At 72.7% G+C, this 57671-nt stretch carries 48 protein-coding genes (2 of these 48 cut by a window edge); 14 read left to right on the top strand and 34 right to left on the bottom strand.

The annotated features are described in order from the left end of the window. The 10 genes from ACGFYP_RS07220 to ACGFYP_RS07175 all read right to left on the bottom strand — a co-directional run. Positions 1-489, bottom strand: partial view of a hypothetical protein gene (locus tag ACGFYP_RS07220; RefSeq protein ID WP_393487413.1) — the 5' end (the start) only. 2370 nt of this gene lie to the left of the window's left edge; 489 of the gene's 2859 nt are visible here — the first part of the coding sequence; its start codon is at positions 487-489; its stop codon lies off the left edge, out of view. Between the two features lie 412 nt (positions 490-901). Then, complete coding sequence (locus ACGFYP_RS07215; RefSeq protein ID WP_393487411.1) at positions 902-1762, bottom strand: amidohydrolase family protein; 861 nt, start codon at positions 1760-1762, stop codon at positions 902-904. Beyond that, complete coding sequence (locus ACGFYP_RS07210; protein ID WP_393487409.1) at positions 1759-2070, bottom strand: L-rhamnose mutarotase; 312 nt, start codon at positions 2068-2070, stop codon at positions 1759-1761. Before ACGFYP_RS07210 ends, ACGFYP_RS07215 begins: the two co-directional genes overlap by 4 nt. Continuing rightward, positions 2067-2720, bottom strand: a complete 654-nt coding sequence (locus ACGFYP_RS07205; protein WP_393487405.1) for a lactate utilization protein C — start codon at positions 2718-2720, stop codon at positions 2067-2069. The genes ACGFYP_RS07210 and ACGFYP_RS07205 overlap by 4 nt, the downstream gene beginning before the upstream one ends. Then, positions 2717-4201, bottom strand: a complete 1485-nt coding sequence (locus ACGFYP_RS07200) for a lactate utilization protein B (RefSeq protein ID WP_393487401.1) — start codon at positions 4199-4201, stop codon at positions 2717-2719. Before ACGFYP_RS07200 ends, ACGFYP_RS07205 begins: the two co-directional genes overlap by 4 nt. Next, the gene (locus ACGFYP_RS07195; protein ID WP_393487397.1) at positions 4198-4938 is read right to left on the bottom strand and encodes a (Fe-S)-binding protein; all 741 of its coding nucleotides are present in this window, start codon (positions 4936-4938) and stop codon (positions 4198-4200) included. The genes ACGFYP_RS07200 and ACGFYP_RS07195 overlap by 4 nt, the downstream gene beginning before the upstream one ends. Position 4939: 1 nt before the next feature. Next, entirely contained in the window at positions 4940-5926 is a 987-nt protein-coding gene (locus tag ACGFYP_RS07190) for an aldo/keto reductase (protein WP_393487394.1), read from the bottom strand. A 6-nt stretch (positions 5927-5932) separates the two neighbouring features. Further along, on the bottom strand, positions 5933-6697 hold the full coding sequence (locus ACGFYP_RS07185) for an SDR family NAD(P)-dependent oxidoreductase (protein ID WP_393487390.1): 765 nt from the start codon (positions 6695-6697) through the stop codon (positions 5933-5935). Then, entirely contained in the window at positions 6694-8049 is a 1356-nt protein-coding gene (locus ACGFYP_RS07180; protein ID WP_393487387.1) for an L-fuconate dehydratase, read from the bottom strand. Before ACGFYP_RS07180 ends, ACGFYP_RS07185 begins: the two co-directional genes overlap by 4 nt. 11 nt (positions 8050-8060) lie before the next feature. After that, positions 8061-8912: a fumarylacetoacetate hydrolase family protein gene (locus ACGFYP_RS07175; RefSeq protein ID WP_393487385.1), complete on the bottom strand. Its 852-nt coding sequence runs from the start codon at positions 8910-8912 to the stop codon at positions 8061-8063. 157 nt (positions 8913-9069) lie between these two features. Between ACGFYP_RS07175 and ACGFYP_RS07170 the strand changes: the two genes are divergently transcribed. Together ACGFYP_RS07170 and ACGFYP_RS07165 are read left to right on the top strand one after the other, a co-directional pair. Continuing rightward, positions 9070-9789: a FadR/GntR family transcriptional regulator gene (locus ACGFYP_RS07170; RefSeq protein WP_393487383.1), complete on the top strand. Its 720-nt coding sequence runs from the start codon at positions 9070-9072 to the stop codon at positions 9787-9789. Positions 9790-9934: 145 nt separating this feature from the next. Then, a complete protein-coding gene (locus tag ACGFYP_RS07165; RefSeq protein ID WP_393487380.1) occupies positions 9935-11206 on the top strand; it encodes an alpha-L-fucosidase in 1272 nt (423 codons plus the stop codon). Between the two features lie 15 nt (positions 11207-11221). Here ACGFYP_RS07165 and ACGFYP_RS07160 read toward each other — a convergent pair whose 3' ends face one another. The 8 genes from ACGFYP_RS07160 to ACGFYP_RS07125 all read right to left on the bottom strand — a co-directional run bounded on the left by ACGFYP_RS07160 (position 11222) and on the right by ACGFYP_RS07125 (position 19353). Beyond that, positions 11222-12019 (bottom strand): helix-turn-helix domain-containing protein, encoded by a 798-nt coding sequence (locus ACGFYP_RS07160; RefSeq protein WP_393487377.1) that lies wholly within the window; start codon positions 12017-12019, stop codon positions 11222-11224. A gap of 79 nt (positions 12020-12098) precedes the next feature. Next, positions 12099-12662 (bottom strand): ATP/GTP-binding protein, encoded by a 564-nt coding sequence (locus tag ACGFYP_RS07155; RefSeq protein ID WP_393487373.1) that lies wholly within the window; start codon positions 12660-12662, stop codon positions 12099-12101. Further along, positions 12643-13020, bottom strand: coding sequence for a DUF742 domain-containing protein (locus ACGFYP_RS07150; protein WP_393487370.1), 378 nt, complete (start codon positions 13018-13020; stop codon positions 12643-12645). The genes ACGFYP_RS07155 and ACGFYP_RS07150 overlap by 20 nt, the downstream gene beginning before the upstream one ends. Then, positions 13013-13441 carry a roadblock/LC7 domain-containing protein gene (locus ACGFYP_RS07145; RefSeq protein ID WP_393487367.1) on the bottom strand — a complete coding sequence of 143 codons (429 nt, stop codon included), beginning with the start codon at positions 13439-13441 and terminating at the stop codon, positions 13013-13015. The genes ACGFYP_RS07150 and ACGFYP_RS07145 overlap by 8 nt, the downstream gene beginning before the upstream one ends. Then, entirely contained in the window at positions 13438-15846 is a 2409-nt protein-coding gene (locus ACGFYP_RS07140; RefSeq protein ID WP_393487363.1) for a nitrate- and nitrite sensing domain-containing protein, read from the bottom strand. The genes ACGFYP_RS07145 and ACGFYP_RS07140 overlap by 4 nt, the downstream gene beginning before the upstream one ends. A gap of 82 nt (positions 15847-15928) precedes the next feature. Continuing rightward, positions 15929-16765 (bottom strand): MHYT domain-containing protein, encoded by an 837-nt coding sequence (locus tag ACGFYP_RS07135; protein WP_393487531.1) that lies wholly within the window; start codon positions 16763-16765, stop codon positions 15929-15931. A 472-nt stretch (positions 16766-17237) separates the two neighbouring features. Then, positions 17238-18455, bottom strand: a complete 1218-nt coding sequence (locus tag ACGFYP_RS07130; protein ID WP_393487361.1) for an amino acid decarboxylase — start codon at positions 18453-18455, stop codon at positions 17238-17240. A 238-nt stretch (positions 18456-18693) separates the two neighbouring features. Beyond that, positions 18694-19353: a response regulator gene (locus ACGFYP_RS07125; RefSeq protein ID WP_393487358.1), complete on the bottom strand. Its 660-nt coding sequence runs from the start codon at positions 19351-19353 to the stop codon at positions 18694-18696. A 143-nt stretch (positions 19354-19496) separates the two neighbouring features. Here ACGFYP_RS07125 and ACGFYP_RS07120 point away from each other — a divergent pair, with 143 nt between their 5' ends. Beyond that, complete coding sequence (locus ACGFYP_RS07120; protein ID WP_393487355.1) at positions 19497-20654, top strand: sensor histidine kinase; 1158 nt, start codon at positions 19497-19499, stop codon at positions 20652-20654. Beyond that, on the top strand, positions 20651-21307 hold the full coding sequence (locus ACGFYP_RS07115; protein ID WP_393487353.1) for a response regulator: 657 nt from the start codon (positions 20651-20653) through the stop codon (positions 21305-21307). Before ACGFYP_RS07120 ends, ACGFYP_RS07115 begins: the two co-directional genes overlap by 4 nt. Here ACGFYP_RS07115 and ACGFYP_RS07110 read toward each other — a convergent pair. Next, positions 21280-22581 carry a substrate-binding domain-containing protein gene (locus ACGFYP_RS07110; RefSeq protein ID WP_393487350.1) on the bottom strand — a complete coding sequence of 434 codons (1302 nt, stop codon included), beginning with the start codon at positions 22579-22581 and terminating at the stop codon, positions 21280-21282. The genes ACGFYP_RS07115 and ACGFYP_RS07110 overlap by 28 nt on opposite strands. A 140-nt stretch (positions 22582-22721) precedes the next feature. On the opposite strand from ACGFYP_RS07110, the gene ACGFYP_RS07105 reads away from it, so the two are divergent. The 4 genes from ACGFYP_RS07105 (at position 22722) to ACGFYP_RS07090 (ending at position 27586) form a co-directional block, all read left to right on the top strand. Then, a complete protein-coding gene (locus ACGFYP_RS07105; RefSeq protein WP_393487348.1) occupies positions 22722-23993 on the top strand; it encodes an alpha-L-fucosidase in 1272 nt (423 codons plus the stop codon). A gap of 23 nt (positions 23994-24016) precedes the next feature. Continuing rightward, positions 24017-24790 (top strand): GntR family transcriptional regulator, encoded by a 774-nt coding sequence (locus tag ACGFYP_RS07100; RefSeq protein ID WP_393487345.1) that lies wholly within the window; start codon positions 24017-24019, stop codon positions 24788-24790. Positions 24791-24885: 95 nt separating this feature from the next. Next, a complete protein-coding gene (locus ACGFYP_RS07095; RefSeq protein ID WP_393487343.1) occupies positions 24886-25299 on the top strand; it encodes an ATP-binding protein in 414 nt (137 codons plus the stop codon). 82 nt (positions 25300-25381) lie between these two features. Continuing rightward, the gene (locus ACGFYP_RS07090) at positions 25382-27586 is read left to right on the top strand and encodes an FUSC family protein (protein ID WP_393487340.1); all 2205 of its coding nucleotides are present in this window, start codon (positions 25382-25384) and stop codon (positions 27584-27586) included. Here the strand turns inward: ACGFYP_RS07090 and ACGFYP_RS07085 are convergent. Both ACGFYP_RS07085 and ACGFYP_RS07080 read right to left on the bottom strand, forming a co-directional pair. Beyond that, a complete protein-coding gene (locus tag ACGFYP_RS07085; RefSeq protein WP_393487337.1) occupies positions 27573-29150 on the bottom strand; it encodes a DUF4139 domain-containing protein in 1578 nt (525 codons plus the stop codon). The genes ACGFYP_RS07090 and ACGFYP_RS07085 overlap by 14 nt on opposite strands. 7 nt (positions 29151-29157) lie before the next feature. Then, positions 29158-31251, bottom strand: a complete 2094-nt coding sequence (locus ACGFYP_RS07080) for a DUF4139 domain-containing protein (protein ID WP_393487334.1) — start codon at positions 31249-31251, stop codon at positions 29158-29160. A 113-nt stretch (positions 31252-31364) separates the two neighbouring features. Between ACGFYP_RS07080 and ACGFYP_RS07075 the strand changes: the two genes are divergently transcribed. Then, positions 31365-31919 (top strand): FABP family protein, encoded by a 555-nt coding sequence (locus tag ACGFYP_RS07075; protein ID WP_393487332.1) that lies wholly within the window; start codon positions 31365-31367, stop codon positions 31917-31919. A gap of 34 nt (positions 31920-31953) precedes the next feature. Here ACGFYP_RS07075 and ACGFYP_RS07070 read toward each other — a convergent pair whose 3' ends face one another. From ACGFYP_RS07070 to ACGFYP_RS07060, 3 genes are all read right to left on the bottom strand, one after another. After that, positions 31954-33153: a cysteine desulfurase-like protein gene (locus tag ACGFYP_RS07070; RefSeq protein WP_393487329.1), complete on the bottom strand. Its 1200-nt coding sequence runs from the start codon at positions 33151-33153 to the stop codon at positions 31954-31956. A 176-nt stretch (positions 33154-33329) separates the two neighbouring features. Further along, positions 33330-34898 carry a M28 family peptidase gene (locus ACGFYP_RS07065; RefSeq protein ID WP_393487325.1) on the bottom strand — a complete coding sequence of 523 codons (1569 nt, stop codon included), beginning with the start codon at positions 34896-34898 and terminating at the stop codon, positions 33330-33332. Between the two features lie 206 nt (positions 34899-35104). Beyond that, positions 35105-35737, bottom strand: coding sequence for a MerR family transcriptional regulator (locus ACGFYP_RS07060; RefSeq protein WP_393487321.1), 633 nt, complete (start codon positions 35735-35737; stop codon positions 35105-35107). A gap of 852 nt (positions 35738-36589) precedes the next feature. Between ACGFYP_RS07060 and ACGFYP_RS07055 the strand changes: the two genes are divergently transcribed. From ACGFYP_RS07055 to ACGFYP_RS07045, 3 genes are all read left to right on the top strand, one after another. After that, the gene (locus ACGFYP_RS07055) at positions 36590-37489 is read left to right on the top strand and encodes a sensor histidine kinase (RefSeq protein WP_393487318.1); all 900 of its coding nucleotides are present in this window, start codon (positions 36590-36592) and stop codon (positions 37487-37489) included. After that, positions 37473-38243, top strand: a complete 771-nt coding sequence (locus ACGFYP_RS07050; protein WP_393487315.1) for a response regulator — start codon at positions 37473-37475, stop codon at positions 38241-38243. The genes ACGFYP_RS07055 and ACGFYP_RS07050 overlap by 17 nt, the downstream gene beginning before the upstream one ends. Before the next feature lie 465 nt (positions 38244-38708). Further along, positions 38709-40811: a BTAD domain-containing putative transcriptional regulator gene (locus tag ACGFYP_RS07045; protein WP_393487313.1), complete on the top strand. Its 2103-nt coding sequence runs from the start codon at positions 38709-38711 to the stop codon at positions 40809-40811. Here ACGFYP_RS07045 and ACGFYP_RS07040 read toward each other — a convergent pair. The 9 genes from ACGFYP_RS07040 to ACGFYP_RS07000 form a co-directional block, all read right to left on the bottom strand. After that, complete coding sequence (locus ACGFYP_RS07040; protein ID WP_393487310.1) at positions 40798-42117, bottom strand: MFS transporter; 1320 nt, start codon at positions 42115-42117, stop codon at positions 40798-40800. The two genes, ACGFYP_RS07045 and ACGFYP_RS07040, sit on opposite strands and share 14 nt — an antisense overlap. Then, complete coding sequence (locus tag ACGFYP_RS07035) at positions 42114-42929, bottom strand: alpha/beta fold hydrolase (protein WP_393487309.1); 816 nt, start codon at positions 42927-42929, stop codon at positions 42114-42116. The genes ACGFYP_RS07040 and ACGFYP_RS07035 overlap by 4 nt, the downstream gene beginning before the upstream one ends. Continuing rightward, a complete protein-coding gene (locus tag ACGFYP_RS07030) occupies positions 42926-45373 on the bottom strand; it encodes an amino acid adenylation domain-containing protein (protein WP_393487307.1) in 2448 nt (815 codons plus the stop codon). The genes ACGFYP_RS07035 and ACGFYP_RS07030 overlap by 4 nt, the downstream gene beginning before the upstream one ends. After that, positions 45370-46830: a serine hydroxymethyltransferase gene (gene glyA / locus ACGFYP_RS07025; protein WP_393487305.1), complete on the bottom strand. Its 1461-nt coding sequence runs from the start codon at positions 46828-46830 to the stop codon at positions 45370-45372. Before glyA ends, ACGFYP_RS07030 begins: the two co-directional genes overlap by 4 nt. Further along, on the bottom strand, positions 46823-49996 hold the full coding sequence (locus tag ACGFYP_RS07020) for an amino acid adenylation domain-containing protein (RefSeq protein ID WP_393487303.1): 3174 nt from the start codon (positions 49994-49996) through the stop codon (positions 46823-46825). The genes glyA and ACGFYP_RS07020 overlap by 8 nt, the downstream gene beginning before the upstream one ends. Positions 49997-50208: 212 nt before the next feature. Beyond that, on the bottom strand, positions 50209-51315 hold the full coding sequence (locus tag ACGFYP_RS07015) for a pyridoxal phosphate-dependent aminotransferase (protein WP_393487300.1): 1107 nt from the start codon (positions 51313-51315) through the stop codon (positions 50209-50211). Beyond that, positions 51312-52232 (bottom strand): diaminopimelate epimerase, encoded by a 921-nt coding sequence (gene dapF, locus ACGFYP_RS07010; RefSeq protein WP_393487298.1) that lies wholly within the window; start codon positions 52230-52232, stop codon positions 51312-51314. Before dapF ends, ACGFYP_RS07015 begins: the two co-directional genes overlap by 4 nt. A 75-nt stretch (positions 52233-52307) precedes the next feature. After that, positions 52308-52994: a 2OG-Fe dioxygenase family protein gene (locus ACGFYP_RS07005; protein ID WP_361961394.1), complete on the bottom strand. Its 687-nt coding sequence runs from the start codon at positions 52992-52994 to the stop codon at positions 52308-52310. A 42-nt stretch (positions 52995-53036) separates the two neighbouring features. Further along, entirely contained in the window at positions 53037-54080 is a 1044-nt protein-coding gene (locus tag ACGFYP_RS07000) for an iron-containing redox enzyme family protein (RefSeq protein ID WP_393487295.1), read from the bottom strand. Between the two features lie 223 nt (positions 54081-54303). Here ACGFYP_RS07000 and ACGFYP_RS06995 point away from each other — a divergent pair, with 223 nt between their 5' ends. Together ACGFYP_RS06995 and ACGFYP_RS06990 are read left to right on the top strand one after the other, a co-directional pair. Continuing rightward, positions 54304-55020 (top strand): hypothetical protein, encoded by a 717-nt coding sequence (locus ACGFYP_RS06995; protein ID WP_393487293.1) that lies wholly within the window; start codon positions 54304-54306, stop codon positions 55018-55020. Positions 55021-55143: 123 nt separating this feature from the next. Beyond that, positions 55144-55893, top strand: coding sequence for a class E sortase (locus ACGFYP_RS06990; RefSeq protein WP_393487290.1), 750 nt, complete (start codon positions 55144-55146; stop codon positions 55891-55893). A gap of 34 nt (positions 55894-55927) precedes the next feature. On the opposite strand, the gene ACGFYP_RS06985 is transcribed toward ACGFYP_RS06990, so the two are convergent. Continuing rightward, positions 55928-57671 carry the 3' portion of a fumarate reductase/succinate dehydrogenase flavoprotein subunit gene (locus tag ACGFYP_RS06985; RefSeq protein ID WP_393487288.1) on the bottom strand. Its footprint extends 1019 nt past the window's final position, so 1744 of the gene's 2763 nt are visible here — the last part of the coding sequence; its start codon lies off the right edge, out of view — the gene reads right to left on this strand; it ends in the stop codon at positions 55928-55930.

Raw genomic sequence — 57671 nt, 5'->3', positions numbered from 1 at the left:
CGTGGGAGCGCCCGGGCGGGCGAGGACGACCGCGCCGGCCCTGCGCCAGCCGGTGTCACCGGTGACGCGCCCGACGATCGCGTCATGGCCGAAGTTACGTGCCCACAGGTCGCCTCCGTAGCCGGAGAGGCCGACGGCGCGCTCGTCGAAGGTGATGCGGTACGCGCGGAAGGCGCCGGTGTCGGGGATCGGCACGTCCTGGCCGATCGCGGCCTTGTCACCCGGATCACCGAGGTCGAGGGCGAGAGCGCGGCCGCCGTCGGGTCCCGCGCCGTCGACGACGGTGGCGCGGCCGCTGGCCCGGGTCTCGCTCTGTGGCCAGCCGGGGATCGAGCCGTCGGCGCCGACCTGCTCGAAGTCACCGTTGACGACCAGGTTTCCGGCGGCCTCGGCATGGGCGGGCGCGGGAAGGGACACCGCGAGCGCCCCGGCGGCGACTACGCCGGCGACGGCGGCCCTGCTCAGGCGAGGAGGTATGGCTCTGGACATGGTCTCTCCGTCGGTCAGGGAGGGGAGGGCGCTGGCCACGACGCGTCCTGCAATCGTTTGCCCGGCGGTGAGGCTAGGTGCGGATCTCGGGCGTGGTCAAGGTGTCGTGCACTCAGTCATCAGCTCACATGGGGAAGTTGTGTGATCGGGCGCGGCGTTTCATCCCTATTTCAGGCAAAAGGCCGTCGCATGGCGGCGCTTCTCCGAAAGATTGATCCGACAACTCTGTTGACCTGGCCGTGCAATCGACCTACGTTCCTAGCCCATTCGCACGAGGACGGCACGGTGGAGTGGCGCGCGCAGATGCCGCCCAACCACGACCTGTTCGGCGCCCTGTGGCTGATGCCGCCCGGCGGCGTCAACGGGGTGGACGGGACGGCCCGCGTAGCCCGGTCGGCCTGGGCCCGCGCCCCTACGCCGTCGCCAGACCGTACACACGCGTCGCCGTTCCGGCGAAGATCGACGACTGCTCGGCGGCGCTCAGCCCTGCGGTCAATTCCCGTACCGAATCGACCACTTGACCGTACGAGGCGGCCAGTCGGCAGACGGGCCAGTCCGAGCCGAACATGAGCCGGTCCGGGCCGAGGGCCTCCAACGCGGTGTCGGTGTACGGGCGGAGGTCGTCCACGGTCCAGGAGTCCCAACGCGCCTCGGTGGCCAGGCCGGAGAGCTTGGCCACCGTGTGGGGAAGCTCGGCCAGGAGGCGTAGACCCCGCGCCCACGTCTCCCGTTCCTGGGTGGCGATGGGCGGCTTGCCCAGGTGGTCCAGGACGAAGGTGAGCTGCGGCAGCAGGAACGCCGCCGATGCGGCGGCGGGCAACTGGTGCGGAAGCACCACCAGGTCGTAGGCGAGTCCGGCCTCGGCCACGGCCCCCAGCCCGCGCAGCACGTCGGGCCGCAGCAGCCACAGCGGGTCGGGCTCGCTCTGGACCTGGTGCCGGATCCCCACGAGCCGGTCGCCGCCGGGCAGTTCACGGAGCCGGGCGAGTTCGTCGGCCACATCGGGCGCGGTGAGGTCCGTCCATCCGACGACCCCGGCGACGAGCGGGCCTGCCGAGGCGAGGGCGAGGAGTTCGGGTGTCTCCTCGGCCACCGTGACCGTCTGCACCAGGACGGTCGCCGTCACACCGGCCGCACGGGCCTCGGGTTCGAGGTCGGCGAGGGTGAAGCCACGCCGCAGGGAGGCCAGTTCGTCGCCGACGATCCAGTCCTGGTCCCGTACGGAGAGGTCCCAGACATGGTGGTGGGCGTCCACGATGCGCACGGCGGTCACAGCTCCCAGACGACGGGCAGCCCGGCGTCCGAGCCCTCGGTCGAGTAGTCGTGGACCACGTCGAGCAGCTCCGCCATCCGCGCCTGCCAGGCGACGTTGACCGGCAGCTTCTCCAGTTCGGCGAGCAGCCGGCCGTAGTCGGCGCACTCCAGGACGTGGAAGAGGTCGGTGTCGCTGCGCCAGATCGTCCAGGAGTCGGCACCGGCGGCCCGGATCGCGTCGGTCAGCTCCTCGGGTACTGCGCGGTGCGCGGTCTCGTACTCCTCGACGCGGTCCGCGCGGACGCGGGTGTGCAGGGCGATTCTCATGAGGGCTCCTCGGTGGGGTGCGCGGCGACGACGATCACGTCGAGGGTGCGGGGGCCGTGCACGCCCTCGACCCGGTCGAGTTCGATGTCGCTGGTGGCGGACGGTCCGGAGACGAAGGTGAGCGGGGCGGTCGGGTCGAGACGGGAGAGGGCTTCCGGGACGTCGCCGACGATCCGGTCCTCGTACAGGACACAGAGGTGGTGGTCGGGCAGCAGGGTCAGTGCCCGCCGGCCCTGGCCCGGTCCTGCGTCGAGGACGATCGTGCCGGTGACGGCGATCCCCACGGCGGCGGTGGTGAGCACCGCGTCGGCGCTCTCCAGGCTCTCGACCGAGAGCCGGGGGATGTCGCCCAGCCGCGTCCAGTCGCCCTCGGGCAGCAGCTCGGGAGGAAATCCGTCGGGGACGACGAGACCCTGGGTGCCCCGCTCGGTGAGGGCCGCGGCGAGGGTGCGGGCCACGTGCTCCTCGGTCGTACGGATCACGGTGGCCCGGTAATCGGCGACGCGCTCCATGAAAAGACCGACCGGGTCGGCGCCCGCGTGGCTCGCCCGGTAGCCGCGGGGGACGGGGAGGCTGTCGGGCGTCTCGGCGGCGGGCACGTCCGTCAGGGCCGCCGCGACACGGGCGAGTACGGTCTTCCGGGTACTCATCGGGAGGCTCCTTCGCGGGTACGGAGGGTACGCAGCCACCAGTCGCGGAACGACTCGCGGGGCGGCACGGGGGTGTCACGGGTGTCGGACCAGGGGCGCAGCGGGCCGGGAAGGCGCCGGATCACGCCCCGCCGGGAGAGCACACGGGCCACGGACGCCCCCGCCCGCCGGACGAGGGAGAGCCGGCCCGGTGAGCGCAGGACGGCCGCGGCGGCGCCCATGACCAGGGCTTCCGCCGTCGGGACGACGCGTCTGTCGCCCTCGGCCTCGACGGCCTTCGCACGCAGATGGACCAGGACCTCGGGGATGTCGATCCGCACCGGGCAGGCGTCGTAGCAGGCGCCGCAGAGCGTGGACGCGAACGGCAGCGTATCCGCGTGCTCCACGCCGACGAGCTGCGGTGTGAGGACGGCGCCGATGGGACCGGGGTAGACCGAGCCGTACGCGTGGCCTCCGGTCCTCTCGTACACCGGGCAGACGTTGAGGCAGGCCGAGCAGCGGATGCAGGCCAAGGCCTGCCGGCCGACGGTGTCCTCGAGGGTGTCCGTGCGGCCGTTGTCGAGCAGGACGAGATGGAACGCCTGCGGACCGTCGCCCTCGGTCGTGCCGGTCCACATGCTGGTGTACGGGTTCATCCGCTCGCCCGTGGAGGACCGCGGCAGCAGCTGCAGGAAGATCTCCAGGTCGGTGAAGGCGGGCAGGACCTTCTCGATGCCCATGACGGTGATGAGCGTGTCGGGGAGGGTCAGACACATCCGGCCGTTCCCCTCGGACTCCACCACCACGACCGTTCCGGTGTCGGCGGCCGCGAAGTTGGCGCCGGAGACGGCGACCTTGGTCCGCAGGAACTTCTCACGGAGGTGCAGGCGGGCGGCCTCGGCGAGGTCGCGGGGGTCGTCGGTAAGGCCCGGCGGGGCCGGGCGGCCCCACTTCCCCATCTCGCGGCGGAAGATGTCACGGATCTCGGCTCGGCCGCGGTGGATGGCGGGCACCAGGATGTGCGAGGGCCTGTCCTCGCCGAGCTGCACGATCAACTCGGCGAGGTCCGTCTCGTAGGCGCTGATCCCGGCCTCGGCGAGCGCCTCATTGAGACCGATCTCCTGCGTGGCCATGGACTTGACCTTGACGACCTCTCTCTCGCCGGTCGCCCGCACCAGGTCCGTGACGATGCGGTTCGCCTCGGCGGCGTCGGCGGCCCAGTGCACCGTGCCGCCGGCCTTGGTGACCGACTCCTCCAGGCGTACCAGATGGTGGTCGAGGTGCCGCAGCGTTCGCCGTTTGACGGCCTCGCCCGCCTCGCGCAGCTGCTCCCAGTCGTCGAGTTCGGAGGTGACGGCGAGTCGCTTGTCGCGGATGGTGCTGGTGGCACGGCGCAGGTTCGTGCGCAGACGGGTGTCGGCGAGCGCGGTGCGCGCGGCGTGAGGGAAGGGGGGCGAGCCGAGCCAGACCACGTTGGTGCCTGGGCCGTCGGGGCCGCTCATCGTCGGTCTCCTTCCGTCGAGGCGAGGATCTCGGCGAGATGGCGGGTGCCGACCCCGGTGCGCAGCCGGGAGAGTCCGCCGCCGATGTGCAGCAGACAGGAGTTGTCCCCCGCGGTGAGGATCTCGGCGCCCGTCCCCTGCACATGGCGCATCTTGTCGGCGAGCATGGCGTTCGAGGTGTCGGCGTTCTTCAGGGCGAAGGTGCCGCCGAAGCCGCAGCACGACGTGGCGTCGGGGAGCTCGACGAGGTCGATGCCCTTGACCGCGCGCAGCAGGCGCAGCGGCCGGTCGCCGACGCGCAGCATCCGCAGCGAGTGGCAGGTGGGGTGGTACGTGACGCGGTGCGGGAAGTACGCGCCGACGTCGGTGACGCCGAGCACGTCCACGAGCAGCTCGGACAGCTCGTACACCGTGGGCGCGACACGCTCCACCGCGGCGACGAGCTCCGCGTCACCGTACTGCCGCGCGACCGTCCCGTGGTGGCCGCGGATCATCCCGGCGCAGGACCCGGAGGGGGTGACGACGGCGTCGTATCCGGCGAAGGCCTCGGTGAAGCGGCGCACCATCGGCAGGGTCGCGGGCCGGTAGCCGGTGTTGAAGTGCATCTGCCCGCAACACGCCTGCGCCTGCGGGAAGTCGACGGTGTGGCCGAGCCGCTCCAGGAGCGCGACGACCGCCTGGCCGGTCCGCGGGAGCATTGTGTCGTTGAAGCACGTGATGAACAGGGCGATGCGCACGCTAGGTCCCCTCCGGCACCGGTACGTCGTCCGGCAGCAGACCCTCGGCACGCAGCTCCGCCCACAGGTCCGCCGGGATTGGGCGGGCGAGCAGCTCGGCCGCGTCGCGGACCTCGTTGCCGGAGCGGGCGCCGACGAGGACGCTCGCGACGGCCGGGTGGCCGTACGGGAAGTGCAGCGCGAGCGCGCGCAGCGGGACCTGGTGGCGCCCGGCGACGGCCTGGAGGCGCAGGGCGCGATCCAGGACCTCCTGGGGAGCGGTGGCGTAGTCGTACGTCGCTCCTGGCCTGGGGTCGGCGAGCAGCCCGGAGTTGAACACACCGCCGATCACGACGCTCTTGCCGCGTGCCGCGGCCTCGGGCAGCAGCTCGGTGAGCGCGCTCTGGTCGAGCAGGGTGTAGCGACCGGCGCACAGCACCACATCGACATCGGTGTCCCGGACGAAGCGGGTCAGCATCTCCGTCTGGTTCATTCCCGCGCCGATCGCCCCGATCACGCCTTCGGCGCGCAGCCGTTCCAGCTCGGGGTAGGCCGTACGGAAGGCCGCTTCGGCGTGGTCGTCGGGGTCGTGCAGGTAGACGATGTCGATGCGGTCGTGGCCGAGCCGGCGCAGGCTCTCCAGGAGGCTGACGCGGACGCCGTCGGCGCTGAAGTCCCAGACCCGGCGATGGGTCGCCGGTACGGCGAAGCCGTTCGCGAGGTCGCTCCCGCCTCCGGTGGTGGGGCGCAGCAGCCGGCCCACCTTGGTGGAGATGACGTACTCGTGGCGCGGGCGGGTGCGCAGGGCGGCGCCCAGACGTTCCTCGGAGAGGCCGAGGCCGTAGTGCGGGGCGGTGTCGAAGGCGCGGATGCCCGCGTCCCAGGCGGCGTCGACGGCGCGCCCGGCCTGGGCCACGTCGACGGGGGTGAAGAGGTTGCCGATGCCGGCCGCGCCGAAGGACAGTTCGGTGACGGAGACGGCGCTGGTGCCGAGAGCGAGGCGTCGCATGGGGTGTCAGACCTCTCGCTTCTCGGCGGGGCGCAGGCGGAGCCCCTGCATGCCGCCGTCGACGGCGAGGGCCGTCCCGGTGACGGAAGCGGCGGCGGGGCCCGCCAGATACACGATGGCGGCGGCGACCTCGCCGGCGGAGACCAGGCGCCCGGTGGGCTGGCGTGCGCCGAGCGCCGCCCGCTCGGCCGCCGGGTCGTCGGCGGCGTCGAGGAGCCTGCCGACCCAAGGGGTGTCGACGGTCCCCGGGTTCACACAGTTGACGCGGATTCCTTCGCGGACGTGGTCGGCGGCCATGGCAAGGGTGAGGGAGAGCACCGCGCCCTTGCTCGCGCTGTACAGGGCGCGTCGGGGCAGTCCCGCGGTGGCGGCGATCGAGCAGGTGTTGACCACGGCGGCCGCTTCGGAGGCGCGCAGATGTGGCAGGGCCGCACGGGTCGTACGGACGATGCCGAGGACGTTGACGTCGAGGACGCGGTGCCAGTGTGTGTCGTCGTTGTCCTCGACGGTTCCGACGGCGCCGATGCCTGCGTTGTTCACCAGGATGTCGATGCCGCCCAGTTCGGCGGCGGCCGCCGCCACCGCCGTACGGACGGAGGTGTCGTCCGCGACGTCGGCCCGGTGGCCGCGCAGCGGAGCGGGCAGGCCGTCCGGTGCGAGGTCGAGCACGGCGACGGCTGCGCCGCGCGCGGCGAGCAGTTCGGCGGTGGCCAGGCCGATCCCGGAGGCGCCTCCGGTGACGACAGCCCGGAGTCCGGTGAGGTCGCTCATGCCGGGGTCCCTTCCTGTGCGGCGCGGTCGGCGGCCCAGAAGGCGCCGTCGGGATGGCGGAACTCGTCGATGGACGCGGGGTGCATCTCGGCCGAGAACCCGGGGGCGAGCGGGGCCCGGTAGTGGCCGTCGCGGATCTCCACCGGGTCGAGGAAGTGTTCGTGGAGGTGGTCGACGAACTCGATGACCCGGTTCTCGGTGGTGCCGGACAGGGCGACGTAGTCGAACATCGACAGATGCTGGACCAGTTCGCACAGACCGACGCCGCCCGCGTGCGGGCAGACCGGCACGCCGAACTTGGCGGCGAGCAGCAGGATCGCCAGATTCTCGTTGACGCCCGCGACCCGTGCCGCGTCGAGCTGCAGGACGTCGACGGCACCGGCCTGCAGCAGCTGCTTGAAGACGATCCGGTTCTGGACGTGTTCGCCGGTGGCGACCTTGACCGGCGCGACGGCCTCCCGTACGGCGGCATGGCCGAGGATGTCGTCGGGGCTGGTCGGCTCCTCGATCCAGTACGGGTCGAACTCGGCGAGCGCCTTGGTCCATTCGATCGCCTCGGCGACGTTCCAGCGCTGGTTGGCGTCGATGGCGATACGGATGTCCGGGCCGACCGCGGTGCGCGCGGCGCGCATCCGGCGGATGTCGTCCGCCAGGTCGGCGCCGACCTTCAGCTTGATCTGGGTGAACCCTTCGGCGACGGCCTCCCGGGCGAGCCGGGTGAGCTTCTCGTCCGAGTAGCCCAGCCAGCCGGGCGACGTGGTGTAGCCCGGGTAGCCGCGCTCGCGCAGGACCTTCACCCGGTCGTCGGCGCCTGTCCTGCCGCGGTGCAGGAGGGCGAGCGCCTCCGCCGGGGTGAGCGCGTCCGTGAGGTACCGGAAGTCGATCTGCGAGACGAGCCACGCGGGCTCGGCGTCCGCGAGGAGCTGCCACAGGGGCACCTCGGCCCGCTTGGCGGCGAGGTCCCAGACGGCGTTGACCACGGCACCGATCGCCATGTGCATCACGCCCTTCTCCGGTCCGAGCCAGCGCAGTTGGCTGTCCCCGATCAGGTCACGGCTCAGCGCACCGGGGTCGGCGCAGAGCGCGGCGACCGGTCGTCCGATGAGATGGTCGCGCAGGGCGTCGATGGCGGCGACCTGGACCTCGTTCCCACGGCCGATGGTGAAGGTGAAGCCGTGTCCCTCCAGGCCGTCACCCGCGTCGGTGCGCAGCACCACATAGGCGGCGGAGTAGTCGGGATCGGGGTTCATGGCGTCCGAGCCGTCGAGTTCGCGGGAGGTGGGGAAACGGATGTCATGGGTGTCGACCGCGGTGATCCGTGCGGCGGTGGGGGCGTCGGCCTGTGTCGTCACGTCCGGGCCTCTCAGGCTTGGGCGAAGGTCTGACGCTGCTCGCCGAGACCGTCGACGGAGAGTTCGACGGTGTCGCCGGGGCGCAGGTAGGGGGTGCCGGGCAGGCCGAGTGCGACGCCGGCCGGGGTGCCGGTGTTGATGACGTCGCCCGGCTCCAGAACCATGTAGTTGCTCAGGTACGCCACGAGTTGGCCGACCTCGAAGATCATGTCGCGGGTGGTGCCGTGCTGGCGGCGGACCCCGTTGACGGCAAGGCTCAGGCCGAGGCTCTGCGGGTCGTCGATCTCGTCCCGGGTCACGAGCCACGGGCCGAGGGGGTTGAACGTCTCGCAGGACTTGCCGAGGTCCCACTGGGACGAGTGGTCGAGCTGGAACTCCCGCTCGGAGACGTCGTTGCTGATGGCGTATCCGGCGATGTGCCGCAGGCCGTCCTCGGGACTCTCCAGATAGCGGGCGCGGCCGCCGATGACGACCGCGAGTTCCACCTCCCAGTCCGTCCTGACCGATCCGCGGGGGATGAGCACCTGGTCGTACGGACCGACGACCGTGCCGGGGTCCTTCATGAAGACGACCGGGCGCGTGGGGACGGGCGCCCCGGTCTCCTCGGCGTGGTCGCGGTAGTTGAGGCCGATGCAGACGACCTTCCCGGGCCTTGCCACGGGTGCGCCGACGCGCAGCCCGGCCGTGTCCCACTCGGCCAGCGCGCCCCCTTCGACGGCCGCTCGGGCGCGGTCGAGGCCACCCGAGGACAGAAAGGCTCCGTCGATGTCGGCGGTGACCGGGGAGAGGTCCAGGACGCGACCGTCGTCGGTCCGTACGGCAGGCCGCTCCTTGCCGGGGGCGCCGAGGCGCATCAGTTTCACGAGAGGTCTCCTTGCGTGATCGCTGCAGGGCGGCCCATATTTATCAGACCAATCAAGCCGATCGACACCCTGCGGAACAACAATCTGGCGCGAAATCCGGAAGTGGTCGGATCACTTTGCTGGCTAGACTGCCCGCACCTGACCAATGGAGGAAACGGTGGAGGAGCGCACCCCGCCCAAGGGGACCGTGACGCAGCGCGCGATCGAGGAGATCAAGGCGATGATCGCGGAGGGCCGGCTGCACCCCGGGGAGCGGTTGCCCACCGAGCGGGACCTGGCCGCACAGCTGGGCCTCTCCCGCAGCTCGATGCGGGAGGCGGTACGCGCCCTCACCGCCATGGGGGTGCTGGAGGCCCGGCACGGCTCCGGCATCTACGTGACCCGACTGGAGGCCGGCGACCTCCTGGAGACCTTCGGGGTGGTCGCCGACCTCTCGCGCGGCGAGCGGCTCGTGGAGCTGTTGGAGGTCCGCCGCGTCCTGGAGTCCACCGCCACCGCGCTCGCCGCCGCCCGGATCGACACCGACGGGCTGGCGGAGGTGGCGAAGCACCTGGAGGCGATGAACGGGACCGACGACCCGGAGCAGATCCTCGCCCACGACCTGGAGTTCCACCGGGTGGTCAACGCGGCCTCGGGCAACGAGACCATGGCGGCGATCCTGGAGGGGCTCTCCTCCCGCACCTTCCGGGCCCGTGTGTGGCGCGGCCATGTCGAGGAGGGCGCCCTCGACCGCACCCGCCGCGAGCACGCCCGGATCCATCGCGCCCTGCTCGCCCGCGACCCTGAGGCGGCGCGGGCAGCCGCCGCCGCGCATGTCGGTGAGGTCGAGGAGTGGCTGAGGACCCAGCTCGACACCGGGGGCGACGCGGCGGGGTGACACGGAGCGCGGCGGGCCCTGCGACTCCTCGCTGGTGAAAACGGACCAGTGATGGTGAGTCTGGCCCACGCGCCCCACCCACGGCCCGGCATAGCGTGGCGGCGCGGCGGACCCCCCGCCCGCTCTGCACCGAGGAACTGATCCCATGCCGATGCAACCCTGGTTCTCCGATGCCAAGTTCGGCATCTTCCTCCACTACGGCATCTACGCCGTCGACGGCGTCCCCGAGTCCTGGTCCTTCTACAGCCGGCAGGTGTCGCGCGAGCAGTACATGCGCCAACTGGACCGCTTCACGGCATCGGCGTACGACCCCCGCGCCTGGGCCGAGCTGTTCGCGCGAGTGGGTGCCCGGTACGCCGTGCTCACCGCGCGCCACCACGACGGCGTGGCGCTGTGGGACACCCAGCAGGGCGACCTGAACGTCGTGAAGCACAGCCCGGCCGGCCGCGACCTCGTGGCCGGCTACGCCGACGCGCTGCGCGAGCACGGGCTCAAGGTCGGCCTGTACTACTCGCACTCGGACTGGAGCCACCCCGACTACGCGAGCGTCGTCCACCCCCAACCGCCCAACGAGGACGTGGCCACCCATCCCCTCGTCACCCCCGAGGACGGGGCGGAGGACCCGGCGGCCTGGGCCCGGTTCGTCGCCTACCGCGACGCCCAGGTCGGCGAGCTCGTCGCGCGGTTCCGTCCCGACCTCCTGTGGTTCGACGGCGAGTGGGAGCGCAGCGAGGAGCAGTGGGGGATGCGGGAGCTCTCCGAGCAGATCCTCGCCGGCAACCCCGACACCGTCCTCAACGCGCGGATGCTGACCTACGGCGACTACGCCACCCCCGAGCAGGGCGTGCCGCTGCTGCCGCCGGACGGCCCCTGGGAACTCTGCCTGACCGTCAACGACTCCTGGGGCTTCCAGCACCGGGACCACAACCAGAAGTCCGTGCGCCAACTGGTGCGCTACTTCGCCGAGACGATCGGCATGGGCGGCAATCTGCTGCTGGCCGTCGGCCCCCGCGAGGACGGCACGATCCCGGCCGAGCAGGTCGAGCGTCTCGAAGGGCTCGGCGACTGGATCGGCAAGCACTCCGAGGCCGTGTTCGGTACGGTCGCCGGGCTCCCCGCCGGGCACCACTACGGCCCCAGCACGCTCTCCGCCGACCGCCGCACCCTCTACCTCGTGTGCTTCGACGCCCCGCGCGAGTCCGTCTCGCTCCGGGGGCTGCGGACACCGGTCAAGCGCGTGAGCGTTCTCGGCACCGGCACCGAACTCGGGCACCGGACCGTCGGCGGCCTGGGTGAGGTGCCCGGCGTGCTGTGGATCGACGCGCCGGACGGTGCGGACATCGACGAGCAGGCGACCGTCCTCGCCGTCGAACTCGACGGCGAGCTCGACCTCTACCGGGGCACCGGCCGGAACTGACCCCGCGGCGGGGACTCAGCCGCCGGCGCGAACCGCTCGCGGAGACGCGCCCAGTTCGCGCCGGCACGCCTTGTTGAAGGCCTGCAGGTCCTCGACGCCGACGGCCGCCGCGACAGCGGGGATCGACAGCGTCGACTCACGCAGCAGATGGCGGGCCCGCTCCATCCTCCGGCGCCGGATGTACGCCACCACGGTGACCCCGGTCTCCGCGCGGAAGAGCCGCAGGAGATGGTTGTGCGACACTCCCGCCGCCCGCGCCACATCGGGCACCGCCAACTGCCCGGCGAGATGCGACTCGATGTACGCGACGGCGGCGGCGAACGAGGCGTGCGGCCGGCTCTCGCGCCCGGCCGGCTCCGCGAGTTCGGCAAGGCGCCACAGCGCCGACCACACCTCTGCCTCCGCCTGACGGGGACTGCGCGGGGCGGCCGCGATCGCCCTCAGGAGCAGCTCCGACACGGCTGGCGTCAGCGCCCCGACGTCCTGCACCACGGGGAGCGTGACCGACGGGCCCGTACCGGGCAGCCGCAGATGGACGTAGAGATGCTCGGACCGTCCGCGGTAGCGATACCGCACCTCCGCGCCGGGCGGTACGAGACTCACGCGGCCGGGCCGGATCACATGGACCGCGCCGTCGACGAGGAGTTCCGCCGTGTACCGGTAGAGGTGCAGCTGCCACAGGTCGGGGAGCCGGAACACATCGACAGGGCCCGTCGTCCCGTGCACCCCGACGCCGAGGCTCAGCACCCGGGGCGGCTCGTCGAGCGGCACCGTGACGGAGCGCCCCGGATCGATCCAGTAACTGTCAGTCACGTAAAAAATCTACCAGTGGAGTTGAGTGCGGGACGACCGGCGCCGACTCCGGTCGTCCCGCACGTTCGAGGGGGACGGGTCAGATCAGGTTGCCGGCGTGTTCGACCAGAGTGATCAGGACCTCCTTGCCCGACGCGCGCGAGCGCGCGTCGCACAGCACCACCGGCGTCCCCGCGTCGAGATCGAGCGCGGTCGCCACATCCTGGGCGCTGTAGTCACGCGAGCCGTCGAAGCAGTTGACGGCCACGACGAACGGCAGGCGCCGACGCTCGAAGTAGTCGATCGCGGGGAAGGAGTCCACGAGGCGACGGGTGTCCGCGAGCACCACCGCGCCGAGTGCCCCCTGGGAGAGTTCGTCCCACAGGAACCAGAAGCGGTTCTGGCCGGGGGTGCCGAAGAGGTAGAGCGCCAGATCGTCACCGACCGTGATGCGGCCGAAGTCCAGGGCGACCGTGGTCGTGCGCTTCTCGGCGACGCCTTCGAGGCTGTCGGTCGGGCGGCCCGCCTCGGTCAGGATCTCCTCGGTGTTCAGCGGCCGGATCTCGCTGACCGCCCCGATCAGGGTGGTCTTGCCGACGCCGAAGCCACCGGCCACGAGGATCTTCAGAGCGAGGAAGGGGGCGTCAGAGGGCTCGGAGTCCATCGATCACTCTCTTGAGGATGCGCGGGTCGGGGAGTTGAGCGGCGGGTACGGGAGGGCTGACCCGGACGAGACCGGCCTCCAGCAGGTTGCCCAGGAGCACCCGTACGACGGCGAGCGGCAGGCCCGCGTCGGAGGCGATGTCGGCCACGGGCCGGGGGCGCGGTGTGCAGAGTCGGTGGATCTCCGACTCCTCCGGCGAGAGCACCGGACCTCGTTCGGGGCGCGGGCTGCCGTGGACGACGGTCATCAGGTCGAACGTCTCGCCGCCGCCGGCCCGTGCACGGCCCGAGGTCATCGCGTAGAGACGCACCAGCGGGCCCGCCTCGTCGTCGTACCAGCGCCGACCCTGATCAGTCATCGAGGAGCGGCGTCGCACCCGCGTCGCCGCGTGCCGGAGCACCGAGGTGGGCGCCGACGCGCTTCACCAGCCGGGCCATCTCGTACGCCACGAGGCCCACATCGGCGCTCGCGTCGCTGAACACGGCGAGACAGGAACCGTCGCCCGCCGTGACGACGAAGAGGAAGCCGTCCTCGAGCTCGACGAGCGTCTGGATCACCTGGCCGGCCCCGAAGTGGCGACCGGTTCCCTTGGCGAGGCTGTGGAACCCGGAGGCGATGGCGGCGAAGCGCTCACCGTCGTCCCTGGTCAGCGCCTCCGAGGTGCCGACGGGCAGGCCGTCGCCCGAGAGGACGACCGCGTGACGGATCGCGGGCACGTGTCTGACCAGTTCCTCCAGCAGCCAGTCGAGGTCACCGGATCGGTAGGGGGTGCCGGTCATCGGCTGTCTCCTTCACGTTCTGGGGTGTTCCCGGCGTTCCCGCGGGCCCAGCCCGCGCGGAACGCCGTCATGGCGGCCCGGGCCTGCTCGGGGGAGCGGCGAGGCCCATCCGCCACGGGCGGAGGCGCGTACGGCTCCTCCCTGGCGGATTCCGGCTGTCGTACGCGTCGCGGCAGCTCGGCCTTTCCGTCGGGCGCGGGGGCACCCGGAGGCGGAGGCGGAGGTGCAACGGTCAACGCCGGTGCCGTGGGCGGGGCCATGGTCGGGGGCGGGGTCGGGGTGGGCCGTGGCGCGATCTCCGCCACGGGGGCTACGGCTTCTCGTGCAACGGGGACGGGGTGTTCCGGCTGCCGGCGGCGGGCGATCGGCTCGGCGGGCTCCGGAGTGCGAGCCCGGTGCCGGCCACCCTGCCTGGCCGGCTGGACCGCCGGCTGCCGCGCGGTGCGACGGCGGGGCCGGCCGTTGCCGTCCCCGGCCGGATCCGGCTGCGTCGACGCCTCGCCGAGCAGGGCCGTCGGCAGCAGGATCACCGCGGCGACACCGCCGTACACCGAAGGCCGCAGCGCGACACGTACATCCAGCCGGTGGGCCAGTCGGTTCACCACGAACAGACCCAGCTGCCCGCTGTCGAGCAGGTCGATCCGGCCCGTGTCCTCGATCCGGCTGTTGGCCTCGGCGAAGCCTTCGGGGCTCATCCCGAGGCCGCGGTCCTCGATCTCCAGGGCGACCCCGGATCCCACCTGCTCGCCGCGGAACCGCACCTTGGTGCGGGGCGGCGAGAAGGCCGTGGCGTTCTCGACGAGTTCGGCCAGGAGATGGATGAGGTCGGCGACCGCGGCGCCGTGCAGGCGCACGTCCGGGACGTCGGTGACCTCCACCCGGCCGAAGTCCTCGACCTCCGCGACGGCGGACCTGACCACGTCCATGAGCGGTACGGGCTGCCGCCAGCCACGCCCCGGCGCCGCGCCGGAGAGGATGATCAGACTCTCGGAGTGCCTGCGCATACGGGTGGTGAGGTGATCCAGGCGGAACAGGTCCTCCAGCTCCACCGGGTCCTCGTTGCGGCGCTCCATGGTGTCGAGGAGCGCGAGCTGACGGTGCAGGAGCGCCTGACTGCGGCGCGCCAGGTTCACGTACACGCCGGAGATCCCGTGGAGGACCTGGGCGCGCTCCGCCGCCGACGTGACGGCGGCGCGGTGCACGGCGACGAGCGCGGCACCGACCTGCCCGACCTCGTCGTCCCGGTGCGCGCGCAGCGGAACCAGGACATCGAGGTCCACGGTCTGCCCGTCGTGCAACTTTCGGATGGTGTCCGGAAGTTCACGTCCGGCGAGGGTGAGGGCGGAGTTGCGCAGCTCCGTCAGCTCACGCACGAGGCCCCGGCCGATCCGCACGGAGATGACCAGCGAGAGCAGCACGCCGAGCAGTCCGAGCACCACGGCGACGCCCGAGCCGCCGAGGGCGGCGAAGGACAGGGGGTCGGCGTCGTCGATCGCGGCCGTGCTCGCCTTCGTCTGCGCGGCGCCGAGCTCGTGGAGCACCGCGTCGGCGGAAGCGTTCCACGTGGCCGACGCTGCGGACGCGGCCACGGATCCGGCTGCCGACGTGCTGCCCGCGGCTCGCATCCGATCCTCGGTGGTACGCAGCGCACGCATCGCGTCGCCCGCGAGGACGGTCCGGTACGCGGCGGCATCGGCCGGCCGCAGATCATCCACGGCCGCCAGGAGACGGCGCTGGGTGTGGGCCGAGCCGACGAATTCCTGGTACTGCTCACGGGTGATACGGCCCGCGGCCTGAGCGGCGCCCATCAGGGCGTCCTCACGCGCGACCATCTCCCGGGCCCGGGCCAGTTCCAGGACGACCCGGGCGGAGGAGGCGTGCTCCGGGTCGTGCAGGGAGGCCAGGGACCCCTGCAGGGCGAAGGCGTGACCGATCACGTCCCCGTAGGCGTCGTAGACGTTCTTCCAGGCCGCGTCACCGGAGCCGCGGGTCTCCTCGCGGAGCGTGCCCAGGCCGTCGAGGCCCGCCAGGAGCCGGTCGACGCGGCCCGAGAAGTCGGCGCCGACCGCCTGGACGTCCAGCGTGCTCGCCCGGGCGCCGCGGCGGATGGCCTCGGCGTCGGCGTCGGTGTCCCTCTCACGGACGTCCTGGGACTCGGCCCGCTCCGTGGTCGGGGCGGCGAGCTGGCGGAGGGCTCCGGCGCGTTCCGCCTGGAGGGAGGCGACCAGGGCGTCGATCGGCTTCAGCAGGGTGGAGTTGGCCTCCTGGACGCGGCTCAGCTCGGAGACTCCGCGCGCGGTGGTGACGGTCGCGTACGCCCACAGCGCCATCAGGGACACGGCGGGGACCATCAGGAGGCAGACAATCTTCGCCCGGATCGAGCGTGGCACCAGACGTGCGCTCATCGGTTCCTCGAACAGTCAGGGGCAGGAGTGGGGGACAGGGGTGCGGGGCGCTCGGCGTTCGGCGGGCCGGAGCGCTCGGCGTTCAGGCGACCGGAGTCGAGGCCGGAGCCGAGGTCGGAGTCGAGACCGGACCCGAGGCCGGGGCATCGGTCGGGTGGAGCGGGGCGGCGGCGGCCGCCTCCGCGGCCTCCGCGCTCTCCTTCGCGGTGGGTGACAGCGCGACGAAGGCGGACGCCAGGAAGAGGAACGACCCGAGAACGACGGTGAGGGGGAAGACGAACTCCATCGCCGTGACGCCGTCGAGGACCACGCGGCCCGGGGCGAGCTCGATCTGCACGGCGGCCATGCCCGTGTAGTGCATGCTGCTCACCGCGACGCCCATCACCAGCGAGGCGATCGCCGCGCCCGCCGTGCCCCGCACCGTAAGTGCCGCCCAGAGCGCGGCGGTTGCCGCGACGACGGCGATGACGAGGGAGAGGACGACCATGGGCGTCTCGTAGCGGACGGTGCCGTTCAGCCGCAGCGCCGCCATCCCGAGGTAGTGCATGGCGCCGACGCCGAGTCCCGTGCCGAGGCCGCCGAGGAGCAGGGACCGCCACCGGGAGCGGCCGTAGCCGACGGTGAAGACCCCCGCGCCGACGACGGCCATCGCGACCACGAGGCTGAGAAGGGTGAGCGGGACGTCGTAGCGGATCGCGGATCCGGAGACGCCGAAGCCCAGCATGGCGACGAAATGCATGGTCCAGATACCCGAGGCGATGGCGACGGACGCCGTCACCAGCCAATTGCGCCGCGAACGGCCTTCGGCCGCAAGCGCCCTGACGGTGCAGCGCAGCCCCAGTGCGGATCCGACACAGGCCATCGCATAGGCAAGGACCGGGGAAAGCCAGCCGGCGCCGAAGTGGTGCAGATGCGCCACAGTCCCTCCGTTCACGTTTCTACGGTTCAACTTCGCGGCGACGGACGCTAGCACTCAGCCCGCCGGAGGAAATTCCGCGAAAATTGTCGGGACCGTGAGTCCGTTCGGAGACGTGCACGCCGTGCTGCCCTACCTGCGAGTTCAGTGATCGTCTATGCGCGTCATCCGGACAGTTCCGTGCCCTGGAACACGCTCGATCGGATCGTCGCGTGATGCGGATCACCAGAATTCCCGGCGGCTTTTCGCGGAGGGGGACCACGGGCTCTTGACGGAATGGCTCGACGTGGAAAAGAAGCACCGCACGGAGTCCGGTTGACGGGGGATTCGGCTCTCCGTGCGGTGCGGGGCGACGCCGCGAGCCGGGGTGATGTGGGGGATACATCGCTCCGTGCGGCGTCTCTTCAATTCTGTGCGGCACACGGATACTTCCGCGCTGTCCTTGGTGGAGGGCCGCCCTGACGAAAGTCACGGGTCACCACGGATCGACGAACTCCTCGACCACCCGCAGACTCTGCCCGCCCGCGTCGGCCGCACCGTCGATCCGGCCGCCCGCCGACCGGGCCACCGTCGTGAGGAACGCCACCGACTCGGCCGTGACGACCTCACCCGGCAGCAGAACCGGGACGCCGGGCGGATACGCCGTGACCGTCGCGGCGGAGACCATGCCGACGGCGGCGGCCGAGGGCACCACCCGGTCACTGCCGAAGAAGGTTTCGCGGACCGTGAGCCTGCCCGGTCCCGGCTCCGGGAGGCTGAGCCTGAGGGGTTCGGTGAGGTCGGCGTGGAGGGCCGGCAAGGCGTGGAGCTCGGCGAGGAACCGCTCGGCGTCCGGCTCGACTTCGGTACCGAGCACCACGGCGACGACCGTCTCCGTGGCCGCCTCGACGGTGACGCCGTGGCCGGCTTCCGCGAGTCCGCGGAGCGCCTCGTGGCCGGAGATGCCGCCGTGACGGGTGTTGATGGCGATGCGCAGCGGTTCCGCCGCGGCGACGCCGTCCATGTCGGCGAAGCCCTCGTCGACAAGAGTGAAACGGCCCTCCTTCCGGACGGCAGCGCGGATCGAAACGGCCGCCTCCAGCGAGTCGAGGACGTGGTCCCAGCTCCGCGGGGGCTGTTCGGCGGGCGGCACCTCCCCGCTCGCCCGGCCGGCGAGGTCCACCGCGCGATCGATGAGCGGCCGCAGCAGCTCGGCGTGCGGCCCGTCTCCCAGGCGGAGTACGGGAGTGGGGCCGCGTACGACGGTCAGGTCCGCGCCCTGCGCGAGCGCGTCGGGCAGCACCTTCGGATGCCCGCCGAAGAGCGGTGAGCGCCAGGTCTCGTCGACGATCAGGGGAATTCCGGCGGCATGGGCGGCGTCGGCCAGCGCGCGCACGTCCGCCACGGCTCCGTACCGGGTGGGGGAGACGACATGGGCCGCGGCCGCGTCGGCGCGCTCCTCCGCCGCGTCGGCCAGGTCCTCGACCCGGACGCAGTGCGCGATGCCGTGGACGAGGTCCACCGACGGCCGAAGGAAGACCGCGTCGAGACCGGAGAGGACGAGGCCGTCGAGAACCGAGGCGGGGGCGTCGCGCTGGACGATCACGCTCCGGCCGAGGGCGGGCACGACCAGGGCGGTGATGAAGTGTTCCAACGGGCTGCCGTGGGCCAGCACCCAGGTCTCGCGTGCGGCCCGGACGTGAAGAGGGGACATGTCTGCCGTACTTCTCCCCACCGACTTCCGGCTTCCGGCTTCTTCCGGCTTCCGGTTCCGGCTTCTGCGCACGGTCTACGCGTGCGCGGCCGGCGCGCCGTGAACGGTCGACGCCGCGCGGCAAGGTGGGGGGTGCGTCTCCGCACGGCATCCGTTCCATCGTCACCGGCGGGCGGCGGGCCGTGGCCTGTCGAAGGTCGGGCCCGGCCCCCGACCTTCGACAGGTCGGCCTCGACCGCTACGGCTCGTCGGCGGACAGGCCCGACCGGTAGGCGATCCGGGCGGCCTCGACCCGGTTCGACACCCCGAGCCGGGCCATCAGCTGGGTCACATGGGACTTCACCGTGCCCTCGGTCATCCCCAGCTCGGCGCCGATGCCCGCGTTGGACAGGCCACGACCGAGCAGGCGCAGGACCTCCACCTGGCGGTCGGTCAGCGCGGCGATGCGCGGGTCCTCCTCGGCGGGCGCCCCGCCCGCGTCCCGGGTGGTGAGCTCGATGACATGGCCGGTGACGGCGGGGGCGAACACCGCGTGGCCCGCGGCGACGTCCCGCAGAGCGTCGAGCAGTTCGGCCGGCGGGGTGTCCTTGACCAGGAACCCGACCGCACCGGCCGCCAGGGCCCGCGCCACGTAATCGTCCCGGCCGAAGGCGGAGAGGACGAGGACGGCGGGCGCCGAGGGCAGCTCCCGCAGCAGCCGCGTGGCGGCGATGCCGTCGATCCCCGGCATCTGGACGTCCATGACCACGATGTCGGGCAGCAGACCGCGCGCCCGGTCCACCGCGGAGTGTCCGTCCCAGGCCTCGGCGACCACCCGCACGTCAGGGCTGGAGTCGATGATCGTCCGCAGGCCGTCGCGGACCGCCGGATCGTCGTCCACGATCAGTACCGTGATCATGACCTGCACCTCATCCCTCCATGCTCGCCCAGCTCATGGCCGCGGGCGACGGGACGGCCCCCGGCCATGACACCGACTCGGACGGGTGAGCACGGCCGGTGCTCACCGAGCCCCGGCGGCCCGAGCTGAACTACCGTGACACCATGCCCGCGCCGACGCACTCCCGGTGGCCACCGCGGCGCGTGGATGCCCTGGTCACCCTGGTGGTCGTCGCTCTGGGTATCGGCGATTCCTGGGTGAAGCCGTCCAGCGGCCTGCTGACCGGACTGCCCACGCCGGTGATCGCCGCCTGCGCCGCGGCCGTCGGCGTCACCCTCTGGTGGCGCAGGCGCCGGCCCCATCTCGTGGCCGCCTTCGTGATCGTCATGCACGTGGTCTCCTTCACCCCGGTGGCACTGGCCGCCGCGATGTACACCGTCGGCAGCCTCGACCGGCGGGTGAGGGTGCTCATCGCCTACGGCGTGGTCGGCTTCGCCGCCGGTATCGCCGGGCTGCGCGGCGGGCTGCCGGACGCCGGCGTGCGGGAGGCCGGCTACTCGCTCGCCGCCATCGTCGGCCCGCTTGCCGTCGGCTACGCGGTCGGCGTACGGCGCGACCTGACGGCGGCGGTCCAGGCCCGGGTCGCCGACCTGGAGCGCGAGAACGTGCTCCTGGACGAACGGGCCCGTGCCGAGGAGCGGGCGGAGATCGCCCGGGAGATGCACGACGTGGTGGGCCACCGAGTGAGCAACATGGTGCTGGCCGCCGGAGCTCTGGAGGTCGGCCCTGCCGCCGACCGGCCCGAGACCGTCCGTACCGCCGAACTCATCAGGTCCGACGGACGCCAGGCACTGGAAGAGCTCCGCGAGATCCTCGGCGTCCTCTCACTGGCCCGCGCGGCCGCGAGCGAGACGCACGCGGCGTCCGAACCGGAGGCGGCCCAGCTGTCCGACCTGGTGACCCACGCGCGCGAGCGCGGACAACAGGTGGAGCTGCGGGTGAACGGCCATCCCGAGACGCTGCCGCTCCCGGTGCAGCGCGCCTTGCACCGGATCGTGCGGGAGTCGCTCACCAACGCCGCGAAACACGCTCCGGGCGCCGCCGTCCGGGTGGAGGTGGACTGCCGCGCCGACGGCGTCCGTCTCGACGTCGTCAACACGGCTCCGACGCGCCCCCCGTCGGCCGATCTGCCCAGCGGAGGGCACGGGGTCGTGGGTCTGACCGAGCGCGTGACGTTGCTGGGCGGGACACTCACAGCGGGGCCGCACGACGGCGGCTTCCTCGTCTCGGCCGTCATCCCCCACCGCCGAGGAGCGCCATGACCATCCGCGTCCTGCTCGCCGACGACAACGAGATCACCCGCCGTGGGCTGCTGTGGATCATCGACGCCAGCGAGGACATCGAGGTGTGCGGCGAAGCGGCCGACGGCGAGGAAGTCGTCTCCAGGACCGCGGAGACCCGGCCCGACGTGGTCCTCCTCGACATCCGCATGCCGAAGGCCGACGGTCTCGCGGCCCTTGAGCGGCTCGTCGCCCTGCCCGAGCCGCCGCGGGTGCTGATGCTCACCTCCTTCCACGAGGACGAGCAGGTACGGACCGCCCTGCGGGCCGGGGCGGCCGGCTTCCTGCTCAAGGACACTCCGCCCGAGGAGCTCCTGCGCGCGATCCGTGACGTCCACGGCGGCCGGTCCGCCCTCGGCCCGCCGGTCGCCAAGCGACTCGTCGACGGTCTCGCCCGCAGCACGCCGTCGATCGGTCCCGAGGACCAGGAGCGGATCGACGCGCTCACCGCGCGCGAACTCGACGTCCTGAGGCTCCTCTCCCGAGGGCTGACCAACAGCGACATCGCCACCGAGCTCGGCACCACGGAGGGAACGGTCAAGGGGTACGTCAGTGCCGTCCTGGCCAAACTGGGTGCGGAGAGCCGGGTCCAGGCGGCGCGCCTCGCCTACCGCGCGGGGCTCGACACGCCCTGAGAGAAAGCCTGAGCCGCGTCCGCAGCCGCGTCCGTGGCCACGTCCTGAGCCGCGGCCGCGCCGCACGAGGCGCGGACCCGCAGCTCCGGCAGCAGATCGACGTGCCGGCGGGCGCCCGCCGTCGTCCCCGCGGCGCGTTCGCGTACCCGCTGAAGGAGCAGCTCGGCGGCGGTCGCCCCGATCTCGTACTTGGGCGGTGCCACCGCTGTGAGGGGAAGGTCGGAGAGCGCCGCCACATCGTCGTCGTACGCGACGAGGGCGAGGTCCTCCGGGACCCCGATCCGTGCGGCGCGGGCACGCAGGCTCTGCAGCAGCAGGATCGCGTCGATGTCGCTGAGGACGAGCGCGGCGGTGACGCCGTCCTTCTCGACCAGGGCCGCCAGCTGTTCGGCAGCGGCGTCGAGCCTCGCGGTGTCGATGTCCCCGCCGTAGAGCGCGATCGGTTCGATCGGAGGCCCGGACACCCCACAGGTGCGCAGCGCCGTCTCGTACCCGCGCCTCACCTGCACCGCGGTCGGGCTCTCCCCGGCGATCAGGACGATCTTCCGGTGCCCGAGGTCGACCAGGTGGCGCACGGCAAGGCCCGCGCCTCCGGCGTGATCGGTGCAGACATGGTCGAGCCCGGCGACGCGGGTGCCCACCTCGCCGCGGCGCTCGACGAGAACCGCGGGCACCGCGAAGTCCGCGTCCGCACCGGTGGCCGCGCCCGTACCTCCGGCCGTGTCCGTACCTCCGGCCTCCTCCGTACCTCCGGCCTCCTCCGTACCCCCCGCCGCACCGGCCCCCGATGCGTCACCCGCCCCGCCGGTGCCGCTGGGCCAGCTGGGTGTCAGGAGCAGCCCGTGGACGCCGGCCTCCAGCATGCGGTCCACCTGCGCCGCGTCCTGGTCGGGCCGGTAGCCGGAGTACCCGAGGATGAGCCGCCCGCCGGCCGCGGCGACGGCCTCCCGGGCGCCCCGGATGATCTCTCCGAAGTAGTGCTGGGACTGCGGGACGACCATGCCGATCACCGGGGCCTCGGGCTCCGGTGCGGCCGGGCCGCGCGTCTCGGGGATCGGCTGCGGCGGGCGCCCCTGCGGGGCGGGCGTCCCGGGCCAGTGGACCGCCCCGCGCACCCGGTCCAGCCGTCCGCTCGCCGCCAGTGTCTCGACGTCCCTGCGCGCGGTGACCGCGGAGATCCCGAGGTGATGGGCGAGGTCGGCGAGGCGCAGGCTGCCGTGCTCCCGCACCAGCTCCACGATCCGCTCGTGGCGTTCGTCCACCGTGTATCGCACACCGTCTCCCCGTGATCCGCACCGCCCTGCGCTCCGCTCCGCGCGGTCACCCACCCTACTTCTTCCGATCAAACGGTGCGTTTTCGTACTTTCGATCAACCGATCTTGACGATCGAAAGAGCGATCAATATGGTCGCGCCATGACCATGCAGCGCTGGTTCACCGAGGCCAAGCTCGGAATCTTCGTCCACTGGGGGATCTACGCCGTCGACGGAGTGCCCGAGTCCTGGTCCTTCTACGGCGGAGACCTGACGCGCGAGGCGTACATGCGGCAGCTCGACGGCTTCACCGCCGCGCGCTACCGCCCCGACGACTGGGCGCGACTCTTCGCACGGGCCGGCGCCCGCTACGCCGTGCTCACCACCAAGCACCACGACGGCGTGGCCCTGTGGGACACCCGGTGCACGGACCTCTCCGTCGCCGGCCGCACTCCGGCCGCCCTCGACCTGGTCGGCCCGTTCGCCGAAGCGCTGCGCCGGCACGACCTGCGGGTCGGCCTCTACTACTCGCACTCCGACTGGAGCCACCCCGACTACCCGACCGTCCGGCCGTCGTCCCTGCACCGCCCCTGGGCCGACAACCGCTTCGCGATGCCCGCCCCCGGTGAGGAGGACCCCGAACGCTGGGAGCGCTACCTCCGGAACGTGCACCGCGGCCAGATCAGGGAACTGCTCTCCCGCTACCGGCCCGACCTCCTCTGGTTCGACGGCGCATGGGAGCGCGACGAGAGCCAGTGGCGGATGGGCGAGCTGCGCGAGGAGATCCTCCGGCAGCGGCCCCTGACGGTCCTCAACGGCCGCATGCTCGGCCACGGCGACTACGCGACGCCCGAACTCGGCGTGCCCATCACCCCGCCCGAGGGCCCCTGGGAGCTCTGCTACACGATCGGCGACGCGTGGGGGTACCAGCCGCAGGACACCCACCACAAATCCGTACGCGAACTGGTCCGCGTCTTCGCCGAGACGATCGGTCACGGGGGCAACCTGCTCCTCAACACCGGGCCCCGCGCCGACGGCACGATCGTCGAGGAGCACGCCCAGCGGCTCGAAGGCCTGGGCGGGTGGATCCGCGACAACCAGGAGGCGGTGTACGAGACGGAGCGCGGCGTGCCGTACGGCCACCACTACGGCCCGTCGATGCTCTCCAAGGACCGGCGCACGCTCTTCCTCGTCTGCTTCGACACGCCCCGCGAGTTCATCGAGCTGCGCGGTCTGAAGAACAAGGTGCGCAAGGTCTCCGTGCTCGGCAGCGGGGCGGAGGTCGCGCACCGCGTCGTCGGCGGCTTCCCCTCCGGGGGAGTGCCCGGCGTCCTCCGCGTCGCCGCGCCGACCCTCCACGACCCGTACGCCACCGTCCTCGCCCTGGAACTGGACGGCGAGATCGATCTCTACCGCGGCCACGGCGTCGGGTGACCCCGCTCGACGAGAGGAAGACCGTGTCCCGAGCGGCGACCGGCGCCGATCCGCTGTACCTCCGCGTGGCCGAGCAGATCATGGCGGACGCCCGCAGCATCGGAAGCGGCCCGTCCGGACCTCGCAGGATCCCCAGCGAACGCGTGCTCTCCGCCTCGCTCGGCGTGAACCGGCAGACGGTGCGCCGCGCCCTGGAACATCTCCGCACGCGCGGACTGATCCGCACCGAAAGAAGCGGCACCTACCTCCACACCGCCGACGACACCACCGACGACCCCTTAGGGCAGCCGGCCGTGGGAACCGCCCCGCGGCCGCTCTTCCCCGGGGGAGCCGACTTCAGGATGCTGACGGTCCGCACCGGCGCCACGCTCTCCTACGAACCCGTACCACCGCCCATCGAGGCGCTCCTCGGCCTCGACCCGGACGCGCCCACGCTCGTCCACCGGCATCGGATCGCGCTCGGCTCGGGGAAGGTCGTCCAACAGGCCGTCTCGTACTTCTCCCCCACCGCGATCGCCCTCGTGCCCCGGCTGAGCCGACGCGTGCGCCGCATCCGCCACGTGCCCCGCGACACCCGGCCCGATCTGCGCCACCTCTACGTATGGATGGCCGAGGCGGGCCTCCGACCCGTACGGCGGGACCGTGTGCGGGTGGACCCGGCCCACTCCGACGACCTGTGGCTGCACGTGCGCCAGCTGGTCCACGACCAGCACAAGCGGCTGCTGGAGGTCTCGGACTTCCGGATCGACCCCCGGCGCGGCGAGCTCGGCTACGAGTTCACCCTGCCCGCACTTTAGTCAGGGACGACAACCGACGATCGGCACCTGAGCGGTCCATTTCCGGGCGGGAGCATGGAAGGACGGACAGGTGCGACGGAGACTCGGAGGTTGTGATGAGCGGACAGAGCGGTATCGCCGTCCTGGCACGACACCCCCGCGCGGCGGCCGACGCCCGGTGTGTCCTGGGCAGGATCGCGCCCGGTGACGGCACGGGGACGGACATGGCCGCCCTGCTCCTGACCGAGGTCGTCTCCAACGCGGTGCGCCACTCCAGCGGGCCCGCCATCGAGGTCGCCGTCGATTACGACCGGTCCGCCGGTGTGATCACGGGCGCCGTCTTCGACGCCGACCCCCACATGGGCGGCGGCGCCCGCGCCGGCCGGGACGAGACGGGCGACGAGGCGGCCGACCTGGAGATGGAGACCGGGCGCGGTCTGGACCTCCTGGACGCGGTCGCCGGCGCCTGGGGCGTGGCGACGGTGGGCGGCCGCGGCAAGTGGGTGTGGTTCCAGGTCCACGCGGCGTGACCGCCCCGCACTCCGCGAGCTGTTCGAGGAGTGTCGCCGGGCACGGGGTGCCGGGGCGCGGGTGGTGGTCGATGCTGGTGGAATGAGCGGTTGGCTCCGTCTGCCCGCCGCCTACGCGGACGCGGCCCGCCGCTCGGTCCGGGTCACGGTGGCCGCGGGGGCCGGGTTCTACCTGTTCCTGTACGGGTTCGGGCAGACCGTCGCCGCGACCTACGCGCTCTTCGGCGCGGTCGCGCTCGGCGGTCTCTCGCGCATCCCGGGAACGGGACGGCAGCGGGCCGTCGTGCTGCTGCGGGGCCTCCCGGTGGCCTGGCTGCTGGTCGTCGTGGGCACCTTCCTGGCCGTACGGACCGCGAGCGCGGTGGCCGGGATGCTGGTCATCGGCTTCGCGCTCGCCTTCGTCGCCGTCGGCGGGCCCCGTCCGGCCGGTGCGGCGCCGGGGCTCCAGCTGCTCTACATCCTCCCCTCGTTCCCGCCGTACGCCCCCGACACCCTGGACGAGCGGCTGACCGGGACCACCGTCGGAATCGTCCTGCTGATCCTCGCCGAGGCGACCCTCTTCCCCGACCCGCCAACGCTGCCGTACCGGGAACTCGCCGCACGCGCCGCCGACGTGGCCGAGCGCTGTGCGGGGGAGCTGGCAAGGGCGCCGTACGCCCTCTCGCAGGAGGCCGGAGACGCGGCCGGTGCGGCGGCCCGGTCGCTGCGCCCCTCGCGGGTGCCGGAGGCCGAGCGGCCCGCCGGTCCTGGGGTCCGCTCGCGGGCGCTGGCCCACACCGGATTGGCGGCCCGCACCCTGCTCAACCGGCTCCACCGCTTGCCCGCCCCGCCACCGGGCCGGACCCCGGCGGACCCGGCCCTGGACCTGCTGCGCGCCGTCGGGCGGTCGGCGGCCGACAGCGCCGCGCAGCTGCGCGGGACACCCGAGGCGGGGACCGGGACGGGTGCGGCGACCGGGGCGGGGGTGCAGACGGGGACGGATGCGGGGGCGGCGCACGCAGGGCTCGTCGGTGCGCGGGCGGCGCTCGCCGCCGGGCCGACCCGGGCGGCCGACCCCTCGACCCTGCGCCGCAACGCGTCCCTGCTCGAACTGGCCGACGCCGCACTTGTCCTGTCGACGGCCGTGGGACTGGCCGTGCGGGGGCGGAGCCCCGGGTTCGCGCCGCCGAGCGGGCGGTTCTGGTACGCGGACATGCGGGCGCCGCAGCTGTGGTGGCGGCGGCTCGTGGGCAACACGGGGTCCCGGTCCGTCTTCTTCCAGAACGCGGTCCGGATCAGCCTGGCGCTGGCCGCCGCCCGGGCCGTCGCCGGCCTGGACACCCTCCCGCACGGCTTCTGGGCGATGCTCGCGACGCTGACCCTCACCCGGACGACCCTGGACGCCACCCGGGCCGGCATCAAGCAGGCGGTGGCGGGGACGCTGATCGGCGCCCTGTGCACCGCCGGGGTCCTCGCCCTGGTCGGGACGGACACCACGGTGTACGCGGCCGTGCTCGTACCGCTGCTGTTGATCACCTTCACGGTGGGTCCCGTGAAGGGCCTCGGCTGGGCGCAGGCGTTCTTCGCCCTCGTGGTCTCGCTGGTCTTCGCCCAACTGGCGCCCGCCACCTGGCGGCTCGCCGAGGTCCGGCTGCTCGACGTCCTCGTCGGCAGCGCGATCGGCGCCGTCTTCGGACTGCTGGCCTGGCCGCGCGGGGCGCGGCGGGAGGTACGGGAGTCCAGCGCGGTGCTGCTCCGGTCGGCGGCCGAGGCCGTGGTCGCCGCGGCCTCGACGATCGCGGCGGGCGGGGTGCGGGATCCGGGCAGCCCACCGCGCCACGCCGCGCTGCGGCACGCGCTCGTCCTGGCCGAGTCGGCGTACGCGCAGTTCCTGAGCGAACCCCGGGGGCCCGCGGCCGAGGAGAAGGCGCGGTCGACCGACTGGCAGGCGGTGCTGCTGACCGGGCACCACACGTTGTGGGGCGCGGACCGGCTGCTTGCACCACCGCCCGCGCCGGGGGAGGGCCCGGCGGAGCCTGTCCTCATGGCGTCGCTGGATCCCGAGGCGGCCGCCGCGCTGACCCGGCACGGGGACCGGGTGGCGGCCCGGATGCTGCGGCTCGCCACCCTCCTGGAGGCGAACGGCGATCCGGGGGACGCCCCCGACACGCCGTACGCCTCGCCCGAGGGGACCGCACCTGACGGGACCCCGGGCCGGTACTACGCGGCCGACACCTGGCTGGACGCCCTCCTCACGGACCTGGACCGGATCACGGACGCCGGCCGCGACGCGCTCAGAGCCCCGTGACCTTGGAGCTCGCCGACAGTTCGTAGACCAGGGTGACCGTGCGGCGGCCGCCGGGGGCGAGGGGGACGTCCCAGCGGGCGATGCCCTCGGCGTCGACCGCGTCCGGCGCCGGGGAGCACGCGTCCTTGTGCAGACGTACCTCCACCGCCGACACCTCGGAGACCGGGATCCGCTCCCGGAGCACGACCACCCGCTCGCCGTCCTCGCCGGGGGCGGAGAACCGGGACACGTGCAGCTTGACCGTGCGGGTCACCACCGTCCGCTGGGTCAGACCGGCCGTGTCGCGGGTCTCCTCGGCCTGCCGGACCACCCGGTGGTCGTCGCGGCTGCCGAAGGCCAGCTCGACAGGGGCGCCGAGGGCGGTGAAGTCCAGCGTCCCGCGCCCGCTGAACCCGCCCGAGCGGACCAGGTCCACGGGCCCGGCGAGCAGCACGTGACCGGAGAGGTTGTCGAACCGCACCACCTGGGTGACCAGCGGGGACAGCTCCGGCGAGCACGCGTACTCACTGCGCGCCTCCGCGCCGAACGAGGAGAGCGGCACCCGGTGGGCCCGGCCGTCGCCGGGCACCGAGACCGGCGCGGGGGCCCGCAACACCCGTGTCTCGCCGCCGTCGTCCACGCCCGGCAGGCCCACCACCGGGGCCGGGCCGAGGCTCCCGATCTCCTCCTCGCGCAGCTCGACGTCGACCGTACGGCGCTCCGCGGCCGAGCGGTCCTTGAGGGTCAGCCGGTCCTCGCGGAGGCGGGGCGGATCCGTGGCCAGGGCCGAGCGGGCCGTCGACAGGGTGAGCCGTACGTCCGACCAGTCCTCACCGGTGCGCTGCCAGACCATCGCCTCGGTCTCCAGGGTGAGGGAGTCACCGTCGAGCACGGCCCGGTAGGCGGGCCGCCACAGCGCGCACGCGGTGAGGTGACTCAGGCGCAGACCGACCGGCCCGGCCGCCTCGGTCTCCACGGTCAGCTCGACATGGCCGACCAGCTCGGCGGGTTCGTCCTCGGCGAGGTCCATGGCCCGCTCGACATCACCCAGTTCGGCGGCGACTGCGGCCAACCGGGCGTCCACGGTACGGAGTTCCTCGCCGGACGAGTCCCGCTCGCCGTCCACCCGGTCCAGTTCGGCGGCCCAGCGCGTCCGGTCGCTCTCCCCGAAACCGGCGCCCTCGCCGATCTCCCGGAGCAGGTCGGCGGCGAGGCGGCCGAGCAGGTCGAGGCGGGTACGCAGCCGGTCGCGTCGTCGCTCCAGACCGCGCCGCTCCTCTTCGAGAGCGTGCTCGCGCCGGCGCAGCGGTGAGTCGTCGTCGGTGGGCGGCTGCGGTCCGCGCGGGGTCCAGGCGCGGACGATCCGTACGTCCAGGACGGTCGCGCCGTGATCGGCCGTCAGCTCGGCGTGCAGGGTCCTGTCGACGGCGAGCGCGCTGATCGGTCCGAGGCGCAGCCGCTGGACGCCGGCCGCAAGATCGAGCACGGTGGCGCGTTCGACGTGGGCACGGTCCTCGAGGCAGGTGACGGCGGTGACGGGAAGGGCGGTGACGGGGAAGGTGATCGGCTTCGTGGCCGTGGTCATGGGTGCGTCAACTCCTGCGGTTGCCGCCGACCAGGGCCTTGCCGGTCGGGATGCGGATCTCGTAGCCGCCTTCGAGGGCGGTGGTGGCCCCGGCGGCCAGTTCACGGCGCCACACGCGCGTGCCCGACGCGTGGCGATCGGGCCCTTCGCCTGCTTCGGGGGTCGTCCAGTCGGCCCGTTCCTCGATGCGGACGTCCGCATCGGAGGTGACCGGGACCCGCTCGCGGACCTCGACGGTGACGGGCCGCGCGAGCCGGTTGGCCACCTCCACGTGGACGCGGTGGTCGAGCACCGTGGTGGTGTTGCGCAGACCCGAGGTCGACTCCCGCAGATGGGTGCGGCGGGTGACCCGGATGCCCTCGGCGGGCCCGAGCCCCACCCGTCGTACACCGCCTGGGGCGAGCGTCGGCAGCGCGGTGGTCAGCAGGAAGTCGTCGTCGACGGTGACTTCGACAGGACCGGCCAGGAGGGCCTGGTCGGTGGCGTTGGAGAGTACAAGCGTCGCGTAGACGGTCTGCTCGACGGACGGCACACAGAGGTACTCGGTCCGCAGGCCGACCGGGATCTCCCCGACGGTGACGGTGTGCCAGCTGCCGTCCGAGGGGATGTCGGCGCGGGCGTCGGCGTCGAAACGGTGGTCGAAGGAGCCCGCCGACCTCCGCGGCCGCACGGCGTGTCCGGGCAGCGGCAGCGAGGCCACCGCTTCGGCGCGGCGGCGGTACTCGGCCGCCACCGGGTCGAAGGAGGCGTCGGGGAACAGCCGGCCTCGCCGACCGCCCGGCTCCTCGGGTCCGCTCAGGACGAGCGCGGCGTAGTCGAGTTCGGCCCCGCTCGGCTGCGGCGGACCGGGCATCGGCGGGGGTACCGGCGCGGCGGCGCGCTCCATTCCTGAGCCCTCCGCGCCGGAATCGGCACGGCCCCGGGTACGCGCCCTTGCGTCCGGTCGTTCCCCGGGCGGCTGCGGCCCCGACGGCTGCGACAGGGCGGGCATCGGGGCGCCGTACGCGGCGCCGGGCACCGGGAGGCCGCCCGGCACCGGGAGGGCGCCGGGCGGTCCGCCGAAGCCCTGCGGGGCGGGCGGCGGTGGCGGCGCGACGGGGGCGGGTGCGACGGGGGCGGGTGCGGCTCCGCCCACGGCAAGGGCCCCTGCTGCCCCGGACCGCGCCGGGGCGGGGGAGGAGCCCGCCGCGTCGAAGCCGGAGAACAGGTCGGCGAGCCCCGCCGGGGGCTCGCGCCAGCCGGGCGGCGCTGGGGCGGCCTGACGGCGTCCGATCCGCACCGAGTGCAGCCTCGGCAGATCGGTACGCCGCCGCAGATCGGCGGTCGCGAGGGCGAGACGTACGCCCGTCCAGTCCTCGCCGGTCCGCTGGGCGACCGAGGCGCGCAGCACCAGACGCCCGCTGCCGTCGCCCTGACGGTGCGTGAGCCGGTACGTCGGCACCCAGACCGCGCCCGGCACGCCGTACTCCACCTCCACCTCGACGTCGCCCTCTGCGGTGCCGTCGAGCGTCAGAAGCGCGCAGACCGTGGTCTCCACGTGTGCCTCCGGCGCGTCGGTGGAGGCGCGGGCCTGCCGGTCGAAGGCGACTTCGAGCGCGTGCTCGGCGTCGCGCACCGCCTCCTCCAGCTCGGCGAGCCGGGTGTGCAGTCCCGTCAGCCGCTCCTCGACGAAGTCGGTGAGCTCCAGCCACGCGTCGACGGGGGTACGGCGGTGCTGCGGGTCGTCGCGCTTGCGTGCCGGGGGAACAGGGCGGAGCGCCCCGACCTCCGCGATCAGGCTCAGCTGCCGGTCCCGGCGCGCCTCGGCCTGCGCGTACGCGTCCCTCAGCCGCTCGACCTCGCGCCGCGCCGCGTCGGGATCGCCCGCGCCGAGCGGCTCGGCCTCGACGTCCACCCGCGCCTCGGTGACACGTACCCCGGGCGCGCCCAGGACGCGAACCCGCAGCGAGCCCGGGTCCAGCGAACGGGGCAGCCCCGTCACCCGCACCCGGCCGTCCGGCGGCACGCTGCCACCGGCCAGGCGCCGGCAGAGCGCCCCCTGCGCGTACACCACGACCGAATCGAGGGTCGACCCCCACCGCCCCGCCGTTCCCGCCTTCATGTTCCCCCGTCCCCCTAGGTCGTTCGTGCCGAGCGCAGCCTATGCCCGGGCGGGCCTGCGTGTGCGGCCTAAGCTGCCATCCGGAACCGGCCGAGACCCCAGGAGCGCACATCATGCACGACCCCGCCCAGCAGCACCCGTTCCCCGACGCCCTGCACCCGGACGCGGCACCCGCACCCCACGCGCTGCTCGCGCCGGTGATCGGACTCCTCGGGACCTGGGTCGGCCGGGGCAGGGGCGGATACCCGACGCTCGACGAGGAGTTCACGTACGCGCAGGAGGTCACCTTCAGCCATGACGGGCGCCCCTTCCTCCAGTTCGAGGCGCGCGCCTGGCTCCTCGACGCCGACGGCAGCCCGCTGCGGCCGTCGGCCCGGGAGACCGGCTGGTGGCGGCTCCAGCCGGAGGGCCGGGTGGAGGCGTTGATCACCCAGCCCACCGGCATCGCGGAGATCCTGGTCGGCGGTGCCGTGGACGGCACGGTCGACCTCACCAGCCACGCGGTGGCGCTCACTCCCACGGCCAAGCAGGTGAGCGCCACCCGCCGCCGCTACACCGTGACGGCCGAGGGCACCCTCGACTTCACCCACGACCTCGCGGCGGTCGGTCAACCCCTGCAGCACCACCTCTCGGCCCGGCTCGTCCGTGCCGGCGGCGTCACGCCGTAGGGCCGACGGCCTTCCCGGACCGGGCGAGGACGGATCAGAGGAAGGCGGCGAGGCCTTCGAGGAAGCGGTCCACCTCGGCTGCGGTGTTGTACGGAGCCAGTCCCACGCGCAGGGCCGGGCCCTCCAGCTTCAGGGCGACGAAGGGCTCGTACGCGTAGAACTGGCCCGCCGTGGCCAGGACGTCGCGGGCGGCCAGGTGGATCTGGGCCTCGCGGGGGTCGCGCCCTTCGAGGGTCATCAGGAGCGTCGGGGTGCGGTCCTGGGCCTTCGAGTGCGGGGTCACCGCGTCGCCCAGGTCGCGCAGGCCCTCCTCCAGGCGTGTACGCAGCGCCAGTTCGTGCTCGTGCAGGGAGCGCAGGGACGACGCCAGCCGCTCCCGGCGCGTGGTCCCCGCGCCCGGGTCGATCGCCGCGAGGAAGTCCACCGCCGCCCGCGCGCCCGCCAGGATCTCGTACGGGAGCGTGCCGAACTCGAAGCGTTCCGGCACCGTGTCGGGCGAGGGCAGCAGCTTGTCCGGCCGGAGGGTCTCCAGAAGCTCGGGCGCTCCGGCGAGGACAGCGCAGTGGGGGCCGAGGAACTTGTACGGCGAGCAGACGAACAGGTCCGCCCCCAGCGCCGGTACGTCCACCAGCTCGTGCGCCGCGTAGTGCACCCCGTCCACGTACACCAGCGCGCCGACCTCGTGGGCCCGGTCCGCGATCCGGCGTAGCGGCGGCTTGGTGCCCAGGACGTTCGAGGCCGCCGTGACGGCGACGAGCCGGGTGCGGGGCGAGAGGACCCGCTCGTACGACTCCAGGTCGAGTTCGGCGCTCTCCCGCTCGATCTCGATCCAGCGGACGGTCGCCCCGGCGCGCTCGGCGGCCTGGACCCAGGGGCGGACGTTGCAGTCGTGGTCGAGACGGCTGACGACGATCTCGTCGCCGGCTCTCCAGCCCTGGGCCAGCAGCCGGGCGAAGTCGTACGTGAGCTGGGTGGCGCTGCGGCCGTGGACGATGCCGTTCGCGGGCATCCGGAGCAGGTCGGCGTAGGCGGTGCGGAACTCCGTGACGGACCGTTCGGCGTTGAGCTCGGACGGGCTGATCGACCCCCGGTTGGAGATGGGGCCGGTCAGGGTCTCGGCGATGGCGTCTGCGACGGGGCGGGGGGTCTGTGTGCCGCCCGGTCCGTCGAAGAAGGCGAGGCCGTGGTCGAGGGAGGGGAAGTGGGCTCGGAGGGCGGTGACGTCGATGGCCATGATTCCTCGGCTTTCTGTCGGGCCGGTGAGGGTGCTGCTGCGGGGCCGTTCTCCGTGCGGGTGGCGGGGAGTTGGTCTCCCGGGAGAGCTCGTTCCGTGATGCGGGCGAGCTCGTGCCCGGGTGCCGTGCCGTCGGGAGCGACGGCACGGCACCGGGGAGGATGGTGCGAGCAGGGCTACTCGGTCACGCCGTGGCCGCGTCCTTCGCGCGGGGCCGCCGCCGCGTCGGCGGCGCTGCCGTCGGTGCGCGCCGCCGCGCCCGTCGGCTGCCTCAGGGAGCTGAGGTCGTGCGCGTACGTGCCGACGGCGTTGGCGATGACGTCGATGTGGGTGTCGAACGCCGGCAGGCTGACGTTCCTGACCGTGTCACCCGCCCCGTGGTAGTTCGGGTCGAACGCCACCCCCGCCGTACCGCCGAACTTCTCCGCCTCGGCGGCCGTCTTGAGCGCCTCGGCGCCCGCGAACGTACCGCCGGAGGGTATGCCCGCGTCGACGAACGGGCCGTAGTCGAAGCGGGCGACGAACGGCGTGCCCGCGTGCGGCAGGCCCCGCTTGCCGAGGAAGGCGGTGATGTCGCGCTCGAGCCGGTCGGAACCGGCCGGTGCGGCCTGCCCGTTGGCGCCGTCCGAGTTGTCGCCGTCGTAGACGAACAGGCCGTGGTTCGTGGAGGCGATCAGCTCGAAGTTGAGGTAGAGCTTGATCTCCCGCTTGTCCAGCGGCGTGAGGTTCGCGACGTAGTGGTGCGAGCCGACCAGTCCGCTCTCGGCCGCCGACCACCAGGCGAACCGCACCTTGTTGCGCGGGTTCTTCTCCTTCTTGGCCAGCTTCAGGGCGACGTCGAGCAGCCCGGCGGAGCCGGAGCCGTTGTCGTTGATGCCGGGACCCGCGAGGACCGAGTCGAGCGAGGCGCCGAGCATCACCGTCTCGGCCGCGTTGCCGCCCTTGGTCTCGGCGATGACGTTGTTGGTGGAACGATTCTCCTGGAGCTGGCGGATCTCGAAGGAGACGTTCACCGGGCCCCCGGCGAGGTCGGCGGCGAGCTTCTCGCCGGCGGCCTTGCTGATCCCACCTGTGGGGATCTTGGCGGCGGCCGGGTCGCCGAGGGTGCCCGAGAGCGGGCCGTACCCGGCGTCGATGTTGTTGTAGATGAGGGCGCCGATCGCGCCCGCCGCGGCGGCCTGTTGCTGCTTGACGGCGAAGGCGCAGCCACCGCGCTTGATCAACGCGATCTTCCCGGTGAAGGCGCCCGCGGCGTAGTCGCCGGGCTCACAGCCCGTGGTGCCGTCGGCGTCGACGGGGACGGCGGCCAGATCGGCCCGTACCCCGCCGACCGGCGTGGACTTGGTGTACGTCAGGGCCTTGATCTCGATGTCGTACGGGGCCGGTGTGACGGTCGAGAGCTTCTCGGCGAGCGTCTGGGTGTAGACGAAGCTGAACCTCTGGTACGAGACGAGGTACCCGGCCTTCTTCAGTTGCTGGTAGACGTAGGCGGCCGAGGCGTCGTGGCCCAGCGAGCCGGCGACGCGGTGGCCGCCTGCCGAGTCGGCGATGGCCTGAAACTTCTGCAGGTGCCGTAAGGCGTCCTGGGCGGACGCCTCCCGGACGAGCGCCTGGGAGAGCGTGGCGGCGTCCTTGCCCGGCCTGTCCTGCTGGGAGGAGGCGGGGGATGCGGAGACCAGCAGGAGCGGGGTCGCGAGAGCAGCTGCGGCCAGGGCGGCCACGGCTCTGCGAGGTGATGCGTTCACAGAGGTCCTTCCCGATGCGAACGAGGTTGAGGGGAAGTTAGCGATCTCTGGGGGGTTCTGTGAACAGATGTGCCACAACTCACGCCATTTCGAGCACAGTTGTAGACATCGAGTGGAGGAGTTGTGGGCGGAGGCCTGTCGTCCGCGGTGGTGTGCATGAGGGGCGGGCGAGGGGGTGACGCCCGGTGGTGCCTGTCGCCCGGCGGTCAGTCCGTGCGAGCGGCCGAGCGGTCCGCCCCGCCGGCCGCCGAGGACAGGAAATGCTCGTGGGCGAGTCGGCGCATCGCGGAGAGGGCGACGGCGCCCAGAGCGGTGACCGTCACCAGGCTCGTCGCGGCGCTTTCCGGGTCTTCCTGTTCGCCGAGGATTTGCATCTCCAGCTGGGCAATCCGCTCCAGGTTCTCGGCATAGGCGGGGAACAACCGCGGAATGTCCTGGTGATCGAGCGATTTACAGGCGATCGCCACCTGGCAGAGCGTCTGCCAGGCCGGGTTGTCGGGGCCGACCTGCCAGCCCCAGCCCCGGATCAGCCCGGACACCCTGGCCTGGGCCCATTCCCACTCCTGATCGGGTGAGGCGGAACCGGGTGTCGGTAAGGCGTACTGCGTGAGGCGAAGCAGTTCGCTCGCCGGTGGTCGTTCCTCCTCCATGTGCCGGACGAGCCGGCGCACCTCGGCATGGGAAACGCCGACATTGAGGAGTGCCTTTACCAGTGCAACCCTGCGTACATGCGACTCGTCGTATTCCGTGAGGGTCGGTAGGAGATCGAGATCCTGATACGACCGCAGTGTGCGGACGGGGACTTTGGTCCGGCGACTCAGGGCGGCGAGCTGCGACACAATCCACCGGCTTTCGGGAACGTATTGGCGCGGGCGTGGTGTGCGACCCGGCAATGGAATTCGGGGCCGCCGTGACCCTAGGGGGCGGGAATGCGACGACACAAGGCATCGCGGTCCGCTGCCGAAGGGATTTGGCTCAAAGGGGAAGTCTCCGTTCTCGCCCGCGGGGTTGGTCTCTCTATACAGGCCTCCCGGCGTGGCGCGGACCCGCCCCTGGACGGGCCCACGGCTCGGCCTGAAAAGGCCGTTCACGGGTAAACCACTTGGCCGGTCGGGTGGGTGATCTTCCACCCCGTCGCGGCGCTCCGTCGAGGTGTTCGGCGCCTGTTCGCCCGTCACCCGGTTCATGTCGGGTGCCCCTTGGTGTCGCCGGGAAGGGTATATGCCGGACCTTCGTGGGTGTCCGAGTTCTTTCGGCGGATTTGCGTCGCCGGTCAAAGGGGGCGGGAGGCGTGGATTCCGCAGGCATGGCACTTGACGTCCTTTAGGCGGTACGGCATGATCATGACGATCTCCGGCATTTCTCTCCGTTTTGCACCGTCTGGTGACGGGGAGTCGTGGAGGGGGCGGGTAAAGGGGAGGGGGGAGGCGTTGTCCGACACGTCGGCACGGGGAATGTCAGGGCAGCCGCCATGTGTCGAGGACGAGGGGCCGGCCGCGGAATTAGTTGCCTGCGAGCCCGAGTTACTCGATGCCTATCGGAGCAGGCTCATCGATCAACGGAATCCGCTGGGGACCGATGCGGAATCCTGGAAATCCTGCCGTGACCAGGCGCGCAGAATATTGTCGGAATGCCGCGACGCGCCGGGGGGCGCGGCCGGGGCGTCCGAAGCGGAGCGCCCCGCGCGCCCCGTGGCCCCCCCGACCGGAGTGCGGATCGCGCGGGGGACCGTACCGCTCCATGTCGTACGGGCGGGGGCCTTGCTGGTCCAGCTCGTGGCGGAGTTCCTGGAGCGGCCCCGCACCCCTGGGCCGCTCCAGGATCCGGGCGGCAGGACGCGGCTCCTGGTACGGGTCCAGGAGGCCGTCACGCGCGCCGTGGAGGAGGCCGCGGACGGAGACGATCTCCATCTGCTCGACGTCGTACGGGACTCCACCCGAGCCAGCCGCGACGCGATGGCGAGGGAGATCCACGACCGCGTCGGCAGCGCGGCAGGACTGGCGCTGCGGCAGCTGGAGCTCTACGAACTCACCCAGAACGTCTCGTCGGTGACCGATCCCCGGCTCGACGCGCTGAAGCAGGCGATCCTGGAGACGATGCAGAGCGCCCGGGACATCGTGACCGAACTGCGCACGGGCGCGCACTCCGCGGGCTCCCTGGGGGTGGCGCTCTCCGCCTTCGTCACCGCCATGGCGATCGACCGGCCCGTGGTGGAGATCCGGGTCGAGGACGTCGACGATCCTCTGCCGCAGGCCGTCGGCGAGCAGCTCTTCCTCGTCCTGCGCGAAGGCCTGCGCAACGCCCTGGCCCACGCCGACGCCTCGCGCGTCACCGTCGACGTCCGAGGCGACGGAGGCGACGGCGAGGCAGGAGACGTGCTCGGTGGTGGCGTACGCCGATTACGGGCCTCCGTGACCGACGACGGCGTCGGCCTCCCCCCGGAGCGGGAGTTCGGCAACGGCCTCGCCTCCGTGTCCGAACGGATCCGGCTGCTCGGCGGCCGCTTGGAGATCCGGAGCGCGCCAGGACGTGGCACAACCCTCGCGTTCTCGGTGCCGGTGGGGGAGGAGTGCCATGCGGACGTCCGATGACCACCGGACCCCGCGGACCGGCGAGCCGATCCGCATCGTCGCGGTCGACGACCACTCCCTCCTGCGCGACGCCCTCTGCCAGCTCCTCAACGCGGAGGACGACCTGCGCGTCGTCGCCGAGGCCGACACCTCCGTCGGCCTCGGCGACCTGGTGGCGAGCACCGGAGCGCACGTCGTGCTGCTCGACGTCGAGATGCCCCGGCACCACGCGCCCACCGTGGTCAGCGAGTTGACCTCACGCTTCCCGTTGCTGCGGGTGCTGATGCTGTCGATGCACGACCACCTCCCGCTCGTCCAGGAGCTGCTCGCCCGCGGGGCGCACGGCTATCTCCACAAGAGCGCCCCGCGCGCCTCGCTGCTCTCCGCGATCCGGGGCGTCATGGCACCCGAACCGCAGGTCATGATCGTCCTGCCCTGCAGCGCCACACCAGGGACGGCCTTCAGCGCTCCGGAGCACTCCCTCTCGCCGCGCGAACGTGAGGTGCTCACCCATGTCGCCGGTGCGCTGAGCAACCGTCAGATCGCCAACGAGCTGGGCATCACGGAGGCGACGGTGAAGCGGCACCTGCGGAACATCTTCGAGAAGCTCGGCGTGGCCTCGCGCATCGGGGCCGTGAACAAGGCCGTGGAGGCGCGACTGATCGATCCGTCCGCGAAGGCCAAGCAGCCCGCCGCACACCGGTCCGCCGCGCATCATCCGGCCACGCAACGACCCTCCACGTTCCCCGAGTTGGCGTTCCGCCGTGTCGTGTGACCGAGTGCGTCGGGTCGGGTGGGGCAGGTGGGCAGGGTGGAGCGCCATACGCCTTTCGGAGCATGCCCGATGCTCCCTGAAGGGCCTGGTGTCACTCCCATGACCGGATTAGATTCGCGGCCATGCCGCCAGTGACGCCTTGCGAGACTCACAGGAACCGCGAGCGCGACCGCCACCATCCGGTCGCGAGCGGGACGGCCCGGTACCTCCCCGGGCCCACGGCTGCTCCTTCGTGTTGTCGTCACCGCATCGGGCGGCAGGACCCGCGCCGCAGCGCCTCGGGCACGGCCTGAGCGTCCGGGCGGGACGTCCGCCCGCCGCCGGCCCGCCACAGGCGGACACGCCGGCTCTTCATGAACGCGCGACGCGCGGCGCAACTCGCCGACGCCGCGAAGCCCGGGGCCCGAACGGCCACCACCGGGGACCGGCATGAACAGCACGCGACCCTGAGGGGTGAACGGGATCATGACCTGCACGGGGGCACCTCTACGCATTCAGCTCCTTGGACCGATACGCGCCTGGCGGGACGGCGAGGAAGTGGCGCTCGGCTCGCCCAAACAGCGCGCGGTCCTGAGCCTGCTCGCCAGCCGGGCGGGCGAGGTGGTGAGCGGGGAGAGCATCACCAGCGCCCTCTGGGGCAGCGACACCCCGCAGACGGCGGCCAACGGCGTCCACACCTACGTGGCCCGGCTGCGGCGCGCCCTGGAGCCGGGGCGCGGCAGCAGGGTCGCCAGTACGGTGCTCTCCTCCGAGCCCGGCGGCTACTGCCTGCGCCTGGACCCGGCCGACGTGGACGCCACCCTCTTCGTCGAGCGGCACGGCCACGCCCGCAGGTCCCGCGAAGGTGGCAGCGCGGAGACGACGTTACGGCTCTACGAGGACGCCCTCGCGCTCTGGCGGGGCGAGGCGTACGCCGGGGTTCCGGGGCCCTTCGCGGCCACGGAGGGCGTCCGCCTGCGGGACCTCAGACTGACCGCCGTCGAGGAGTGGGCCTCCGTGATGCTGGCCGCAGGCGGGTACGCCGAGGCGGTCGACACGCTCTCGCGCGCGGCCGTCGAGGAGCCGCTGCGCGAGAAGGTCCGCTGGCTGCTGATGCTGGCGCTCTACCACGCGGGCCGCCAGGCGCACGCCCTCGCCGTGTACACCGAGACCCGGCAGCTGCTCCGCAGCGAACTGGGCATCGAGCCCGGCGCCGAGCTGCAGGACCTTCACCGCCGGATCCTCGCCGGGCAGCGGGAGTTACGGCTCCCCGGCGGGAGCATGTCCCCAGGTGCCCGGCAGGGGATCGGCGCCGCCGTTCCCGTACCGGCCCAACTCCCGGCGGTGGCCCGTGGATTCACCGGACGCGGATCCGAACTCGCCCAGCTGGAGAGCCTCCTCGACGACGAGTCCGCCCAGCGCAGCCCGGTGATCGTCGTCGACGGCCCCGCAGGAGTCGGCAAGTCGGCGCTCGTCCTCGAGCTGGCCCACCGGCTCGCGCACCGCTTCCCGGACGGTCAGCTCTATGTGGACCTCTGCGGCAACGGGCTGCGCGGCAGACCGCTGAGCGCATCGGACGCGCTGCTGCACCTGCTCACCAGCCTCGGCGCCGACAGCAACCGGATCCCCCGCGACCCGGCCGGCCGCGCCACGCTCTTCCGCAGTCTGCTGTACGGCAAGAGGATGCTGCTGGTCCTGGACGACGCCCTCAGCGTCGACCAGTTGAGACCCCTGATACCGCGAGGCGCCTCCTGCGTCCTGGCCACGAGCCGGCAGCGGTTCGCCGGACTCGCCGCACGGGACGGGGCGCGCACGGTCACCGTACGCCCGCTGGCCGTCGAGGAGGCGGCCCAGCTGCTCACCACCCTGTCCGGAGGGCGGCTCGTGGGCCGCCCGGACGCCGCCCGACGGTTCGCCGCGCTCTGCGGCGGGCTGCCGCTGGCGCTGCGCATCACCGCCGAAGGGCTCCTCGCGAACCCCGGCGTTCCACTCGGGACGCTGGTGGAGCAGTACACGGCGGAGAGCGGGCGCCTCGACCGGCTCACCGTCGGCGACGACGCCCTCGCCAGCGTCCGCGACGCGTTCGAGACCTCGTACCAGACGCTGTCCCCGGAGGCGGCGCGGATGTTCCGCTTCCTGGGCCTGCGCAAGGACGGGCCGATCACGGTGTCGGTCGCCGCGACGCTCGTGGACACCGACCACGTCACCGCCCGAAGGCTGCTCGACCTGCTGGTCGCCCACCACTTCCTGGAGGAGCACGGCACCCGGTTCCGGCTGCACGACCTCCTCGGGATCTACGCGGCGGAGTGCGCCGAGCGTGAGCCCATGCTCAGTCGGCGGGCCGCCCTCGCCCGCCTGGGCGAGACCCACCCGACCGCCCCGCACCCGTCCGTCCCGCACGCGACCATCCCGCATCCGACGGGCCCGCACGCGTCCGCCCCGCATTCCGACGTCGTCCCCGGGCCCGGGTCGCCCAAGGACGCGGGCGAGGCCTACGCCGGCGTGCTCCGCAGGGCCGCCGTGCTCCGGCGGGCCGCGTTCCGGCAGTGGGAGGACCCCGTGCGGCCCACCGACCTCACCGCGAGGTGAGCGCGCCGTCCTCAGGCCCCGTCGGCATCTCGCGCAGCCGGCCGACCGGGGACAGGAAGATCGGGACCAGCATCGCGACCGACAGCAGCCCCGCGATCCACAGGGCGCCGTGCAGACCGGCCAGGGCCGCCAGCAGACCGCCGACGGGTCCGCCCAGCGCGCCGCCGCCGTACAGCAGCATCCGCATCGCGGCCGTCATCCGGCCCATCAGGTGCTGCGGGGTGATCGTCTGACGCAGGCTCACGATGAGCACGTTCGAGACGCTTGCGCCCATGTACTCGATGAAGAAGGAGGCCACGAACAGGCCCACGAGGAGCCAGCGCGGACCGCCCGCCGCCGGGATGAGCAGCGGCCCGAGGAAGATGATCGAGACCGAGAGGCGGTAGGCGGTGCCCACCGAGAGGCGGCGCACCACCGAGCCCGACACCAGTGCGCCCAGCAGACCGCCCACGGCGGCCGCGCCCATGACGAAACCGACCGCGGCGGCCGACAGCTCCTGGTCACGCACGGCGTACAGCAGGAACAGCGACTGCACCATCGTGAGCAGGAAGTTGCAGGCGCAGCCCACCAGGCCCATCGCCCGCAGCCACCGGTTGCCGAACACCCAGCGCAGCCCCTCGGCGAGCTCGGTCCGCAGCCGCCGCTTCTCCTTCGGGACCTCCGGGGCGGGCTCGGGCGTCCTGATGAGGAGCAGCGACAGCACCGACAGCGCGTAGGAGAAGGCGTTGGCGGTCATCGCGAAGGGCGCCGAGAACGCGCTCACCAGGGTGCCCGCCAGACCAGGACCGGCGATGTCCGCCGATGAGTAGGTGGCGTTCAGCTTGGTGTTGGCCTCAAGCAGGCTGCGCCGGTCCTTCACCAGCACCGGGACGTACGACATCCAGCTGACGTCGAAGAGCACCGTCGCGATCCCGACACCGAGCGCCAGCGCGTACAGCGCGGGGAGCGTCAGCAGGTCCAGCTCGTACAGGACGGGCACGGCGCCGATCAGCACCATCCGCACCAGGTTGGCGCCCAGCATCACCGGGCGCTTGCGTATCCGGTCGACCCACACCCCGAAGAGCAGGGCGAGCCCGAGGAAGGGAACCAGCTGGGCGAAGCGCAGCATGCCCAGCTCCCCGGCCCCCACATCGAAGACGAGGACGGCGGTGAGCGGCAGCGCGAGGTGGGTGATCTGGGTGCCGTAGAGGGAGAGCGCCTCGCCCGTCCAGAACACCATGAAGTCCCTGTCGCGCCAGAGCGACCGAGGAGGGCCCTCCGCCTCGGCCGGGGAGGCCGAGGCGGAGGACGTACCGTGCTCCGTCATGCGGGAGTCGCCTCTCGTAGGGCTCGGTCGACGATGGTGCCGATCGCGTCGAGGCCCGGGCCCTGCCACACGGAGTGGTGGTCGCCCGGCGCGGTGTGCACCGTGAGCCGCTCGACGTACGGCTCCCAGTCCAGGAGCCCGTCCACCGAATCCTCGGCCTTGATCAGGATCGCGGAGCCCGGGAGGACCGCGTCCAGGCGGTGCCGGCGCAGGGCCAGGACGCCCGTACGGAAGAGGGCGTACCGCTCCAGCAGGAACTCCGCGTCGAACTCCTCGGGGACGGCGCCGTGCTGCTCCGCCGCCGCGAAGATCTCGGCCGGCTCCGCCCCCGGCGCGATGCCCGCGAGCGCCTTGTCGATGCCCGGCGCCCGCTCCCGGGTCACGCCGAGGAAGTCGTACAGGAAGTGGCGGGCCAACTGGTCGTCGGGCAGCACCGCCTGCGTCCCGGGCAGCGCCGCGTCGACGATGACGAGCAGCGGGACCTCCTCGCCCCGGGCGACGAGGAGCCGGGCCATCTCGTAGGCGACGACCCCGCCGAGCGACCAGCCGAGCAGCTGGTAGGGGCCGTGCGGACGGGACTTCAGGAGCGAGGCCGTGTGCAGCTCGGCCAGCTCGGCGATCGACGCGGCGGGCTCGGAGGCCCCGTCGAAGCCCGGGGCCTCGAAGCCGAACACCGGCCGTCCCGCGGGGAGTCGGTGCGCCATCGCCGAGTAGCAGTAGGGCGATCCGGAGACCGGATGGACGCAGTGGAGCGGGGTCAGGTCACCCTCGTCCCGGAGCGGGACGAGGCTGCCGACGGAGGATGCGGTCACGGTGCCGACGTTCCCTTCGTGGTGGGGGCGAGCCGCTCGTCGATGACGGCGGCGATACCGCTGACGGTGCTCCCGCCGTACAGCAGACGGACATTCACCCGGATCCCGAAGTGCTTGTTCAAGCGGGTGACGGCCCGCATGGCCTGAAGTGAGTTGCCGCCGACCGCGAAGAAGCCGGTGTCCGCGCCGATCCGGGAGGCGCCGAGCACGGCCGCGAAGATCTCGGCCACCGTCCGCTCGGTCTCCGTCGTCGGCGGGGTGTAGCGCGCCGCGGGCTCGCCGACGCCCTCGGGCGGTTCGGGCAGGGCCTTGCGGTCCACCTTGCCGTTGGGCGTCAGGGGCAGCTCGGCCAGGACGAGGACGGTGCTCGGCACCATGAACCCCGGCAGCGACCCGGCCGCGTGCTCGCCGACCGCCGCCGTGTCCACGGTCCGGCCCGCCTCGGGGACGAGGTAGGCGACGAGGCGCCGGTCGCCCGATCCGTCGGGGTGCGCGGTGACGACCGCCTCCCGGACGGTGTCGTGGGCGCGCAGCACGGCCTCGATCTCGCCCAACTCGATCCGCAGGCCGTGCAGTTTGACCTGGAAGTCCGCCCGGCCGAGCAGCTCGATCAGACCGTCGGGACCGTAGCGGGCCACATCGCCCGTCCGGTAGAGCCGCTCGTCCGCCACCTCGCCGCAGGACCACACGAAGAACCGCTCCGCCGTCTGCTCCGGCCGGCCGAGGTACTCCCGGGCGAGCCCGATGCCCGCCAGATGGAGTTCCCCCGGCACACCCGGCGGCACCGGCTGGAGATCCTCGTCGAGGATGTACGTCCGCTGGTTCGCCATCGGGCGACCGTACGGGATGCTCGTCCAGCGCGCGTCGGTCTTCGCCACCTCGTAGATCGTCGAGTGGATCGAGGACTCGGTGGCGCCGCCCAGGGCGATGAAGCGCAGCGCGGGGGCCGCCGTCCGGGCCCGGTCGGGGAGCGACACGGGGATCCAGTCACCGCCGAGCAGCGCCAGACGCAGATCCGGGAGCGGCGCCGCGCCGGTGGATTCGAGATGGTCGACGACCATGTCCAGGAGGGCGGGCGCCGAGTTCCAGACGGTGACCCGGTGCGCCGCGAGCAACTCGGCCCAGTGCTCGGGGTCCTTGGCGCGCTCGGGATCGGTCAGGACGACCGTACCGCCCGCCGTGGTCAGCCCCAGGAACTCGTAGACCGACATGTCGAAGCTCGGCGACGACAGCGCGAGGACCCGATCGCCGGGACCCACGCCGAAGCGGGAGTTGAGGTCCGCGATGTTGTTCATCACCCCGCGGTGGCGCAGTGCGATCGGCTTGGGCGCACCGGTCGAACCCGACGTGTGGATGATGTACGCGAGATCCTCGGGCGTGGCCCCGCCCTCGGGATTGTGCGCCGGGAACCCGGCGAGCAGCGCCTCGTCCCGGTCGAGGAGCAGCACGGGCGTACCCGGCCCGTCGCCGTCCGACGGCGGGAGGCTCTCGGCCGGGCCGCTGCGGCTGACGACCACCGCGCAGGACGTGCCGGCCACCATGGTGGCGAGCCGCTGCCTCGGGTAGTCGGGGTCGAGCGGCACATAGGCCCCGCCCGCCTTGAGCGCCCCGAGGACGGCGACGAGCAGCTCGGCGGACCGGTCGAGACAGATGCCGACGCGCCGCTCGGGGCCGACACCGAGCTCCCGCAGGTGGTGGGCGAGCCGGTTCGCCGCCTCGTTGACCTCGCGGTACGTCCACGTCCGGTCGACGCCGATCACGGCGAGGGCGTCGGGCGCATCGGCGGCGCGGTCCTCGAACGCGGAGTGCAGGCACACCCCGTGCGGAAGGTCCGCCGCCGTGTCGTTCCAGTCGACGAGCATTCGGCGCAGTTCCTCGTCGGGAAGCAGCCGCAGCCGCGCCACCGGCCGGTCCGGGTCGGTCAGCCCGTCCTCCAGGAGCGTGACGTAGGAGGAGAGGAACCGGAGCGCGGTGTCCCGGTCGAAGAGCTCGGGGGCGTACCGCAGCTCCGCGCTCGGCAGGCCGCCGTCCTCCTCGCCCGGCGGGTGCAGCACCAGCTCGAACTCGTCCTGCGACGCGGCCTGTTCGACCGGTGTCCGCCGGTCGGCCGGGGCTCCGGCCGCCAACTGGGTCAGGTTCTGCGCCCCGGTGACGGTCCGCTCCAGGCGGACCGGACCGGCACCGGGCGTCCGGACGGTGACGCCGAAGCCGGACTGACCGCTCCAGCGGTGCACCAGCGCCGTGAAACCGGCGAGGAGCACCTCCTGCGGGGCGGTACGGGTCGAGGGACCGAGCCGCACACGGGCTGCGGCGGTGCGTTCCGGGGTGGCTCCGGGCATGCGCGGCCGGTCGGCCGGCAGCAGCGCGGGCGGCGCCTGCGCCGGTACGGGCGCCGGTGCGGGGGCCGTCGCGGGAGACGTCACGGGGGCGGTGTTCCGGCTCAAGACCTCTCTCCTGGCTCGCGGTCGGCGGCGCCGGCCGGGGTGAGACCGGCGCCGAAGGGCAGGGGGTGGGTGCGGCACAGGGCGGTGACCTCGGCCGTGACCCGGTCGCGCACCATGGGGTCGGTGCGGAACTCGGTGTCGCTCAGCACGGTCGTGGCGCCGAGCACCTCGTGGAGCAGCCGGGCGCAGAGCCGCATCTCGTCGGGCCCCATGCCCCGCTGCGCCAGCACGTTCGTGCCGAGGCGCAGACCGCTGGCGACCAGCGGGGCCTTGGTGTCCTTGGGGATGCGGTTGCGGTTGGTGAGGATGCCGCACTCCTCCAGGGCGCGTTCCGCGACCACTCCGGTGATGCCCCGGTCGAAGATGTCGAGCAGCACCATGTGATTCTCCGTACCGCCGGTCAGGACGCGGTAACCGAGCTCGTCCAGGGCGTCGGCGAGCGCCGCCGCGTCGTCCCGGACCAGCCGCATCGTCTCCCGGAACGCCGGCTCCGTGACCAGCTTCAGCGCGTGCGCCTTGGCGGCGATCGACGCCGGACTCGGCGTCCCCTGGGACTGCGGGAAGACCGCCCGCTGCATCAGCCGGGCCAGCGGGGTGCGGCGGGCGTCGGGACCGGCCGTGCGGTGCTCCGCGCCGATCAGGATCAGCCCGCCGCGCGGCCCGCCCAACTGCTTGTAGGTGCTGGTGGTCGTCACGTGCGCCAGGTCGATGGGGCTGGGGTGCTCCCCGGCCGCCACCAGGCCGGCGATGTGCGAGATGTCGGCCACCAGATACGCCCCGACGGAGTCCGCGATCGCGCGGAACCGGGCGAAGTCCAGGGTCCGTGGATAGGCGCTGGCCCCCGCGATGATCACCTGCGGGCGGTGGACCAGGGCCAGCTCCGCCACCTGCTCGTGGTCGATGAACCCCTTGTAGTCCAGGCCGTAGTGGACGGCCCGGTAGTGGTGGCCGGTCACCGAGGCGGCGGACCCGTGCGTGAGGTGCCCGCCGGAGTCCAGGTCCAGGGCGAGCAGGGCGCCGCCCGGCGGCAGCAGCGCCGCCAGGACGGCCTGGTTCGCCGAGGAGCACGAGTGCGGCTGGACATTGGCGTACTGGGCGCCGAACGCCTGCCGGGCCCTCGCGACGGCCAGCCGCTCCACCCCGTCGAACCGCTCCGCGCCCGGGTGGTAGCGGGCCCCCGGGTAGCCCTCCGCCGTCACGTTCGAGAGCGCGGCCCCGCCCGTGGCCAGGACCGCCGGGTTCGCGGCGCTGGCCGAGGCCACCATGGCCAGGGTCATGGCCTGCTTCTCCACCTCGTGGTCGAGGAGCAGGGCCAGATCGGGATCGCTGCGGCTGAGCAGGGCCGCACCCTGGCGCAGCAGCAGGTCCTGCGCGGAGCCGGTCTCCTGAGACGAGGGCACGCCACCCGCCCCCGGCGTGCGCGGGGGCGGGAGCGCCGCCCCGGGGGCCTCACGCACGTGAACCCGCCTTGCACTCCACCAGCGCGTCGATGGCGCCGGCGACCGTGGCGACCGAGGCACCGCCGTACAGCAGACGGACGTTGACCTTGACCCCGAAGTGCTTGTTGAGCCGGCTCACCACCCGCATCGCCTGCAGCGAATTGCCGCCCAGCTCGAAGAAGTTGCCGTCCGCGCTGATCTGCGGCGCCGACAGGACGGCGCCGAAGACCTCGGCCACCTTCTCCTCCGTCGCCGTCACCGGGGCGACGAAGCTCGCCGTCGCGTCGCCCGAACCGGACACCGGGGCAGGGAGCTTGGCACGGTCGATCTTGCGCGCCGCGGTCAGCGGGAACTCGGTCAGCTCCACCCACGCCGTCGGCACCATGTACTCGGGCATCGTGCTGCCCAGGTGCTCACGGAGCTCGGCCACCGTCGGCGGGGTGTCGCCCAGGACCGTGTAGTACGCGACGAGCTGCTTCTCCCCGTAGTCCTCGCGCAGCAGGACCAGCGCCATCCGGACCTTCGGGTGCGTCAGCAGACCGGACTCGATCTCACCGAGCTCGATCCGCAGCCCGCGCAGCTTCACCTGGTTGTCGAGCCGCCCGATGAAGTCGATCTGCAGATCCCGGGTCCAGCGCACCAGGTCGCCGGTGCGGTAGACCCGGCCCTCGCCCAGGAACGGGTCGGGCACGAACTTCTCGTCCGTCATCTCCGGCAGGTTGAGGTAGCCGCGCGCCAGGCCCTCGTCACCGCCGATCAGCAGCTCGCCCGGGACCCCGACCGGCACCAGGTTGAACTCCTTGTCCACCACGTAGTGCAGCCGGCTGAACTCCGGCCTGCCGATGGGCGGCGAGGACTGCCACTCCTTGTGCTCGCAGAGGTACTCGGTCGTCGCCACCGACGCCTCGGTCGGGCCGTACAGGTTCACGAACTTCCGGCCCGGCAGGTTCCACTTGTTGACCAGCTCGGCCGGCAGGGCCTCCGCGCCGCCCATGATGTACTTCAGATCCGGGTAGGGACCCGCCTCGACCACGGAGAGGATCGCCGGGGAAAGACCCGCGTACGTCACCCGCTGGTCGCGGATCAGACCGCCCAGCGCCTCGGGGGACGAGGCGTCCTCCGGAGCCACGAGGACGAGGGCCGAACCGCTGATCAGACCGGCGAAGATCTCGCCCTGGGACATGTCGAAGGTCAGAGCGGGCAGCTGCAGCAGCCGGTCCTCATGGGTCCACTCGCCGAAGGTGCGCCGGTAGGCCTCGATGAACCAGCGCAGGCCGCGCTGTTCGATCATCACGCCCTTCGGACGCCCGGTCGAGCCCGAGGTGTAGAGGATGTACACCAGGGAGGCCGGCTCGGCCCACTCCTCCAGCGGCTCGTCGTCCGGATGTGCCTCGATGGCCGCCCAGTCGGCGTCGATGAGGACGCTCTCCCAGCCGCACGAGTCCGGCAGGTCGCCCAGGGCGTTCGCCCGCGTGATGACCAGCGGACTCTTGGTGTCCCGCAACATGTGGTCCAGGCGGGCGTTGGGGTGCGAGGGGTCGATGATGGTGTACGCCGCGCCGGACACCATGACGCCGAGGATCGCCACCAGGGCGTCCAGGTCACGGTCCATCGCGATGGCGACGACCTCCTCCTGCCGCACGCCGCGGGAGCGGATGTACCGGGCGAGCTTGCCGGCCCGGCGCATCAGCTCGCCGTACGTCATCTCCACGCCCCGGCAGACGAGCGCGACCAGCTCCGGGTTCTCCTTCGCGATCCGGGCGATCGTCGCGTGCACCGGCTCCGTCGGGTAGTCGAAGTCCGCGCCGCGCCCCACGTCTAGCAGCTCGCGACGCTCCTCCTCGGAGAGCAGCGGCAGCGCCGAGACCGGGGTCTCGGGGGCGTCCGCCGCCGCGTCGAGCACGGTCCGGAAGTGCCCGATCATGGCCTCGACGCGCCAGCGGTCGTACAGGTCGGTCGCGAACTCGACGATGAGACGCAGTCGGTCGGCGCCCTCGACGAAGCTGAAGGAGAGGTCGAAGCGCGAGCGGGAGGTCGCCAGGGTGATCGACTCGGACGACAGGCCCGTCAGTTCGAGGGCGTCGCCGGTGCTCGCCTCGCCGAGGAGCTGGCAGGCGATCTGGAAGAGCGGGTTGCGTCCCGCGTCCCGGGTCGTCTGCACCCGGTCCACGACATGGTCGAACGGCACGTCCTGGTTGTCGTACATGTCGAGGTTGGCGTCGGCGATGCGCTCCAGGAGCTCGGTGAAGGTGACCCCGCCGGACAGGTCGCAGCGCAGCACCGTCATGTTGATGAACAGACCGACGACGTCCTCGAGTTCGGGGTCGGTACGGCCGAGCATGGGCACCCCGAGGGCGATGTCGTCCTGCCCGCTGTAGCGGCTCAGTACGACGTTCAGCGCCGCCGCCACCACCATGTAGAGGGAGGCGCCCTGCTCGTGCGCCAACGTGCGGGCCTTCGCGAGGAGTTCGGCCGGGAAGTCGACGACGAAGGTCTCGCCGTTCTGCGTGGGCTCGGCCGGGCGGATCCGGTCGGCGGGCAGTTCGAGCGCCTCAAGGCCGGCCAGCCGCTCCTCCCAGAACTTCAGCTCCTCCTCCCAGACGCCGTCGGCCCGCTGCTTGCGCTGGCGCTTGATGTGGTCGCCGTAGCCGATCGACAGCTCCGGCAGCGAGGGCTCCCGGCCCGCGGCGAGGTCCGCGTAGGCCTGGGAGATCTCACGGCTGACCACTCCGCCGGACCAGCCGTCCGTGACGATGTGGTGGAAGCTGAGACCGAGCACGTGGTGGTCGGGCGCCAGCCGGAAGAGCTGGAAGCGGGAGATCGGCCCGGCCGCCAGGTCGAACGGCGTGTCCGCCTCGGTCTGCAGCTCCTTGCGGAGGGTGCGCTCGGCCTCCTCGGGGTCCAGGTCGGAGAGGTCCCGCAGCGGCAGCGGCCGGTCCTCGGCCGGCGAGACGACCTGGTACGGGACACCGTCCGCCGCGTGGAAGGTCACCCGCAGCTGCTCATGGCGCCGCACCAGCAGATTGAGCGCGCCTTCGAGGGCGGCCGTGTCGAGCGCGCCGCGCAGCCGGTAGGCGATCGGGACGTTGTAGGTGGTCTCCCCGGGACTCATCTGGTCCAGGAACCACAACTGCTCTTGTCCGAAGGACAGTTGGATGCGCGACTCGGCGGTGTGGATGCTCATCGTCACAGGACTCCATTTCAGGGCATGACAAGGCAGGGCGGGGCGAGGCAGGGCAGGGCGACGCAGGGCGGGGCGGAACGAGGCGCAGCACGGCACGGCAGGGCGGGGCAGCGCGGCGCAGCGCCCTGGGGAGGTGCGTAACGGGGAACCCGAGGGTTCCTCTGACGGGCCGGGGCGGCGGCCCCCGTGGCAGGGGCCGGGGCCCCGGCGGGTCAGCGGACCGGCGTGGAGCCGGCCGGGGGCGAGGGCGGCCTGAGCACGCGCTCCACGCGGCTCAGCCCTTCCGCCACCGCCTCGGGCGAGCGCGCGAAGCAGATCCGGAAGCCGTCACTGGCTCCGAGCGTCTCGCCGGGCATCAGCAGCACGCCCAGGTCCAGCGCTCTGCGGCACATGGTCAGCGGCTCCTCCCCGGTCGTCAGCCAGAGCCAGGCGAACGGGGTGCCCTCCGGTTCCACAAGAGTCACCGCGTCGGCGTTGCGGCGGGCGAACTCCCGTACGAGGTCGAGACCTTGGCCGGTGAGCTCGTGGTAGGAACGCAGATGCTCCGTACGGTGCGCCAGGACGTCGCAGGCCAGCGTCTCGCACAGCACCGAGTTGGAGATGGTGGACAGGAACTTGCGTCGGGCGCAGCGCTCCACGACGGCCGGTGGGCCGTAGAGCCAGCCGACCCGCAGCCCCGGGAAGCCGTACACCTTCGACAGGCTCGACACGGAGATCACCCGGTCGGAGCCCACGGCGGCGGACGAGGAGAGGTCGAGCGCGTACTCCTCGTCCAGGAGCAGATGGGCCCCCGTCCGCTCCGCGAGCCCGACCAGAGCGTGCAGGTCCTTCTCCGCGATCCGCCGACCGGTCGGATTGCACGGACTGTTGGCGACGATCAGCCGCACATCAGGACCGGCCACCGCCTCGGCGGCCTCCACGTCGAAGCTGAGGTCCGGCCGGAACCCGACGAGATCGACCGTGGATCCCAGCTCGGGGGGCACGTCCCAGGACTGTTGCCAGCCGGGCCGGAAGGCGATCACCCGCGAGCCGGGCGTCAGCAGCGCCGCGTACACCAGGTACAGCGCCTGTTGGGCGCCCTGGGTGATCAGGACCGACTCGGCCGTACCGCCGTACAGGTCGGCCACCGCCTCGCGCAGCGGGCGGAGGCCCCGGTCGTGGCCGTAGTCCAGTTCCAGACCGGGCGGCACCGAGAGGGCGTCGAGCCGCCCCGGAACCATGTTGCTGTCGCCCAGGTCGATGTCGAAGCGCCCGGCGGCGTCCTCGAAGACCCAGCGCTGGATGGGGTAGTCGCGCGAGCGCGGTGCGGAGACGCTCACCGTACGGTCCCCACGGTCCCGGCCGGCGCGGTCCGGTCGAGGCGCGCGCGCAGCGCGGGCGCGAAGGAGCCGGCGGCCACCTGCTCGGCGTCGCCGGTCATGGTGACCCGGCCGTCCTCGGCGACGGCGATCTCCACAGCGCCGCCGGGCATCCTGACCTCCACCCGGCGCTCGCACAGCCCGAGTTCGCGGGCCGCCGACACCGCCGCGCAGGCGCTGGCGCCGGACGCCGTCACGTACCCGGCGCCGCGCTCGAAGACCTCGAGTTCCATCACCGACGGGTTCTCCATCCGCATGAACTGCACATTGGTGCGGTGCGGGAACCGCGCGTGCCCGGCGATCACCGGGCCGAGCCGGCGAGCCAGCTCCGCCGACGGTTCGTCCACCGGCACCACGGTGTGCGGATTGCCGTTGTACACACAGGTGACGGTGAGCTTCTCGCCGTCCACCGACAGCGGCACCCGGACCGCCCTGCCGTCGTACGGGGTCGTCCCGTCCTCCTGGAGCAGGGGCAGGTCGGCGGCGTCGAAACTGGGGCGCCCCATGCCGACCTCCACGCGGCCCTCGGAGCGGTCGAGCACCCGCACCGGGCTGTCGCCCGCCGCCGTACGGAGCGTGAACTCCCGGCCGTCGGCCCAGGCACCGGGCTCCTGCCCGGCGAGGTGGAGCGCGAACATCCGCAGCCCGTTGCCGCTCCTGCCGCAGTCGGAACCGTCGGAGTTGTACAGGTCGAGCACGACCGGGACGCCGGGTCGCGGCGGCTCCAGCGGCCCGTGCAGGACACCGTCCGCGCCGATCCCCAGGTGCCGGTCGCAGATCAGCCGGATCGCCTCACGGGTCACGGGGAAGTCGGTGTGGCGGGGGTCGATCACCAAGTAGTCGTTGCCTGCTGCCTGGTATTTGTAGAAGTCGATCACGGATGATCTCCCTTGGCTGCTGGGCGCGGCGCCGCCCCGAGGCGTGGTGCCCCGTCCCGGGGCGGCGCCCCCGGTTCACTGCTCGGAGAGCGCGGCGGCGTCGTGCTCCTCGCCGTACCACTTCTCCGCCCACCGGGAGAACGCGATGATGACGATGTCCCGGTGGCCCGGGCCGCCGTCGCCGGAGAGCACGTCGGTGACGTCGTGGGCCAGCGCACGGTCGTCGAGCAGGACCGCCTGCCCGGGCTCGAGCGTCCCGGTCCAGAAGGGCTCGTCGGCCCCCGGGTTCCACAGCCGGGTCTGGCCACCGCCGACGTTCACCTTGTTGAGGATCGCGATCATCACGAACTCGTGCCCGTCGTGGTGCACGCCCTCGGGAGTGAGGGGGCCCGGCTTGCCGCCGTCCGCCCGGGTCCGGTTCTGGTGGACGTTGATCTGCCAGTCCTCGGACCGGTCGAGGCCCAGCTCGCGGACGCCGTGCTCGATCAGCGGCGTGAAGTCGACCTTGATCGGCTCGTAGACGCGGCGGATGCCGCCGCCGACCGAGTTGAACTTCTTGTACGTGGTGTAGTCGCGGTGCGCGAGCCGCTCGAACGACCACGCGTCCTCGCCCTGCGGGCGGAGCCGGTACTGCGAGAACCGCTTGAAGCGGGTGCCGTTGCCCATGTACTCGTCGACCGGGCAGTCGTCGTAGCTGGGCAGGATGTCGGCCGAGACATCCGGAAGGTCGATGACGGTGAACCGTTCGCTGCCGAGGGGCATGGTCTCTCCTCCAGAAAGTGGGGTGGCGTCGGGCGTCGAACGTCAGGCGGCGACGGAAGGCATGCGCTCGTCCAGATAGGCGGCAGAGGAGTTGAGCCGCCAGAGGATCCCGCGGGCGATGGCGCGCCGCATGTCCGCGGACTCTGCGGCGGGCAGCACCACGTTGTGGAACCAGCCCTGCGCGTGCTGGGAGTCGATGGTGATGTGCAGCTTGTGGTACACGATCCCGACCTCCGGCAGCCCGAGCCGCTCCCAGGCGTGCACGACCTGCACGAACCGGTCGGGCGCCATCCACTCGGTCATCCCGAGGAAGCCCACGGCCTCCGGGTACAGGGTGCGGTGGCGGCACAGCATGACCGCGAGGTTGCCGTTGAGCAGCGAGGTGGCGGTGAGCGAGCGGGCGAGCTCGTCCTCGGAGATCTCGAAGACCTCGTAGATCTTGTTGAAGAGGTGGGTGTGGACCTCCGCGGGCTTGCCGTTGCCCATCTCGTCCCAGAAGTTGGCGGCGATCTCCATCTTGGCCGCGCCGGCCGTGCCCACCTGCATCATGGCGAGCAGGTCGTCGAAGCGGCCGTCCACGACCGACTCCTGCATCACGTAGTTCCGGAGGTCGCTCTCCGTGGCCGTGTTGCGGATGAACTCGTGGTAGTACGGGTGCTTGTACACCCGGTGCCCACGCGCGGTGTTCTTGAGCCAGGTCAGGTACTCCCTGGGCTCGGTGGGCGCCTCTTCGAGCAGACCCGGTTCGATCAGCCGGTCCTGCGCCGCCGCCGTCGCGGTCTCCAGGAGCCGGGCTATCTCGTAGACGACGACGGAGCCCTCGGCGCTCTGCTGCCGGGGGATCTTGGTGTACAACTGGTAGATCCTGTCGAGCAGATACTGCTGCGCGTACAGGGCACCGCTGTCGCCCGCGGCAGCGGCGGCGTTGATGTCGGCCACCTCGCCCAGGACCTGGATCCGCTCGCCGCCCGACAGGGCGTCCACCTTCTCAGGCGCGGAACCGAGCCAAGCGCACACCCTGTCCACCGTGGACAGGAACGGGTCACCGGAGACATTCAGACCCTTGGAGCCGCCGACTTCTGGCATGTGTTTCCCCTTGGATTCACTGGACGAATCAGATTCTCGACACGTGGTCCGTGCACCGCCGCCGCGCCGGCGTCGTGCCTCGCGGCGGCCGCTGGGGCGGCGGGCGTTGCCATTCTGCAAGGGGGGCGCTGGACGGACTGTGTACGTGCTCTGTACGTCCCCTGACACTCCGCGCGGATACGCTGACGTCGCTTTGACGTAACCGTGACGAAGGTGGGCCGGCGTGACCGAGGAGAGCGCGGAGGCACCCGTCTCGTACGGGCGGCTGCGGGTCGAGCGGGAGGACCTCGGGCCGGCCCGCTGGCTGACCGAACGACGCCCCGGGTACGGAGCGTTCGGCACCGTGAGCGGAGTCGCCGCGCCCGGATTCGCGGCGTACGCACGGATCCTGCACCCCGCGACCCTCGACGAGCGCCCGGTGCGTTGGGAGACCGTCGCCGCGGCATACGGACGGCGGGTCGGGGCGCTGACCGACTGGTACGAGGTGATCGGCGTCGACCGGTACTACCAGAACGAGGAGGTGTACGGCCTGACCGGGGTGTGGGACGAACACCCGGCCGAAGGCCCCACGCCCGGCGAGGTCGCGCGGCTCCTCGTTCCCGTACTGGCCCGGCACACGGGCACGCCGGAGCGGTGCTGGTTCGGCCTGTGGCACGGCTACGGCCGCCGGGAGTGGCCGGGGATCCCGACCTTCCCCACCCCGGAACGGGACGAGGTCCTGCTCTCCGGACCGCTGGCCGACGTCACCTCCCTCGAAGGCGAGGAGGACTTCGCCGAACTCCCCGATCTGTGGTGGCCGCAGGACCGCGCCTGGTGCGTCGGCGGTGACGTCGACCTGGTGAGCACGTACGTGTGCGGCTCCGAGGAGCTGATCGCCGAGGTGCTGACCGCCCCCGGCCTGGAGGCGCACCGGGTGGCCGCCGGGGACCGGGTCGGCTGATCGTCCGCCGCCCGGGTCCGCGCCCCCGGGGGTGCCGGGGCGCGGAGACTGGGCCATCCTGGTGACATGGGTGCCCAGGGTGGTGGGACCCCCCGTCGGGGCCCGTCCGGAGGCCGGGGCGCGTTGCGCGCTCCGGTCGGCATCGTCGTGGCCGTCCTCGCCGTCCTCGCCGCGCTCTGCGGCTGTACGGGCGCGGGCACGGTCGCCGACCGCGGCACGGCGCCGGTGGCTCCCGTGTCTCCCGCCGCGCCCTCGGCGCCCTCAGCGCCCTCAGCGCCGTCCGGGCCCTCCGGGCCCGAGGTCTCCGTGGCGCCTGCCGAGCCCGCGCCCGCCCCCACGTCGTCGACGCCCTCGCCGCGGCCGCCCGTCGCCGCCGAGGTGTCCATACCGTCGATCGGCGTCGACGAGCTGGACGTCGTGCCGTACGAGGGCACGACCGACGACCGGGCGGGCACCCGGATCCAGGACCGCGGCGTGGCCGCCAGCCCCCACGGCGAGCGCGGGGGTGTCGGACCGGGCGAGATCGGCAACTATCTGGTGACCGCCCACCGGCTCTCGGCCGGTGGGGCGCTGCGCGACCTCCCCTCGGTCGACAAGGGGGACCTGGTGCACGTGACCGCCGCCGGCACCGTCTACACGTACACGATCGTCGAGACCCGGAGCACTTCCTTCCGATCGGACCGTTCGCTCGCCGAGCAGCGGGCCGCCGTGCCGGGCGAGCCGGGGGAGAAGCCCACCAAGGCCATGATCACGCTCTCCACCTGCGCGACGCCCGAGGACAACGCGGCAGGCAACTACTGGCGGGACGCCAACGGCAACCCCGAGCACCGCATCGACAAGGTCGGTGTCCTGACCGCGCAGCGGCCCGCGTAGGGCGTCGGCGGTCAGGACGGCGCAAAGGACCAGGTCAGGACAGTGCACGCGCCGCGTGGACGCGGACATCGGCGTCGGGGTCCGTGGCGGCCGCGGCGAGGGCGGCCCGGGCGTCCGGATCGGCACGGTGGGGGTGCAGCGAGAGGACGGCGGCCTTCCGGACGTCCGCGTTCGAGTCGGCCAGGGCCTTGGCGAGCCCGGGGACGGCCTGCCCGGCCTGCGCCGCACGGAGAGCGGTCGCGGCACCGGCCCGCACCTGCCAGGCGGGGTCGGCGAGGGCGGCCACGGCCGACTCGGCGTACGCGCGCGGGCAGCCGGTGACGGCGAGCGCGGCCAGGGCGGCGCCCCTCACGAGAGGGTCCCGGTCCTCCAGGAGCGGGCGCAGCGGCGCGGGCGCCGGGGTCCGTACGGCGGCCAGACCACGGGCCACGGCGACCCTGACCTCGCGGGCGGGGTCCGCGGCGGCCACCGCGAGCTCCGCGACGGCGTCCACCGAGACGAGAGCGCGGACGGCGTGGATACGGACGTCGATGTCGGCGTCCGTGAGCGCGACGGCGTACACGGAGGCATCGCCGAGGCGTCGGGCGCGCAGCACGTCCAGGGCGGCGGAACGGACGACCGGGTCGTCCACGTCCAGGGCCTGCCGGAGCCCCTCTCCCCACTCCGACTCGGCGGGCAGCACCTCGACCAGCTCGCGCAGCGCCGCCGCGGCCGCGTGCCGGACCTGAGGCGCGGCGTCCCGCAACCGTGCGGCGAGCGCGGACCCGGCCCCGGCAGGCACGGTCTCCCCGAGCGCCACCACGGCGGCCGTCCGCACGGCCGGGTCGGCGTCGGCGAGGTACGGCCGGAGCACGCCCAGATCGGGCGCCTCGTCGGCGAGCGCGAGCAGCCGGAGAAGGGCGGGGTTCGTCCCCGCGGAAGCGCCGACGGAGACCGGGTCGGGGGCGGGCAGCGCGTCCTCGGCGGAGGTCTGCGCCTCCGCATCCACCCGCCCGGACGCTGTCGGAGGGGCGTCGCGGCGGCCCGCCGTGGCCGTCGGGACCAGCTCCACCTCGCCCAGCCACCGCTCCGGGCCCTGCTCCGGGGTGAACTCCGGTACGGGGACCACGTACGGCTCGATCGGGCGGGCCGTGAACTCCATCGCTCCGGAAGGGGACTTGCGCAGGTCGACATGGTGCAGCCAGCCCGTGTCGTCCTTCTCCGGGTGGTCGAGGCGCTCGTGGTACAGGCCCCAGCGGGACTCGGTCCGCGCCAGCGAGGCCCGGGCCGCCATCTCCGCGCAGTCGCGGATGAAGGACACCTCCGCGCACCGCATCAACTCGTGCGCGGTGCGCGCCCCCATGCCCTCGATCTCCGTCGACATCCGGTCGAACGCCTCCACCGCGAGCGACAGCTTCGCGCCGGTCTTCGGCGGCGCCACGTAGTCGTTCACGAACCGGCGCAGCTTGTACTCCACCTGCGGCTGCGGCGCCCCGTGGGGGTTGCGCAGCGGACGGTAGACCAGCTCGTGGGCGGCGGCGAGCTGCCCGTGCGGCAACTCCCCTTCGTACGCCCGGTACTGCGCCGCGTCCTCGCCGGCCAGGTCGCCGAAGACGAACGCCCCGATCATGTAGTTGTGCGGTACGCACGCGAGGTCACCGGCCGCGTAGAGCCGGGGCACGGTGGTGCGGGCGTGCGCGTCGACCCGTACCCCCGACGCGGAGTGCCCGCCGCACAGACCGATCTCCGAGATGTGCATCTCGATGTCGTGGGTGCGGTAGTCGTGCCCCCGGCCCTCG

Origin of the sequence: Streptomyces sp. NPDC048370 (assembly GCF_043200825.1) — a bacterium.
In the GTDB taxonomy this organism is placed as follows: domain Bacteria; phylum Actinomycetota; class Actinomycetes; order Streptomycetales; family Streptomycetaceae; genus Streptomyces.
Note: the sequence above shows the minus strand (reverse complement) of the source record. Positions and strands in the feature narration are given on the sequence as shown.

What these genes read in the sequence shown, in the direction of transcription:
- ACGFYP_RS07210 (WP_393487409.1), bottom strand. Translation starts at nt 2,070, where the DNA reads ATGAGAATCGCCCTGCACACCCGCGTCCGCGCGGACCGCGTCGAGGAG.
- ACGFYP_RS07205 (WP_393487405.1), bottom strand. Translation starts at nt 2,720, where the DNA reads ATGAGTACCCGGAAGACCGTACTCGCCCGTGTCGCGGCGGCCCTGACG.
- ACGFYP_RS07200 (WP_393487401.1), bottom strand. Translation starts at nt 4,201, where the DNA reads ATGAGCGGCCCCGACGGCCCAGGCACCAACGTGGTCTGGCTCGGCTCG.
- ACGFYP_RS07190 (WP_393487394.1), bottom strand. Translation starts at nt 5,926, where the DNA reads ATGCGACGCCTCGCTCTCGGCACCAGCGCCGTCTCCGTCACCGAACTG.
- ACGFYP_RS07185 (WP_393487390.1), bottom strand. Translation starts at nt 6,697, where the DNA reads ATGAGCGACCTCACCGGACTCCGGGCTGTCGTCACCGGAGGCGCCTCC.
- ACGFYP_RS07165 (WP_393487380.1), top strand. Translation starts at nt 9,935, where the DNA reads ATGCCGATGCAACCCTGGTTCTCCGATGCCAAGTTCGGCATCTTCCTC.
- ACGFYP_RS07155 (WP_393487373.1), bottom strand. Translation starts at nt 12,662, where the DNA reads ATGGACTCCGAGCCCTCTGACGCCCCCTTCCTCGCTCTGAAGATCCTC.
- ACGFYP_RS07150 (WP_393487370.1), bottom strand. Translation starts at nt 13,020, where the DNA reads ATGACTGATCAGGGTCGGCGCTGGTACGACGACGAGGCGGGCCCGCTG.
- ACGFYP_RS07145 (WP_393487367.1), bottom strand. Translation starts at nt 13,441, where the DNA reads ATGACCGGCACCCCCTACCGATCCGGTGACCTCGACTGGCTGCTGGAG.
- ACGFYP_RS07140 (WP_393487363.1), bottom strand. Translation starts at nt 15,846, where the DNA reads ATGAGCGCACGTCTGGTGCCACGCTCGATCCGGGCGAAGATTGTCTGC.
- ACGFYP_RS07130 (WP_393487361.1), bottom strand. Translation starts at nt 18,455, where the DNA reads ATGTCCCCTCTTCACGTCCGGGCCGCACGCGAGACCTGGGTGCTGGCC.
- ACGFYP_RS07125 (WP_393487358.1), bottom strand. Translation starts at nt 19,353, where the DNA reads ATGATCACGGTACTGATCGTGGACGACGATCCGGCGGTCCGCGACGGC.
- ACGFYP_RS07120 (WP_393487355.1), top strand. Translation starts at nt 19,497, where the DNA reads ATGCCCGCGCCGACGCACTCCCGGTGGCCACCGCGGCGCGTGGATGCC.
- ACGFYP_RS07115 (WP_393487353.1), top strand. Translation starts at nt 20,651, where the DNA reads ATGACCATCCGCGTCCTGCTCGCCGACGACAACGAGATCACCCGCCGT.
- ACGFYP_RS07105 (WP_393487348.1), top strand. Translation starts at nt 22,722, where the DNA reads ATGACCATGCAGCGCTGGTTCACCGAGGCCAAGCTCGGAATCTTCGTC.
- ACGFYP_RS07095 (WP_393487343.1), top strand. Translation starts at nt 24,886, where the DNA reads ATGAGCGGACAGAGCGGTATCGCCGTCCTGGCACGACACCCCCGCGCG.
- ACGFYP_RS07090 (WP_393487340.1), top strand. Translation starts at nt 25,382, where the DNA reads ATGAGCGGTTGGCTCCGTCTGCCCGCCGCCTACGCGGACGCGGCCCGC.
- ACGFYP_RS07085 (WP_393487337.1), bottom strand. Translation starts at nt 29,150, where the DNA reads ATGACCACGGCCACGAAGCCGATCACCTTCCCCGTCACCGCCCTTCCC.
- ACGFYP_RS07080 (WP_393487334.1), bottom strand. Translation starts at nt 31,251, where the DNA reads ATGAAGGCGGGAACGGCGGGGCGGTGGGGGTCGACCCTCGATTCGGTC.
- ACGFYP_RS07075 (WP_393487332.1), top strand. Translation starts at nt 31,365, where the DNA reads ATGCACGACCCCGCCCAGCAGCACCCGTTCCCCGACGCCCTGCACCCG.
- ACGFYP_RS07070 (WP_393487329.1), bottom strand. Translation starts at nt 33,153, where the DNA reads ATGGCCATCGACGTCACCGCCCTCCGAGCCCACTTCCCCTCCCTCGAC.
- ACGFYP_RS07050 (WP_393487315.1), top strand. Translation starts at nt 37,473, where the DNA reads ATGCGGACGTCCGATGACCACCGGACCCCGCGGACCGGCGAGCCGATC.
- ACGFYP_RS07045 (WP_393487313.1), top strand. Translation starts at nt 38,709, where the DNA reads ATGACCTGCACGGGGGCACCTCTACGCATTCAGCTCCTTGGACCGATA.
- ACGFYP_RS07040 (WP_393487310.1), bottom strand. Translation starts at nt 42,117, where the DNA reads ATGACGGAGCACGGTACGTCCTCCGCCTCGGCCTCCCCGGCCGAGGCG.
- ACGFYP_RS07020 (WP_393487303.1), bottom strand. Translation starts at nt 49,996, where the DNA reads ATGAGCATCCACACCGCCGAGTCGCGCATCCAACTGTCCTTCGGACAA.
- ACGFYP_RS07005 (WP_361961394.1), bottom strand. Translation starts at nt 52,994, where the DNA reads ATGCCCCTCGGCAGCGAACGGTTCACCGTCATCGACCTTCCGGATGTC.
- ACGFYP_RS07000 (WP_393487295.1), bottom strand. Translation starts at nt 54,080, where the DNA reads ATGCCAGAAGTCGGCGGCTCCAAGGGTCTGAATGTCTCCGGTGACCCG.